73 protein-coding genes and 1 pseudogene (2 of these 74 cut by a window edge) are annotated in these 53,018 nt (G+C 46.5%); 25 read left to right on the top strand and 49 right to left on the bottom strand.

What is annotated here, in order from left to right; all coding sequences use genetic code 11:
- The 3 genes and pseudogenes from QZ938_RS10525 to QZ938_RS10515 all read right to left on the bottom strand — a co-directional run.
- Positions 1–170, bottom strand: partial view of an ABC-F family ATP-binding cassette domain-containing protein gene (locus QZ938_RS10525; RefSeq protein WP_293351257.1) — the beginning only. Its footprint begins 1,531 nt before the window's first position; the window shows 170 of its 1,701 coding nt (coding positions 1–170); it begins with the start codon at positions 168–170; its stop codon lies beyond the left edge, outside the window.
- Between the two features lie 239 nt (positions 171–409).
- Positions 410–706, bottom strand: a complete 297-nt coding sequence (locus QZ938_RS10520; RefSeq protein WP_293150766.1) for a hypothetical protein — start codon at positions 704–706, stop codon at positions 410–412.
- Positions 693–902 (bottom strand): annotated as a pseudogene (locus QZ938_RS10515) (BrnT family toxin); the annotation flags it as partial. The pseudogene QZ938_RS10515 and the gene QZ938_RS10520, both read right to left, overlap by 14 nt.
- Before the next feature lie 190 nt (positions 903–1,092).
- On the opposite strand from QZ938_RS10515, the gene QZ938_RS10510 reads away from it, so the two are divergent.
- The 4 genes from QZ938_RS10510 (at position 1,093) to QZ938_RS10495 (ending at position 2,551) form a co-directional block, all read left to right on the top strand.
- Positions 1,093–1,461, top strand: coding sequence for a XisI protein (locus tag QZ938_RS10510; protein ID WP_293351255.1), 369 nt, complete (start codon positions 1,093–1,095; stop codon positions 1,459–1,461).
- A gap of 209 nt (positions 1,462–1,670) precedes the next feature.
- Positions 1,671–1,874, top strand: a complete 204-nt coding sequence (locus QZ938_RS10505) for a type II toxin-antitoxin system HicA family toxin (RefSeq protein WP_293351253.1) — start codon at positions 1,671–1,673, stop codon at positions 1,872–1,874.
- Positions 1,871–2,092, top strand: a complete 222-nt coding sequence (locus QZ938_RS10500; protein WP_293351251.1) for a type II toxin-antitoxin system HicB family antitoxin — start codon at positions 1,871–1,873, stop codon at positions 2,090–2,092. The genes QZ938_RS10505 and QZ938_RS10500 overlap by 4 nt, the downstream gene beginning before the upstream one ends.
- A gap of 240 nt (positions 2,093–2,332) precedes the next feature.
- Positions 2,333–2,551 carry a hypothetical protein gene (locus QZ938_RS10495; RefSeq protein ID WP_293351249.1) on the top strand — a complete coding sequence of 73 codons (219 nt, stop codon included), beginning with the start codon at positions 2,333–2,335 and terminating at the stop codon, positions 2,549–2,551.
- Between the two features lie 42 nt (positions 2,552–2,593).
- On the opposite strand, the gene QZ938_RS10490 is transcribed toward QZ938_RS10495, so the two are convergent.
- Positions 2,594–3,844: a UvrD-helicase domain-containing protein gene (locus tag QZ938_RS10490; RefSeq protein WP_293351247.1), complete on the bottom strand. Its 1,251-nt coding sequence runs from the start codon at positions 3,842–3,844 to the stop codon at positions 2,594–2,596.
- Positions 3,845–4,046: 202 nt separating this feature from the next.
- On the opposite strand from QZ938_RS10490, the gene QZ938_RS10485 reads away from it, so the two are divergent.
- The 3 genes from QZ938_RS10485 (at position 4,047) to QZ938_RS10475 (ending at position 5,368) form a co-directional block, all read left to right on the top strand.
- The gene (locus QZ938_RS10485) at positions 4,047–4,895 is read left to right on the top strand and encodes an Rpn family recombination-promoting nuclease/putative transposase (RefSeq protein WP_293351245.1); all 849 of its coding nucleotides are present in this window, start codon (positions 4,047–4,049) and stop codon (positions 4,893–4,895) included.
- Positions 4,896–4,960: 65 nt separating this feature from the next.
- Complete coding sequence (locus tag QZ938_RS10480; RefSeq protein ID WP_293351243.1) at positions 4,961–5,215, top strand: hypothetical protein; 255 nt, start codon at positions 4,961–4,963, stop codon at positions 5,213–5,215.
- A gap of 6 nt (positions 5,216–5,221) precedes the next feature.
- Complete coding sequence (locus QZ938_RS10475) at positions 5,222–5,368, top strand: pentapeptide repeat-containing protein (RefSeq protein ID WP_293351241.1); 147 nt, start codon at positions 5,222–5,224, stop codon at positions 5,366–5,368.
- A 33-nt stretch (positions 5,369–5,401) separates the two neighbouring features.
- On the opposite strand, the gene QZ938_RS10470 is transcribed toward QZ938_RS10475, so the two are convergent.
- Entirely contained in the window at positions 5,402–5,770 is a 369-nt protein-coding gene (locus QZ938_RS10470) for a hypothetical protein (protein WP_293351239.1), read from the bottom strand.
- A gap of 143 nt (positions 5,771–5,913) precedes the next feature.
- Between QZ938_RS10470 and QZ938_RS10465 the strand changes: the two genes are divergently transcribed.
- The gene (locus tag QZ938_RS10465; RefSeq protein ID WP_293150748.1) at positions 5,914–6,063 is read left to right on the top strand and encodes a hypothetical protein; all 150 of its coding nucleotides are present in this window, start codon (positions 5,914–5,916) and stop codon (positions 6,061–6,063) included.
- Between the two features lies 1 nt (position 6,064).
- Here QZ938_RS10465 and QZ938_RS10460 read toward each other — a convergent pair whose 3' ends face one another.
- Positions 6,065–6,355 carry a helix-turn-helix domain-containing protein gene (locus tag QZ938_RS10460; protein ID WP_293150745.1) on the bottom strand — a complete coding sequence of 97 codons (291 nt, stop codon included), beginning with the start codon at positions 6,353–6,355 and terminating at the stop codon, positions 6,065–6,067.
- Between the two features lie 239 nt (positions 6,356–6,594).
- On the opposite strand from QZ938_RS10460, the gene QZ938_RS10455 reads away from it, so the two are divergent.
- Positions 6,595–7,023 (top strand): hypothetical protein, encoded by a 429-nt coding sequence (locus tag QZ938_RS10455; RefSeq protein ID WP_293150742.1) that lies wholly within the window; start codon positions 6,595–6,597, stop codon positions 7,021–7,023.
- Between the two features lie 16 nt (positions 7,024–7,039).
- Here QZ938_RS10455 and prfA read toward each other — a convergent pair whose 3' ends face one another.
- From prfA to rplC, 32 genes are all read right to left on the bottom strand, one after another.
- Positions 7,040–8,134, bottom strand: a complete 1,095-nt coding sequence (prfA, locus tag QZ938_RS10450; RefSeq protein ID WP_293351237.1) for a peptide chain release factor 1 — start codon at positions 8,132–8,134, stop codon at positions 7,040–7,042.
- A gap of 318 nt (positions 8,135–8,452) precedes the next feature.
- The gene (gene rpmE / locus QZ938_RS10445) at positions 8,453–8,761 is read right to left on the bottom strand and encodes a 50S ribosomal protein L31 (protein ID WP_293175969.1); all 309 of its coding nucleotides are present in this window, start codon (positions 8,759–8,761) and stop codon (positions 8,453–8,455) included.
- 331 nt (positions 8,762–9,092) lie between these two features.
- On the bottom strand, positions 9,093–9,503 hold the full coding sequence (rpsI, locus tag QZ938_RS10440) for a 30S ribosomal protein S9 (protein ID WP_236504525.1): 411 nt from the start codon (positions 9,501–9,503) through the stop codon (positions 9,093–9,095).
- On the bottom strand, positions 9,503–9,958 hold the full coding sequence (gene rplM, locus QZ938_RS10435) for a 50S ribosomal protein L13 (RefSeq protein ID WP_293150728.1): 456 nt from the start codon (positions 9,956–9,958) through the stop codon (positions 9,503–9,505). Before rplM ends, rpsI begins: the two co-directional genes overlap by 1 nt.
- 117 nt (positions 9,959–10,075) lie before the next feature.
- Entirely contained in the window at positions 10,076–10,918 is an 843-nt protein-coding gene (gene truA, locus QZ938_RS10430) for a tRNA pseudouridine(38-40) synthase TruA (RefSeq protein ID WP_293351235.1), read from the bottom strand.
- A 29-nt stretch (positions 10,919–10,947) separates the two neighbouring features.
- On the bottom strand, positions 10,948–11,298 hold the full coding sequence (gene rplQ / locus QZ938_RS10425; protein ID WP_293133831.1) for a 50S ribosomal protein L17: 351 nt from the start codon (positions 11,296–11,298) through the stop codon (positions 10,948–10,950).
- Between the two features lie 131 nt (positions 11,299–11,429).
- Complete coding sequence (locus tag QZ938_RS10420; RefSeq protein WP_293133983.1) at positions 11,430–12,374, bottom strand: DNA-directed RNA polymerase subunit alpha; 945 nt, start codon at positions 12,372–12,374, stop codon at positions 11,430–11,432.
- Between the two features lie 174 nt (positions 12,375–12,548).
- Positions 12,549–12,950, bottom strand: coding sequence for a 30S ribosomal protein S11 (gene rpsK, locus QZ938_RS10415; RefSeq protein WP_265233150.1), 402 nt, complete (start codon positions 12,948–12,950; stop codon positions 12,549–12,551).
- 87 nt (positions 12,951–13,037) lie between these two features.
- The gene (gene rpsM, locus QZ938_RS10410; RefSeq protein ID WP_293133838.1) at positions 13,038–13,421 is read right to left on the bottom strand and encodes a 30S ribosomal protein S13; all 384 of its coding nucleotides are present in this window, start codon (positions 13,419–13,421) and stop codon (positions 13,038–13,040) included.
- 88 nt (positions 13,422–13,509) lie between these two features.
- A complete protein-coding gene (gene rpmJ / locus QZ938_RS10405; protein WP_015178722.1) occupies positions 13,510–13,623 on the bottom strand; it encodes a 50S ribosomal protein L36 in 114 nt (37 codons plus the stop codon).
- Positions 13,624–13,985: 362 nt separating this feature from the next.
- Positions 13,986–14,210: a translation initiation factor IF-1 gene (gene infA, locus QZ938_RS10400; protein ID WP_006276978.1), complete on the bottom strand. Its 225-nt coding sequence runs from the start codon at positions 14,208–14,210 to the stop codon at positions 13,986–13,988.
- 416 nt (positions 14,211–14,626) lie between these two features.
- Positions 14,627–15,205, bottom strand: coding sequence for an adenylate kinase (locus QZ938_RS10395; RefSeq protein ID WP_293133851.1), 579 nt, complete (start codon positions 15,203–15,205; stop codon positions 14,627–14,629).
- Positions 15,206–15,210: 5 nt separating this feature from the next.
- Entirely contained in the window at positions 15,211–16,515 is a 1,305-nt protein-coding gene (gene secY, locus QZ938_RS10390; RefSeq protein ID WP_293133854.1) for a preprotein translocase subunit SecY, read from the bottom strand.
- 102 nt (positions 16,516–16,617) lie between these two features.
- Positions 16,618–17,064: a 50S ribosomal protein L15 gene (rplO, locus tag QZ938_RS10385; RefSeq protein WP_293133857.1), complete on the bottom strand. Its 447-nt coding sequence runs from the start codon at positions 17,062–17,064 to the stop codon at positions 16,618–16,620.
- Positions 17,065–17,200: 136 nt separating this feature from the next.
- Entirely contained in the window at positions 17,201–17,746 is a 546-nt protein-coding gene (gene rpsE, locus QZ938_RS10380) for a 30S ribosomal protein S5 (RefSeq protein ID WP_293133860.1), read from the bottom strand.
- Positions 17,747–17,890: 144 nt separating this feature from the next.
- Complete coding sequence (gene rplR / locus QZ938_RS10375; RefSeq protein WP_293133863.1) at positions 17,891–18,253, bottom strand: 50S ribosomal protein L18; 363 nt, start codon at positions 18,251–18,253, stop codon at positions 17,891–17,893.
- A 2-nt stretch (positions 18,254–18,255) separates the two neighbouring features.
- On the bottom strand, positions 18,256–18,804 hold the full coding sequence (rplF, locus tag QZ938_RS10370; protein WP_293133866.1) for a 50S ribosomal protein L6: 549 nt from the start codon (positions 18,802–18,804) through the stop codon (positions 18,256–18,258).
- A gap of 249 nt (positions 18,805–19,053) precedes the next feature.
- Positions 19,054–19,458: a 30S ribosomal protein S8 gene (gene rpsH / locus QZ938_RS10365; RefSeq protein ID WP_194010353.1), complete on the bottom strand. Its 405-nt coding sequence runs from the start codon at positions 19,456–19,458 to the stop codon at positions 19,054–19,056.
- Between the two features lie 23 nt (positions 19,459–19,481).
- Positions 19,482–20,027: a 50S ribosomal protein L5 gene (gene rplE, locus QZ938_RS10360; RefSeq protein WP_293150725.1), complete on the bottom strand. Its 546-nt coding sequence runs from the start codon at positions 20,025–20,027 to the stop codon at positions 19,482–19,484.
- A gap of 140 nt (positions 20,028–20,167) precedes the next feature.
- Positions 20,168–20,530 carry a 50S ribosomal protein L24 gene (rplX, locus tag QZ938_RS10355; protein ID WP_293150722.1) on the bottom strand — a complete coding sequence of 121 codons (363 nt, stop codon included), beginning with the start codon at positions 20,528–20,530 and terminating at the stop codon, positions 20,168–20,170.
- 1 nt (position 20,531) lies between these two features.
- Complete coding sequence (rplN, locus tag QZ938_RS10350; protein WP_193973611.1) at positions 20,532–20,900, bottom strand: 50S ribosomal protein L14; 369 nt, start codon at positions 20,898–20,900, stop codon at positions 20,532–20,534.
- Positions 20,901–21,032: 132 nt separating this feature from the next.
- Entirely contained in the window at positions 21,033–21,281 is a 249-nt protein-coding gene (gene rpsQ / locus QZ938_RS10345; protein ID WP_293133887.1) for a 30S ribosomal protein S17, read from the bottom strand.
- 71 nt (positions 21,282–21,352) lie between these two features.
- Positions 21,353–21,595, bottom strand: coding sequence for a 50S ribosomal protein L29 (gene rpmC / locus QZ938_RS10340; RefSeq protein ID WP_293133890.1), 243 nt, complete (start codon positions 21,593–21,595; stop codon positions 21,353–21,355).
- A 147-nt stretch (positions 21,596–21,742) separates the two neighbouring features.
- The gene (gene rplP, locus QZ938_RS10335) at positions 21,743–22,162 is read right to left on the bottom strand and encodes a 50S ribosomal protein L16 (protein WP_293351267.1); all 420 of its coding nucleotides are present in this window, start codon (positions 22,160–22,162) and stop codon (positions 21,743–21,745) included.
- A gap of 165 nt (positions 22,163–22,327) precedes the next feature.
- Positions 22,328–23,056 (bottom strand): 30S ribosomal protein S3, encoded by a 729-nt coding sequence (gene rpsC, locus QZ938_RS10330; protein WP_293133893.1) that lies wholly within the window; start codon positions 23,054–23,056, stop codon positions 22,328–22,330.
- A 211-nt stretch (positions 23,057–23,267) separates the two neighbouring features.
- Entirely contained in the window at positions 23,268–23,627 is a 360-nt protein-coding gene (gene rplV, locus QZ938_RS10325; protein WP_193973606.1) for a 50S ribosomal protein L22, read from the bottom strand.
- A 97-nt stretch (positions 23,628–23,724) separates the two neighbouring features.
- On the bottom strand, positions 23,725–24,006 hold the full coding sequence (rpsS, locus tag QZ938_RS10320) for a 30S ribosomal protein S19 (protein WP_041623488.1): 282 nt from the start codon (positions 24,004–24,006) through the stop codon (positions 23,725–23,727).
- Positions 23,991–24,173, bottom strand: coding sequence for a hypothetical protein (locus tag QZ938_RS10315; RefSeq protein ID WP_293365482.1), 183 nt, complete (start codon positions 24,171–24,173; stop codon positions 23,991–23,993). Before QZ938_RS10315 ends, rpsS begins: the two co-directional genes overlap by 16 nt.
- The gene (gene rplB, locus QZ938_RS10310) at positions 24,148–25,011 is read right to left on the bottom strand and encodes a 50S ribosomal protein L2 (RefSeq protein WP_293133907.1); all 864 of its coding nucleotides are present in this window, start codon (positions 25,009–25,011) and stop codon (positions 24,148–24,150) included. The genes QZ938_RS10315 and rplB overlap by 26 nt, the downstream gene beginning before the upstream one ends.
- A 155-nt stretch (positions 25,012–25,166) precedes the next feature.
- Positions 25,167–25,475: a 50S ribosomal protein L23 gene (locus tag QZ938_RS10305; RefSeq protein ID WP_293133910.1), complete on the bottom strand. Its 309-nt coding sequence runs from the start codon at positions 25,473–25,475 to the stop codon at positions 25,167–25,169.
- Entirely contained in the window at positions 25,468–26,100 is a 633-nt protein-coding gene (rplD, locus tag QZ938_RS10300; RefSeq protein ID WP_293133912.1) for a 50S ribosomal protein L4, read from the bottom strand. Before rplD ends, QZ938_RS10305 begins: the two co-directional genes overlap by 8 nt.
- Before the next feature lie 137 nt (positions 26,101–26,237).
- Positions 26,238–26,873 (bottom strand): 50S ribosomal protein L3, encoded by a 636-nt coding sequence (gene rplC / locus QZ938_RS10295; protein ID WP_293133914.1) that lies wholly within the window; start codon positions 26,871–26,873, stop codon positions 26,238–26,240.
- 432 nt (positions 26,874–27,305) lie between these two features.
- Between rplC and QZ938_RS10290 the strand changes: the two genes are divergently transcribed.
- From QZ938_RS10290 to QZ938_RS10280, 3 genes are all read left to right on the top strand, one after another.
- The gene (locus QZ938_RS10290; protein WP_293133916.1) at positions 27,306–27,782 is read left to right on the top strand and encodes an NAD(P)H-quinone oxidoreductase subunit N; all 477 of its coding nucleotides are present in this window, start codon (positions 27,306–27,308) and stop codon (positions 27,780–27,782) included.
- A gap of 122 nt (positions 27,783–27,904) precedes the next feature.
- Complete coding sequence (locus tag QZ938_RS10285) at positions 27,905–28,510, top strand: VWA domain-containing protein (RefSeq protein ID WP_293133918.1); 606 nt, start codon at positions 27,905–27,907, stop codon at positions 28,508–28,510.
- A gap of 76 nt (positions 28,511–28,586) precedes the next feature.
- Positions 28,587–29,168 carry a hypothetical protein gene (locus tag QZ938_RS10280; protein WP_293351232.1) on the top strand — a complete coding sequence of 194 codons (582 nt, stop codon included), beginning with the start codon at positions 28,587–28,589 and terminating at the stop codon, positions 29,166–29,168.
- A 146-nt stretch (positions 29,169–29,314) separates the two neighbouring features.
- Here QZ938_RS10280 and QZ938_RS10275 read toward each other — a convergent pair whose 3' ends face one another.
- The 4 genes from QZ938_RS10275 to QZ938_RS10260 form a co-directional block, all read right to left on the bottom strand.
- The gene (locus tag QZ938_RS10275; protein WP_293351230.1) at positions 29,315–29,887 is read right to left on the bottom strand and encodes a dCMP deaminase family protein; all 573 of its coding nucleotides are present in this window, start codon (positions 29,885–29,887) and stop codon (positions 29,315–29,317) included.
- Positions 29,888–29,925: 38 nt separating this feature from the next.
- Positions 29,926–30,360 carry a dUTP diphosphatase gene (gene dut / locus QZ938_RS10270; protein WP_293351228.1) on the bottom strand — a complete coding sequence of 145 codons (435 nt, stop codon included), beginning with the start codon at positions 30,358–30,360 and terminating at the stop codon, positions 29,926–29,928.
- Between the two features lie 100 nt (positions 30,361–30,460).
- A complete protein-coding gene (gene thyX, locus QZ938_RS10265; protein ID WP_293351226.1) occupies positions 30,461–31,183 on the bottom strand; it encodes an FAD-dependent thymidylate synthase in 723 nt (240 codons plus the stop codon).
- 154 nt (positions 31,184–31,337) lie between these two features.
- Entirely contained in the window at positions 31,338–31,961 is a 624-nt protein-coding gene (locus QZ938_RS10260) for a Uma2 family endonuclease (RefSeq protein ID WP_293351224.1), read from the bottom strand.
- Between the two features lie 77 nt (positions 31,962–32,038).
- Here QZ938_RS10260 and QZ938_RS10255 point away from each other — a divergent pair, with 77 nt between their 5' ends.
- The 3 genes from QZ938_RS10255 to QZ938_RS10245 all read left to right on the top strand — a co-directional run bounded on the left by QZ938_RS10255 (position 32,039) and on the right by QZ938_RS10245 (position 34,750).
- Positions 32,039–32,614 carry an HD domain-containing protein gene (locus QZ938_RS10255; protein WP_293336063.1) on the top strand — a complete coding sequence of 192 codons (576 nt, stop codon included), beginning with the start codon at positions 32,039–32,041 and terminating at the stop codon, positions 32,612–32,614.
- A 134-nt stretch (positions 32,615–32,748) separates the two neighbouring features.
- Positions 32,749–33,882: an ABC transporter ATP-binding protein gene (locus QZ938_RS10250; protein ID WP_293351222.1), complete on the top strand. Its 1,134-nt coding sequence runs from the start codon at positions 32,749–32,751 to the stop codon at positions 33,880–33,882.
- 457 nt (positions 33,883–34,339) lie between these two features.
- Positions 34,340–34,750, top strand: coding sequence for a hypothetical protein (locus QZ938_RS10245; protein ID WP_293336059.1), 411 nt, complete (start codon positions 34,340–34,342; stop codon positions 34,748–34,750).
- Positions 34,751–34,815: 65 nt separating this feature from the next.
- Here QZ938_RS10245 and QZ938_RS10240 read toward each other — a convergent pair whose 3' ends face one another.
- From QZ938_RS10240 to rbfA, 3 genes are all read right to left on the bottom strand, one after another.
- A complete protein-coding gene (locus tag QZ938_RS10240; RefSeq protein WP_293150704.1) occupies positions 34,816–35,046 on the bottom strand; it encodes a DUF4327 family protein in 231 nt (76 codons plus the stop codon).
- Positions 35,047–35,402: 356 nt separating this feature from the next.
- Positions 35,403–37,049, bottom strand: coding sequence for a glycoside hydrolase family 3 N-terminal domain-containing protein (locus QZ938_RS10235; protein WP_293351265.1), 1,647 nt, complete (start codon positions 37,047–37,049; stop codon positions 35,403–35,405).
- A 120-nt stretch (positions 37,050–37,169) separates the two neighbouring features.
- Positions 37,170–37,640, bottom strand: coding sequence for a 30S ribosome-binding factor RbfA (gene rbfA, locus QZ938_RS10230; RefSeq protein ID WP_293351220.1), 471 nt, complete (start codon positions 37,638–37,640; stop codon positions 37,170–37,172).
- Between the two features lie 190 nt (positions 37,641–37,830).
- On the opposite strand from rbfA, the gene QZ938_RS10225 reads away from it, so the two are divergent.
- The 3 genes from QZ938_RS10225 to sipA all read left to right on the top strand — a co-directional run bounded on the left by QZ938_RS10225 (position 37,831) and on the right by sipA (position 38,711).
- Positions 37,831–38,199 (top strand): GIY-YIG nuclease family protein, encoded by a 369-nt coding sequence (locus tag QZ938_RS10225; RefSeq protein WP_293351218.1) that lies wholly within the window; start codon positions 37,831–37,833, stop codon positions 38,197–38,199.
- Positions 38,196–38,417, top strand: a complete 222-nt coding sequence (locus QZ938_RS10220) for a hypothetical protein (RefSeq protein ID WP_293150693.1) — start codon at positions 38,196–38,198, stop codon at positions 38,415–38,417. The genes QZ938_RS10225 and QZ938_RS10220 overlap by 4 nt, the downstream gene beginning before the upstream one ends.
- A gap of 72 nt (positions 38,418–38,489) precedes the next feature.
- Entirely contained in the window at positions 38,490–38,711 is a 222-nt protein-coding gene (sipA, locus tag QZ938_RS10215; RefSeq protein ID WP_293150690.1) for a regulatory protein SipA, read from the top strand.
- A 121-nt stretch (positions 38,712–38,832) separates the two neighbouring features.
- Here the strand turns inward: sipA and QZ938_RS10210 are convergent, their stop codons facing one another.
- A complete protein-coding gene (locus QZ938_RS10210) occupies positions 38,833–42,159 on the bottom strand; it encodes an EAL domain-containing protein (protein ID WP_293351216.1) in 3,327 nt (1,108 codons plus the stop codon).
- Between the two features lie 576 nt (positions 42,160–42,735).
- On the opposite strand from QZ938_RS10210, the gene QZ938_RS10205 reads away from it, so the two are divergent.
- On the top strand, positions 42,736–43,176 hold the full coding sequence (locus QZ938_RS10205; RefSeq protein ID WP_293351214.1) for a pentapeptide repeat-containing protein: 441 nt from the start codon (positions 42,736–42,738) through the stop codon (positions 43,174–43,176).
- A 619-nt stretch (positions 43,177–43,795) separates the two neighbouring features.
- Here the strand turns inward: QZ938_RS10205 and crtH are convergent.
- The gene (gene crtH / locus QZ938_RS10200; protein WP_293351212.1) at positions 43,796–45,340 is read right to left on the bottom strand and encodes a carotenoid isomerase; all 1,545 of its coding nucleotides are present in this window, start codon (positions 45,338–45,340) and stop codon (positions 43,796–43,798) included.
- A gap of 586 nt (positions 45,341–45,926) precedes the next feature.
- Between crtH and upp the strand changes: the two genes are divergently transcribed.
- The 3 genes from upp (at position 45,927) to QZ938_RS10185 (ending at position 47,842) form a co-directional block, all read left to right on the top strand.
- On the top strand, positions 45,927–46,577 hold the full coding sequence (gene upp, locus QZ938_RS10195; protein ID WP_293150841.1) for a uracil phosphoribosyltransferase: 651 nt from the start codon (positions 45,927–45,929) through the stop codon (positions 46,575–46,577).
- Positions 46,578–46,802: 225 nt separating this feature from the next.
- Positions 46,803–47,273, top strand: coding sequence for a TMEM165/GDT1 family protein (locus tag QZ938_RS10190; protein WP_293351210.1), 471 nt, complete (start codon positions 46,803–46,805; stop codon positions 47,271–47,273).
- A 275-nt stretch (positions 47,274–47,548) separates the two neighbouring features.
- A complete protein-coding gene (locus tag QZ938_RS10185) occupies positions 47,549–47,842 on the top strand; it encodes a TMEM165/GDT1 family protein (protein WP_293133962.1) in 294 nt (97 codons plus the stop codon).
- 130 nt (positions 47,843–47,972) lie between these two features.
- On the opposite strand, the gene QZ938_RS10180 is transcribed toward QZ938_RS10185, so the two are convergent.
- Entirely contained in the window at positions 47,973–48,479 is a 507-nt protein-coding gene (locus QZ938_RS10180; protein WP_293150672.1) for a DUF4149 domain-containing protein, read from the bottom strand.
- A gap of 298 nt (positions 48,480–48,777) precedes the next feature.
- Here QZ938_RS10180 and QZ938_RS10175 point away from each other — a divergent pair, with 298 nt between their 5' ends.
- Together QZ938_RS10175 and QZ938_RS10170 are read left to right on the top strand one after the other, a co-directional pair.
- Positions 48,778–49,098 (top strand): nucleotidyltransferase domain-containing protein, encoded by a 321-nt coding sequence (locus QZ938_RS10175; protein ID WP_293150669.1) that lies wholly within the window; start codon positions 48,778–48,780, stop codon positions 49,096–49,098.
- Between the two features lie 255 nt (positions 49,099–49,353).
- Complete coding sequence (locus QZ938_RS10170) at positions 49,354–50,616, top strand: MFS transporter (protein WP_293150666.1); 1,263 nt, start codon at positions 49,354–49,356, stop codon at positions 50,614–50,616.
- 146 nt (positions 50,617–50,762) lie between these two features.
- Here QZ938_RS10170 and hisIE read toward each other — a convergent pair whose 3' ends face one another.
- Entirely contained in the window at positions 50,763–51,413 is a 651-nt protein-coding gene (hisIE, locus tag QZ938_RS10165) for a bifunctional phosphoribosyl-AMP cyclohydrolase/phosphoribosyl-ATP diphosphatase HisIE (protein ID WP_293150663.1), read from the bottom strand.
- 328 nt (positions 51,414–51,741) lie between these two features.
- On the opposite strand from hisIE, the gene hemL reads away from it, so the two are divergent.
- Positions 51,742–53,018, top strand: partial view of a glutamate-1-semialdehyde 2,1-aminomutase gene (hemL, locus tag QZ938_RS10160; RefSeq protein ID WP_293351208.1) — the 5' portion only. It continues 22 nt past the right edge of the window; only the first 1,277 of its 1,299 coding nucleotides appear in the window; its start codon is at positions 51,742–51,744; its stop codon lies off the right edge, out of view.

The following is a 53,018-nucleotide window of genomic DNA, read 5'->3' as shown; positions in this document are numbered from 1 at the left end:
TCGCCTGAGGTGGGTTCCATTTCGCCGGCGATGATTTTGAGTTGGGTGGATTTGCCGGCACCGTTGACGCCTACTAAGCCGATGCGATCGCCCGGTTTGACTTCCCAGGTGACATCTTTGAGTACGACGCCTGTGGGGTAAATTTTACTGATGTGTTCGAGTCGCAGCATTGTTGTGGGGGCTGGGGAAGGGGAGGTAAGCGCGGGGAATGGGATGCCGGCGCTGAGGTCGTGTTAATCTTAACAAATTTTAAAGATTTTTAGCATATTGCCAGATTTTGATTTGGTAGGAGTTACGGGAAGAAACCGGGTTTCTTGGAAAAATTGCAGATTCTCAGCTAGATATCTAGCAAGAAACCCGGTTTCTAGCCTCGATGTGGGTTCAGGACTATTTGGGTGGGGCGATCGCACTACCGCGCTGTTTCAGATTGAATTTCTCGAATAATGGTTGAAACTTCTTCTTCTGAATCTAGATGTCGTGCTAAAACTTGGGCTGTTGCTTCCAGGAGGCGATCGCTAAACAATTTTGTTAAATCTTGCCGCAAACCTTGCCCAATGTAAAATCTGAGCAAAGCTGACAAAGCCATATCTCGATGCAATGCTACTTTGTTTAGGGATTCTAAGGTATCTGTTGGGATTTCGATTGATACTGTTGTTGTTGGGCGCGATCGAACTTTTAGTGTCAGTTCTTCTTCAACGTTGTTCATATAATTTCCTTTCTGTACGGGTAACTGGACGTGCAGAAATTATGCGGATTCGCACGCTGCGTTCTACATAAACTACTAGCAAGAGGCGTTGAGCAATAGAGTACCCTATAATAAAATCACGTTCCTCAGTCTCGGAACTAGCATCACCTTCCTTGCAGAAGGGGTCTAAGAAAACTTCGGTCGCTTCTTCAAAGGTAACACCATGTTTTTATAGGTTGCTTTCTGCTTTGTTTTTGTTCCATTCAAACTCAATGCCTTCCAGCCGATACAAAGTATCCATATATGAATCTTAACACAGTCAAATTTACGTGGGTATGCCAAACTCCTCTAGAGAGGTTTCCCCATTTACGGTGATAATAGCATCTCTAATCTTAGGAAAGAGTACAATGGATAGCTTAAATAATTATCGCAAACTTGTTAAGCAGATCCTGACTGAATACGCTGAGATTCCCGTTTGTGACAGCGGGACGCAAAACGCAACAATTTTTGATGTGCAAAATGACCGCTATATGTTAATGAATATAGGCTGGTTTAATGAGCAGCGCATTCACCATTGCGTGATTCATATTGATATTATTGACTCTCAGGTGTGGATTCAAGCAAATAATACCGATCGCCTGATTGCTGAGGAGTTAGTTGCAGCGGGGATTCCGGCTAAATCAATTGTTTTGGGGCTTCAACCGCCTGATGTTAGACCTCATACTTCTTATGGAATTCCTTGTAGTGAGGAGGTGCGAGAATCCTTGAAAGTATGATGATGGAGTGGAAGGGATTTGACTTGGAGGGCGATTCCCTACGGGATAGCTTCGCCGCGCGTACTTCAAGAACTGTCAAAGGAGGCGATCGGAGAAGGTTGTAGAAAGGCGGGGGTGAAAAGGTGCGATCGTATTTGGAGGAGTCGAAAAAAAAGTGATAAAATAGAGTAGAGCAGTAAACAAAATCCATGCCAAGGAAAATTAGAGAGTTGAAAGTTCAGATTGCGCGTGAAGGTTTTGTTTATCTACCCAAGCGCGGCAAAGGTAGCCATGAGCGTTGGCAACATCCAATGCTCAGAAAAACATTGACAATTCCCGGCAAAGATGGAGATGATGTGGCACTCTATCTAGAAAAGCAGTTAGCACAGTTATTAAGTGAGCTGAATGAGTTAAGGGAGGGCGAGAATTTATGAGTCGATACAGTATGATTGTTCAATGGTCTGATGAAGATCGGCTTTTTCTACTGACGATTCCTGAGTTTGCCGATCGCGTGGTGATGCCTTGCACTCACGGTAAAACTCGTGAGGAAGCAATTCACAACGGCGAAGAAGTGATTGAAATGTATTTGGAAGCTTGGCAAGCAGAAGGTGAATCTATCCCTGAACCTAGTATGCTTCAAATTGCTTGTTGAATGCTATTGTCAAATTCTATTTGTGTGGTGGAGGAAAAGAGGGCGATCGCACTTTCTACTTCTTCTAATGCTTGCAGACTACCGACTTCCCAAGCGTGAGCGATCGCATTGGGGATGATTTGGGCTATCGCACTTCAAAAATTTTCAAAGGAGGCGATCGCACCTCCCATCGCCTTCAGCAAATTCCATTAAACTTGAGTAAAATAAGACAGCCATCATCGCCACCAAACCTAACTCACCATGCAAACTTCAACATTTGACAGTATTTTAGACGAGATCGAAACATTATCTATAGACGAACAAACTGCTTTACTTGTGATCATGCACCGGAGACTTAGCGATTGCCGTCGCACGGAAATTGCGGCTAACATTGCACAAGGAAAACAAGACTATCAATCTGGAAAGGTATTTCGAGGTACAGTTAATGAAGCGATCGCGGAGCTAAAAGTTATCAGATGAAGTTAAGCAATATCCTACTATCCTAGGACTTAATGTTGCACACTAAGCAACCTGAGCATTCACCATTGAGTCACTCTCCAAAACATCCGGTGCTGTCAAAATGTTTTGAAGTTGCTGCACAACTTGAGTTTCATATTGGTATAACATAACTACGTGATCTCTTGCTCTTGTTATTGCGGTATAAAGTCCTGCTTTTTCTTGAAAATTTTTATCTGGATCTGGCAAGTCCTCCACTCGGTCAACGCCAGCAATAATAACAGCATCAAACTCAACTCCTTTCAGCGCGTTCCAAGAATCTACAATTACGAAAGGTCGGTTTACAACGTTATGAGCTCGGTCTTGACTACGCATGGGAGCGTGATGGGGAACACCCAATTTCCGCAGGCATTCACTAATTTCTGATTTAAAGGATTTTGGCTCTTGTGGATGCAATAAAACTCCGATTGAAGAATCTGGATGACTGCTCAATGCCAGTTTAACCTGTTTAGCTATATTGTCTGGAGACATATCACTTTTTACAAGCATTGGCTTAATAGATGAACTGCGAGAAGACTTTTTGACTGGTTCGACAATATGACCGATTTTACCACCAGCTTCTGAGCGTTTAGCTATCTTCATATTAGCACTAGCTAAATAAGGATATATAAACTGCCAAGCCAATTCTATAATTTCTGGCGCGTTTCTATAGTTTAAATCAAATATTTGCGAACGACCTCTGACATCAAATCCAAGCTTAGACCAACTCCAATCTTGCTTTCTTCGATGTTGCTGACCTTCGTAAACTGACTGAGTATTGTCATAGACAAAAAACATAGAGTTTGTATCGAGACTTACGGCACCTAACATGGCCACAAACCATTCATCATAAAAATCTTGAGCTTCATCAATTAGAATGGCTTGATAACACTCTTTAGCCTTATTTTTAACTAAATCAATAATTTTCCCTCGCATCTCAGGGTTTTCATCCCACTCATAAGTGTACCCTATGCGATAAGCCCAACTATGAAAAGTTCGACACTCTACGTTTGAACTCAAGTCTTTTTCTGCTATTATTGAATCAATCCATCCTTTCATAAAGCGATTGTAACACAATACCAAAATATCCTTATAACCCTCATCAATTAGTTTTTCAAGACGATTTCGCAATACTAATGACTTACCAGAACCTGCAACGCCTCGAACTAAAGAATGACCTTTAATCGAGAAATTTTTGGCTTTATTCTGTTGTTCGTCTAAATCTTGGCTATTTAAACGCTGATTCAAAGATTGCTCGAAGTTAATCCACTGTTCCACGATGGTTCTCCTTATATTCTTTTTGTTGAGTGCTCTTTATTCAAATTAGCTTACCAACACGACCCGATCTTTTTCAGTGAGAAAAAGTGAGAAAAAGTGAGAAAAAGTAATGACTTTCCCCAAATTCCTCTAAAATCTCTTCTCAGGTAGATGCCCATAGAGTTAAAATCTTCTAAATAACCCCTCTCACAACCCAACTTTCTTGGCCTACGACAACACCTGCAAATATCTAGCAGAAAAATTCCCCGCCGCCTTCGTCCACTGGCTGCTACCAATTGACGAACCCACCAGCGTTCAGGTACTCAAAACCGAACTAATTCAAGAACCCATCCGAGCCGATTCTCTCGTTTTCCTGCAAACCGATCGCCAAATCCTACATCTGGAATTTGAAACCCGACCCTACTCCGAACCAACCATCGCCTTCAGGATGCTAGACTACTATGTCAGGCTCAAACGGCAATACTCCTGTTCCATCAATCAAGTAGTAATCTTTTTACAGCAAACAGCCTCAGAACAAGTTTTTGTATCTGAGTACACAGACGCGAACACCCGACACGGCTACCGAGTTATCCGCCTGTGGGAACAAGACCCCGCTTTACTGCTGTCTGTCCCCGGCTTGCTCCCATTCGCGACACTATCCCAAACCGACTCGCCGCGAACTTTGTTAAAGCAAATCGCTACTCAGATTGCTACAATAGAGGAACCGAATCAACAAGCGGATTTACTCGCTTGTACCCAAGTGCTCGCAGGTTTGAGATTTGAAAAAGACTTAATCAGACAACTATTTAGGAAAGAAACTATGCGCGGTTCTGTGATTTACCAAGAAATTCGCGAAGATGGCCTCCTTGAAGGTCTCAAAGAAGGAAGACAAAATGAGGCGCTGTCGTTCCTCACTCGCCTGTTGATTCGACGGATTGGTCCGATCGCACCTGAAACCCGCGAGCAAATTCAGACTTTATCCGTAGAAGAATTAGAGGATTTAGGAGAGGCGCTGCTGGATTTTTCCGAAGCCTCAGATTTAACCAATTGGTTGAACGAACATCAGCCTTAATTGCTCAAATATCGCCTCCTATTGTCAAAACTTTACCAGATATATACTTTAAGGAAACTTAAGCCATGACCGTTGATGAAGCAATCGCGATCGCAGAAACAGTCCTCGATGGCGAAGGCTTAAACGACGTGCAAGAGCTCATCTTCAGACAATGCTGGGAAGGCAGACATTCCTATGAAGAAATTTCTCAACTCTCTCAATATAATGATGAATACATCAAAGCGCTGGCGGCTAAACTCTGGAAACAACTCTCAGAGGCTTTTGATGAAAAAGTCAAAAAAAATAATCTTAAAGCAGTTATAAAACGATACTTGCGATGACATAAATTGACATTACATCGCCATCAGGAAATAGAAATAAACCTCAGCGGTGCTAATCTGAGTGGCGCAACCTTAAATTTAGCTAGTCTCAGCGGAACAAAACTATTATTTACCAACTTTAGTGAATCTATATCGTCCCAAGAAAATTTATAAGAAACATTATTTCCTGATAATAACACTGACTCCTCAGAAGAAAGCATACAATCTGAGGAAGATAACAAACAAGCTCTGTCTAATCCAAAAGAACGGATTTATCACTGGAACGATCTGCGCTTTCGCTGCGAAGAAGAAGTCAAAATAGCCGAAGCGCTCGATCGCACAAACACCCTCTTTTTCCCCAACTCCAAAGCCCGCCTCACCACACCCGCAGGGCGACAAAACCAAGAACCAGATTTCCTCATCTTCCACCAAGGCAAATGGGGTATTCTGGAAATATGGCATCCAGATACAGAAAAAGATGAAACGCGCGATCGCCTGTTTGCATCTCATGGTATCAGCATCATCAACTATTGCGACGCTAACAGATGTCGCGAAGAACCCGATCGCGTTGTCCAAGAATTTTTAGACATATTGACTCAGGGATAGGGCGAGTGGTTTGTTTCGTAAGGGCGATGATAGGGGGCCCAGAAACCGGGTTTTTTAGGAAAATACTTCGTTGTCACTGACAGATTAGGTAAAAACCCGGTTTCTTTGTCGGAGTGCGTCAGTCCATAAGGGCGATCGGACTCCGAAACAAAGTAGATATTGGCTTGACAAAATACTCGACTTGTGGTATGCACCTGTGGTGGAATTTCTTAAGGGCGATCGCACTCTACGAAAGCAAAACGGGCGATCGCGATCGATCCTAACTCATTCCCCAGCAGCCTCAGCCGACGCAGCGAATCTATCCGCTACAGCTTTAGCAATTAGCGCCACCTGACTCAGAGGCAAAAACTGAATTTTTTTGACAATATCGTTAATTTCTGGTGGTTGCGAGACTGGATTGCCATCCAAAAAGCTGAGAAACTCTTCCAGAGTATAGCCTGCTCTCGCTGCGAGCTTACCCAAGTTTTCAGTATCGGGAACCGTATCGCCTCTTTCCCAAAGCTGAACAGCAGTCGCAGAAACGCCTAAAAGCTTACCAAACGCTCGTTGACTCATTGTTCCGCGCGCTGTTTTGATGATTTCACTAAGTTTTTGTCTATTTTGGATGTTCACAAGTTAAAAGCTACTCGACCGTACCTACAAGTAAACTGGTCAGTTTATAAATCATTATTATTCAATAGTTTATTCTTTGACTTGTCACTATTGACAAACAACTAAGTTTAGTTTAAAATTAAAAGTATAAATTTAGTAGCCCTGGATCTGAGTACCTCTCGCGATCCAGCAGTCAGAAAATAATGACTAATAGACGCACACAGAGGACACGCAGCAACCGTCAAAGCCTCACCGCCTCCGGTTGGCTAAAACCCCAGCGCTGGCAAATCTCCAAAATAGAAGCAGCCGAAGCTCTGAGAATGCCGGTAAACCGGATAGTCAAAGTGTATCCCAAACAGCATCAAGTAATAATTGTTTACCTGAACAAGAAAGGACAAAAATGCAGTTCCTTTTTCAGCTACAGACTATTTGCCAGATGGGAACAAGAGACGATCGCCACAATTGCCAGTTGTCGAAACCAGCAAACTCTCGCACCCCTAGAAATAATCGTACAGTACGACCTCGAACATTTCAAGTATCCCGTGGCGATCGCCGATGCAATTTGGGAAGCCCTCCTCAACCACATCCGTCAAGTCATCAGGGAACAAAGGCTCAGCAAACAATGCGCCTAAGTTCCCCATCAACCCATCAATTAGTAGAAGCAGCCAACTCAGCCAAACGTTCCTGCTGATCCTGAGAAATGCAAGTCTGAATAATCCCCTCAATATCCCCTTCCAAGACACTATTGAGCGAAAAATTCTCCCCCAAACGGTGGTCGGTAGCCCGATTGTCCTTATAGTTGTACGTGCGAATCTTCTCCGATCGCGAACCAGTACCAACCTGAGCCAAACGCCGCGACTTCACCTCATCCTGCTGCTCCCGCAACTTCATGTCATAGAGCTTAGCCCGCAAAATCTGCATCGCCCGCTCCTTATTCTGCAACTGACTGCGCTCCTCAGTACAGAAAATCCGAATTCCCGTCGGCTTGTGAAACAAATCCGCAGCAGTTTCCACCTTGTTCACGTTTTGACCGCCAGCACCGCCCGATCGAGCCGTACTCATCTCAATATCCTTCGGATCGATGTGAATCTCCACATCATCAACCTCCGGCATCACAGCCACCGTCGCCGTCGAAGTATGCACCCGGCCGCCAGCCTCAGTCACCGGCACTCGCTGCACCCGGTGAACCCCAGCCTCAAACTTCAGTTTGCTGTACACGCTGTCGCCTGTAACTTCCAGAATTACCTCTTTAAAGCCGCCCATTTCCGCCAGTGACTCGCTCACCAATTTTACCACCCAGCCTTGAGTTTGAGCGTAGCGCGAATACAGCCGCAGCAAATCTCCCGCCCAAATACTAGCCTCATCTCCGCCAGTACCCGCCCGAATTTCCAGCATGATGTTCTTATCATCGTTCGGATCGCGGGGAAGCAGCAAAACCTTCAAACGGGTTTCCAAATTCTCCAATTTTGACTCGAGTTCCTCAACTTCCAGGGCAGCCATTTGCTGCATTTCGCGATCGCCCGCAGCTTCCTTAAGTACCTGCCGCGCGCCTACCAAATCATCAGTCGTAGTTTTCCACAGATCAAAAGTATCGACCACTTCCTCCAAGGACGATCGAGCTTTTGCTACCCGCTGAAACTCATAATTATCCCTAGCGACATCCGGGTCAGCCATGCGGCGAGTCAACTCATGAAAAGTTTGCTCCACCGACTTCAATTTATCCAGCAAATAAGATTCAGCCATGTCAAATGTCCTCCGTCAATCGATTTTAGATTTTAGATTTTAGATTTTAGATTTTAGATATTGAAGAGAAGTTGGGATAGAATCGCGATCTTTCCTCAACGGCCAGCCGTAGCAACTCTTCAGTCTAAGCTCTGCAATCCGAGGGCGGATAGATTTTAGATTTTAGATTTTAGAATTGAAGAGAAGTTGGGATAGAATCGCGATCTTTCCTCAGCTACGGGCCGTAGCAATCTCAAATCTCAAATCCAAAATCCTAGAGCAGTCAGTTACCAGTAGAAAAAACTACTTCCAACCGACTGCGGACAAATGACAATCCGGCTACTTCTTCTTTTTGCCTTTAGCAGCAGCCTTAGCAGCATCTGCTTTCGGGTCTTCCATTTTCAGCGGCCCCGACATAGCATCTGCCTTCGGCATTTCTACTTCCGTCATGCCGTATTTCCGCATAAAGCGTTCCACACGACCTTCAGTATCAATAATCTTCTGAGTGCCAGTATAAAAAGGATGATTTCCCGACCAGACATCAACTTGAAGCTTTGGTCTAGTCGAACCAACAGTCATCACAAGTTCGCCGTTGCAATAAACCTGAGCTTCGGGATACCACTCAGGGTGAATTCCTTCTTTCGCCATTTTTTTTACTCTCTAATTTTTGACTTTACAACCATTTTAGCTGTCATCGGACTTGCGTACCAACAACAGCAGCAATTTTGCGATATCTGCTTTGAAAACTAGAATCAGGAATCTGAAAAACACCTTGAAAAAAGGAGGATGGAATCTAGAAAATTTTTCTTTCTTCCCTCTTCCCTCTTTCCTCTTCCCTCTCTTGGCAAATATTTAGGGTTTAAAACCTCCACTCCAGGAAGCCGAATTGTGTTGAAAACTAGGCTAGGGCTTAGGGGAGAGTTAAATCCCCCTCTTAAAAACCTCAACTGTCAACTGTCAACTGTCAACTGTCAACTGTTTAACGTTTCGAGTATTGAGGAGCCTTGCGAGCTTTCCGCAAACCGTACTTTTTACGTTCTTTAGCCCGCGGGTCGCGAGTCAAATAGCCCTCAATCTTCAGAGGTTTCCGGTTGTCCGGGTCTAACTGACAAAGTGCTCTAGCGACACCCAAACGAATCGAGTCAGCTTGACCTGTCAGGCCGCCGCCTTCAACTTTCACCAAAATGTCGTACTCATTTTCTAGACCCAAAGTTTCCAAAGGAGCCTTAGCGAGTGCCAAATAAGTGGGGTTGAATTGCAGGTACAAATCTCCCTCTTTACCATTGACAGTCAGTACGCCTGTGCCGGGAACCAAACGTACCCGCGCTACGGAACACTTGCGGCGGCCTGTACCCCAGTACACAGCGCGGCCGGTATCTGTTGCTTGCATTAGTCATTTCCTCCCGGAATCGTGTGAACAATTAATTCTTCTGGTTGTTGAGCTGCGTGCGGGTGGTTAGGGCCAGCGTACACTTTCAACTTAGTAAACAGTTGTCTGCCCAGAGATGTGTGAGGCAGCATTCCCCGAATCGCTTCTTCGACAATTCTTTCGGGCAAACGTGCTTGCAATTTGGCAAAAGTTTCTGTTTTCATGCCGCCCGGTCTGCCAGAGTGGCGGCGGTAGATTTTTTGGGTGCGTTTTTTGCCAGTAACAGCGATTTTGTCAGCATTGATGACAATTACGAAATCGCCGGTATCCATTGAAGGAGTGTAAGTGGGTTTGTGTTTGCCCCGGAGGTACATGGCAACTTCAGTTGCCAGACGGCCCAGCCGCTGGTCGGCGGCATCGACCACGTACCACTTGTGCTCTAGGGAGTCTTTAGTAGGGACGTAAGTTTTGTTCATTGTTAGTTGTCAGTTGTTAATTGTTAATTGTTATTTGTTAGTTGTCAGTTGTTATTTGTTAGTTGTTATTTGTTAGTTGTTGCCAATAACTAATAACCAATAACTAATAACTAATAACTAATAACCAATAACTAATTTGGGCTGAGTGTCGTACCAAACATCGGTGGGAAAGGGAAAGTCCTGATAGCCAACCCGCAACAGGCATAAACCTTGAGCGGGAGCGGCGTATTTTACCATTTCTCGGCGTTCGTTGACCCAGATATCTGTGAAATTGTCGATCGCCCTTTCCCCCTGACCCACCTGCACCAGCAACCCCACCAGCAGGCGCATCATCCCGTACAGAAACCCGCTGGCCTGAACCTCAATATAAATCAAAGGCCCAGAACGGTGACACTCTGCTGCTTGTACGTCCACCCAGGAATGGGGGCGGGCAGACCCCGCGCGGTGGAAAGCCGCTAAGTGATGCCGCCCGATCAGCGGTGTCAAAGCTGCCTGAATCAAAGATTCATCCACAGGTGCGTGATAGCAGTGCCAAGCATAAGGACGCACAAACAGATTAGGAATCGGGTCTGTATAAAGGGTGTAGCGATAGCGCCGCCAACTGGCTGAGAAACGAGCGTGCCAGGTAGGTTCCACCTTTGCCGAAGCTCGAATTAAAATATCTTTTGCCAGTCGAGAGTTGAGAACGCTTGCCCAGCGGTGAGCCGGAATTGGGCCATCAGCATCAAAATGGGCTACTTGAGCAGCGGCGTGAACTCCCGCATCCGTTCTCCCGGCCGCGTACAGCGTTACCGGGCGTTGGAGCACATTCGATATTGCTGTTTCAATTTCTTCTTGTACTGTACGCTGGTTCGGCTGTCGCTGCCAACCGTGAAAGTCAGTGCCGAGGTATTGGATTACCAAAGCAATGCGTTGTGTCGATCGGGCATTTTCGATTGGGGATTTTGGATTGTCAGTCATAAATCAAAAATCTCCAACCCAAAATTGCATTAAACCAGTTCAACGATCGCCATTTCGGAATTGTCTCCTTGACGGGGGACAGTTCGCACTACGCGGGTGTAGCCCCCGTTGCGCGAGCCGTACCGTTCTTGGGCAGCCTCAAACAAGGCGTGTACTAACTGTTTGTCATAGATATAGCCCATAGCTTGCCGGCGAGCGGCCAAGGAGCCATCTTTTGCCAGGGTAATCATTCTGTCCGCTTCTGGACGCAGCGCTTTGGCGCGGGCGAGAGTGGTAGTGATTTTACCGTGGCGGATTAATTCGGTGGTCAGCGAGCGCAGCATGGCGCGGCGCTGGTCAGCCGGTTTGTTTAGTTGGGGGACGCGACAGCGGTGACGCATAGCAGTTGGTAATTGGTAATTGGTAATTGGGCGCGGGGATAGACAGTCTGCGAACTCGGGGGTGAATTCTTCTTGGTTGTGAAGAACTCACGCACTGAAAATGCAGCACTTTTTTACCCGTTACCCGTTGATTAACTTTTAGCTGATTTTTCCTGTGGCAAGGTAATGCCCAAGCGTTTTTGTAAAGCTTCAATCACTTCTTCTGCGGACTTCTGCCCGAAGTTCTTAATCTCGAGCAAGTCTTCTTGGGTATAATCCAATAAGTCTGCAACTGAGTTGATCTGAGCCCGCTTGAGACAGTTGTAAGCCCGGACTGACAACTGCAATTCTTCGATCGGAATTTGGCTCGTAGGATCGGCCTCACCTGGATACTCGGGTTTGAGAGAATCTTGGGTGATGTCTTTGAGAGGTGCAAATAAATCTACCAGGATGTGTGCAGATTGACTCAGAGCTTCTTGAGGAGTCACGCTGCCATCAGTCCAGATTTCCATAACCAGCCGGTCTTTCTCAGAACTGCCACCGAGCCGAGCATCTTCCACGCTGTAGTTGACCCTGCGAATCGGCATAAAGATGGCGTCAATTTGGAGAAAATCCAAAGCCGACCCATCATCGCGACTGCGGTCTACTGCTCGATATCCGATGCCTTTTTCAATTCTGAATTCCATTTCCAGAACAGATCCTGGTGAGAGAGTCGCAATGTACTGCGATTTATCGATCAATTCCACCTCAGAGGGCAAATCGAATCGATCGGCAGTAACTGTGACTGGCCCCTCAATCCGCAACCTACCGATTTGTGGCTGCTGGGAATGAGTTTTGAGAACAACCTCTTTCATGTTCAGGAGAATTTCCAGAACGTCCTCACGTACCCCTTCGATCGTGGCAAACTCGTGATTGACGCCCGCGATGCGGACTGAAGTTACTGCTGTTCCTTCCAAATTTGACAGCAGAACTCGCCGGAGCGCATTCCCAACAGTTGTTCCCTGACCGCGATCGAGCGGTTCTAGAACAAATTTTCCGTACTGACTGCGGTCTTTGTCAGTGTTAGACTCTATACATTCAATTTGAAACTGCGCCACGGAGTGACCTCCCTTTTCCACTTTGGATTTTTGATTTTGGATTTTAGATTGCAGAGCATACCCCTGAACGGATTTCGGATTTTGGATGGACGGGGCAACAGTTAGAACCATTAGTTTTTGACTTTAAGCAGTTAGCCAATATCCAAAATCTAAAATCTAAAATCTCAAATCGTTTTAGACTCTACGCCGCTTGGGAGGGCGACAGCCGTTGTGAGGAATTGGGGTAACATCTCTAATTAGGGTAATTTCCAGTCCTGCCCCTTGCAAGGCCCGAATTGCAGTTTCTCGACCTGCTCCTGGCCCGCTTACCATTACTTCTATTTGGCGCATTCCCTGGTCGTTGGCTCTGCGGGCTGCACTTTCTGCTGCTGTTTGAGCTGCAAAGGGAGTACCCTTTTTCGCTCCTTTAAAACCGCTGGAACCTGCCGATGCCCAGGATATTACTTCGCCATTCAGGTCGGTAATAGTTACGATCGTATTGTTAAAGGTAGACTGGATGTAGCCTACCCCATTCGGTACGTTACGCTTCTGCTTTTTTGCACCAGATTTCTTGCCTGTTTGTTGTCGTGGCGGCATATTAGTCTCTTTATCGTTTTCATTGAATTACTCTCCCCAAAGGCGGGGAAACAGTCAGCAGGAACATAAATTTCCTGCAAACTGCTGTTATTTCTTGGACGGTGCTTTTTTCTTGCCCGCCACTGTACGGCGGACGCCGCGACGGGTTCTGGCGTTGGTACGGGTTCGTTGACCCCGCACCGGCAGACCCAAACGGTGACGCCGACCGCGATAAGTCCCGATATCCATCAGGCGCTTGATGTTCATTGACTCCCAGCGCCGGAGGTCTCCTTCGATTTGGTAGGTGCTTTCTACATGAGCCCGTAGAGTAGTCACGTCGGCCTCTGTTAAATCCTTGACGCGAGTGTCAGGATTTACGCCTGTTGCAGCGATAATTTTTTTGGCCCGCGACAGGCCTATTCCGAAAATGTATGTCAGACCTATTTCGACGCGCTTATCGCGTGGAAGGTCTACACCGGCAATCCGTGCCACACTTTTTGTCTCCCTAGTTTTCCTATTTGGCTACAATATTGAATTAGGCAGCACCTGCGTGCATTGCCCAGCCCAATTTTCCCGTTTTCTAACCTTGGCGCTGTTTGTGTTTCGGGTTAGTACATATCACCATCACTCGACCGCGACGGCGGATGACGCGACATTTCTCACAAATTTTTTTGACAGATGCTCGAACTTTCATCTTTCTTCCTGCCTGGAGAACCCCGCTCTACCGGAGAGCAGGCACGCTGGCCCGTAGAGCGGTGGGAGGAGAGGCTGGGCAAGGTGTAGGCCTCTCCTCGATTAAATTGTATAAAGTGCGGGTTGTTTTATGAAGGAGCTCGCTTGCACCCACTCCCATTGCTGGGTAAAGTTCGCGTGCGCCAGAATGTTGGCGATCGATACTTAAACGGCGTAGCAATGACTTAACCCGGTACGCCGCTGGGTTGTTGACGCCCTTCTCGGCAACACTACAAACGTAGCATTATAGCATAAATTTGAAGCTTTTTACCAAATTCTCTCTAATTAAACTTAGAATTAGTTTTTAGAAAGTTTTATCTAAGCCTATTTTTTCCGAAGGCGATAAGTAATCCTGCCTTTGGTCAAGTCGTAGGGAGTTAATTCAACTTTGACGCGATCGCCAGGCAGAATTTTGATGTAGTTGCGGCGGATCTTGCCAGAAATGTGAGCTAGCACGTTAAACCCATTATCTAGGTCAACGCGAAACATCGCATTCGGCAGTGATTCCGTCACTGTCCCTTCCATTTCAATTAAATCTTGCTTAGACAATTTGGTATTTACCTCAACTCTACATTTGATTAACTAGGAGTGTCCCGGCGTTTGCTTCAAAACCTATTTACCAAGTAAGGAGGGGCCGATTTTAGATTTTAGATTTTAGATTTACTCCACAGATGCATCAAAGGAGCAGGAACTTCGGTCTAAAATTTGGGATCTCGACGACGATTGTCGGTGGCTTGTCTCCGTTTTGGGCGGGTTGAAGGCGAACGGGGCAATAATTCAGGTAACTCGATCGACTGCTTGACTCAATTAACCGCTTGCTTGAGCTTTACTTGAGTAAAGTTGTGGCAAGTAGAATCGAGTTCAATTTTGTTTCTCGCAACCCTCACAAAACCTGATAGCACAAAAAGCTCCTAGTTAACAGATCTTAGCAAAAGCTGGTGAGTAACAAGCTGTATTGCGAGGGTTCAACAGTCGCCAGAGAGCGCTTGTTGCAGTTCTGCGGTGACTACTTCCATGTCGCGATCGCCATCAACCGCAACTAACTGTTCGCGGGATCTGTAAAACTCAATCAAAGGCTCAGTTTGCTCGCGATAAACTTGCAACCGGCGGCGGATCGTCTCCTCATTGTCATCCTGGCGGCCCCGCGACAGCAGGCGAGTCACCAAAACATTATCAGGGACATCCAAATTGACAGCTCGCAGAGCGCAGTCCTTACCAGAGGTAGCCCCAGTACCAACATCACAAAGCAGTTTGTCAAAAAACGCTGCCTGTGCCACAGTACGGGGAAAGCCGTCGAGAATCCAGCCTGCACCAGCATCTGGTTCATTCATGCGTTCTTGTACGATATCCATCAATAACTCGTCGGGAACCAACTCACCAGCATCCATGTAGGATTTAGCTTTTACACCCAAGGGAGTTTTCGCCACCACGCAGGCGCGGAGGATGTCACCCGTTGAAATGTGGGGTATTTTCCAGAGAGCGGCTAAAAGCTGAGCCTGAGTTCCCTTGCCGGCCCCTGGAGGCCCCATAAAAATCAATTGCATTGCGATTACTTCACCATTCCTTCATATCGCTGGGAGATGACGTAAGTTTGAATTTGCTTGGCAGTTTCGATCGCCACACCCACTAGAATTAGTAGGGAAGTTGCACCAAACCCTCTAAAAGTTTGGACGCCGATCGCGCTTTCTACAGCCGTTGGTACAATGGCCACCAGACCGAGAAAAATCGCTCCCAAGAAAGTCAAACGGTTCAAAACCTTCTCCACATAATCGCTGGTTTTCTGACCGGGGCGAATCCCAGGAATGCTGGCGCCCATTTTCTTCAAGTTCTGAGACATATCTACGGGGTTGACAATCAACGAAGCGTAGAAATAACTGAAGAACAGAATCAAAGTCAGATAAAATAGCGCGTAAGCCCAAGGCGCAGGGCCGTTCGGACTCAACACATTAGCAACTTGAACCAAAAACGGCTGATTGAGAGACTGAGCGAGGAAAGAAGGCACAATCAACACCGAAGATGCAAAAATAATCGGCATCACTCCGCCTTGATTCAAGCGCAGGGGTAGATAGCTGCGACTCTCCCGATAAACTTTGCGACCGACTTGGCGGCGGGCAGAAATAATCGGAATCCGGCGAGTACCTTCCTGAACAAAAACAATCCCGACAATCGTCACCAAAAAGACCAGCAGCAGAACAATTACGCGGCCTACAACTTGCGTGTCGCCACTTTGAGCCAATTCAAAAGTTTGTCCCAAAGAGCGCGGCAAAACCGACACAATGTTGATAAAGATCAGCAGCGATGCTCCGTTCCCGATGCCTCGCTCTGTCACCACTTCCGATATCCACATGACAAACATCGATCCGGCCGTAAGAGCCAAAGCAGTTTGTGGTATGAAGAAAGGCGATGGAGATTGAGCAAAAGGGCTGACCCAAATCGCAATGCCAATGCTTTGCAGAATAGCCCAGCCCAAAGAAACGTAGCGAGTAATTTGAGAAATCTTGCGCCGCCCTGCTTCGCCGTCATTTTTCTGCATATCTTCTAAACTTGGCAGAGCCGCAGTTAGAAGTTGCACAATAATTGAAGCATTAATGTAGGGCAAAATCCCCAGCGCGAAAATCCCCAAAGCTGACAGCCCGCCTCCTGAAAACAAGTCCAAAAAGCCAATTAAAGGGCTATTTTGGACGTTTTGGGCAAAGGCGGCGCGATCGATGCCGGGGACTGGCAAGTGAACACCCAGGCGTACTAAAATCAATAAGCCAATAGTGACGAGGATGCGGCCCCGCAAACCAGCAGCTTGAGCCATCTGCATGAACGTCTCTTGTGCAGTTGGCGCTTTCTCTTTACTAACGTCCATAGTTACGATTTTGGATTTTAGATTTGGGATTTTCGACTAAATCATTTTCTGATAGCAAGCTTGAGGATTTGAGATTTGGACAAACTCTCAAACCTCAAATCTTCACGCAACTACTTCGCAACTTCCGCCGGCGGCTTCAATTTTGGTGCGAGCACCTGCGGTAAAGGCCGCCGCGCGCACTTGCAGAGCCACATTCAGTTCGCCATCTCCTAAGATTTTCAGCGGCCCGTCGTCAGTAGTGACAATTTTTGCTTCGATCAAAGAGGTGAGAGTAACTTCTGTGTTGGCTGGCAGTGATGCTAATTTACTTACATTAATGGTAGTGTACTCTTTCCGGTTCACTAAAGGAAAGCTCTTCAGCTTGGGCAGGCGGCGGTAAAGAGGATTTTGACCACCTTCAAAACCGGGTCTAGTGCCGCTACCGGCTCTAGCTTTTTGACCGCGCATCCCTTTACCGGAACTCGCGCCTTGACCGGCAGAAATACCTCTACCCAAGCGACGCGGGCGTTTTGTGGAACCCGCTTTTGGTCGGGCGTCTTGCAATCTCATAGTTTTGATAGTTGGTAATTGGTAATTGGTAATTGGTAATTGGTAGTTTTGAGTTTTGAGTTTTGAGGAATGAAAGATTTTTATTCAAAACTCAATACTTAATACTCAAAACTGACAATGTCCAGTTCCCTAGTCCTTAACCGTAGAGGTTTTCTACTGGAATTCCGCGCTCTTGAGCAACTTCGGATAAGGTGCGAAGAGTGGAAAGGGCGTTGACTGCGGCTCTAGCGTTGTTTAAAGGATTTCCTGAACCTAGCTGTTTGGCTAAGATGTTGCGGACTCCTGCTAGTTCGAGAACAGTTCGCACTGCTCCCCCTGCAATTACCCCGGTTCCGGGTGCTGCTGGACGCATCATGACTTTGGCTCCGCCGCCTGCACCGTTGATGGGGTGAGGGATGGAGTTAGCTTTGGTGAGAGGGACTTCAATTAGGTGCTTTTTGCCGTCAGCGACGCCTTTTTTAACGGCACCGATTACGTCGCTAGCTTTGCCGACTCCCACTCCAACTTGACCGCGTTCGTTGCCGATAATGACTATGGCGCGGAAGCTGAGTTTTTTACCGCCTTTAACTACTTTGGTAACGCGACGAATCTGAACAACCCGTTCTTGCCATTCGGATTCTTTTTCGCGCCCTTTGTTGTTATTGCTTTTTTTCTTGTTGCGCTGTTCTTTTTGTTCTGCCATGTTTTGTCCTTGGGGAATTGAGGATTAGTAACTGGTAGTTGGCATAGAGAAATTAACAATTAGGAATTAAGAATTTTGTTATAGATTCTCTTTTCCTTCTTCCTTCTTCCTTCTTCCTTCTTCCTTCTTCCTTCTTGCTTCTTCCTAAAAGTCTAACCCGGCTTCGCGAGCTGCATCTGCGAGGGCTTTAACGCGACCGTGATAGAGGTTGCCTCCGCGATCGAATACGACTTGAGCTATGCCAGCGCTGGAACACCGTTTGGCAATCAACTGACCGACTTGGACGCTCGCGGAGCAGTTGCCACCAGAAGTGAGATTTGACTTCAATTCTGGATCGAGGGTTGACGCAGCAGCCAAAGTGTGCTGTGCAGTGTCGTCGATTACTTGAGCGTAGATGTGATTGGACGATCGAAATACCGCTAATCTTGGACGTTCGGCAGTACCGAATACCTTGCGCCGCACGCGGCGGTGTCTGCGGTGGACTGATTCCTTGCGAGTAAGCTTCATTGTTACTTCTTACCTGTTTTGCCTGTTTTACCAGCTTTGCGCCGGACGACTTCGCCGCTGTAGCGAATGCCTTTGCCCTTGTAAACTTCGGGCGGACGCACCGCGCGGATGCGGGCTGCTGTGTTGCCTACGAGTTCTTTGTCAATGCCGGAGACAATGACGTTGGTGTTGCCTTCAACTGCCATGGTGATGCCTTCTGGAGGAGGCATTTCAACGGGCTTGCTGTAACCGACGTTTAAAATCAGGTTCCGTCCTTGAACCTGTGCCCGATAACCTGTGCCGATAATTTCCAGACGACGCTGAAAGCCTTGGGATACACCTTCGACCATGTTGGCGACAAGGGTGCGACAGAGGCCGTGCAATTGTCTGGCGACGCGAGATTCGTCCCGGCGGGTAACGAGTAAAGTCTCGCCTTCCATTCCTAGGAGGATTTCGGCGGGGATTACTCGGGAAAGTTCACCTTTAGGGCCTTTGACGGCTACTTTTTGACCGTCTAGGGTGATGGTGACTTTTGTGGGGATGCTAATCGGACGCTTGCCAATTCGCGACATAGTTTTTGTCCTTTGTTTTTAGTTTTTAGTGTTTGATTATTAGTATCTAGTTATTAGTCTTTAGCGATCGACTTTTGAGTTTTTTTCCATGGTATGCGTGATTAATGACTCGTAATAAACAAGTACAATTCGCCGACACTCATGAGTGGATAATCCCCAAATCTTAGACTTTTGTTTAAGCTTGCAGATTGAATGCTGCAAGTTAATCTAAAATCTAAAATCGACTGACTAATGACTAATGACTAATGACTACCAAACATAACAAAGCACTTCACCGCCTAAACCTTGGCGTCGAGCTTCTCGATCGGTCATAATGCCGCTGGAGGTGGAGATAATGGCAATGCCAATTCCGCCTAATACTCTGGGCAGTTCTTTGCGGTTCGAGTAAACGCGCAGTCCTGGTTTGCTGACTCGCTTAAGTGCCGTGATAATGGGCTTGCGAGTTTTACCTTTGTACTTTAGAGAAAGCACTATAGTTCGCTTTACGCCTTCTGGTTCTGCTTCTTCAAATTCGCTGATAAAGCCTTCGTTTTTGAGAACTTGGGCGATGCTACGGGTCATTTTTGTAGCTGGAATTTGTGTTGTTTGGTGGCGCGCCATGCAAGAATTGCGAATGCGCGTCAACATATCTGCTATGGTATCGTTAGCTGCCATGTGAAAGATCCTTACTCTACTGCTTAGTTGTCCCGGAAGGGCATTCCCATTTCTTTGAGCAAGGCGCGTCCTTCTTCGTCGGTGTTTGCTGTGGTGATAATTGAAATGTCCATGCCTCGAATTTGATCGATGCGGTCATATTCTATTTCTGGAAAGATTAGCTGTTCTCTCAGACCCAAGCTGTAGTTGCCGCGCCCGTCAAAGCTTTTGGGACTGATGCCGCGGAAGTCGCGGATGCGGGGGAGTGCGAGGTTGATGAGCCGATCGAGAAAATCGTACATCCGATCGCCGCGCAACGTCACCATCACGCCGACTGGTACTCCTTTGCGGATTTTGAAGCCTGCGATCGCTTTTTTAGCCCGCGTCACCACTGGTTTTTGTCCGGTGATGATGGCAATTTCATTCAGCGACGAATCCAGTGCCTTAGCATTTTGAGAAGCTTCTCCCAAACCGCGGTTAACGGTAACTTTGATAAGTTTGGGAACCTGATGGATATTAGTATATTTAAACTGATCCATCAGTGTGGGAACGATTTTACCTTGATAAAGAACTTTGAGTTTGTCCGGCATAGTTTTTGTGTTTCGTTAACTGTCCCTGGGCTTGGTCAGGGAATTGTTCTTTGTCAGTTGTCAGTTGTTAGTTGTTATTTGTTAGGTGTTATTTGTTGCCAATAACCAATAACCAATAACCAATAACCAATAACCAATAACTAATTATCGAGGATTTCTCCGGTTTTTTTGAGTTGTCGCAGTTTGCGGCCGTCTTCACTAAATGTATAGCAGACGCGGCTGGCGACTTTCTCTTTTTCGGAATAGTGCATCACATTTGAGCTGTGAATGGGAGCCTCAAAGGTGACGATTTTTCCCGATTCCCCTTCTTGTTGGGGTTTGACGTGCTTGGTTCGGATATTTACGCCTTTAACAATTACTTTGCTGACTTTAGGATATGTCTTTAAGATTTCTCCGACTTTTCCTTTCTCTTTGCCAGTAATTATTTGCACGGTGTCGCCTGCTTTGACGTGCATTCTGTAGCGCTGCGGTTCGCTAGTTGGTTTACCCTTTTTTCCGTACATTTTAAAGTACCTCTGGGGCTAAGGAAACGATTTTAGTAAAGTTTTTGTCGCGGAGTTCGCGGGCTACTGGGCCGAAAACGCGAGTGCCTTTGGGGTTGCCTTCGGGATTGATGATCACGGCGGCGTTGTCGTCAAAACGAATGCTCATGCCGCTGTCGCGACGCAATGCTTTGCGGGTTCTGACAATAACTGCTCTGACGACATCGGATTTTTTGACCGCCATATTGGGGATGGCGTCTTTGACGACGGCAATGATGACATCGCCGACTCCGCCGTAGCGACGGTTGCCACCTCCCAATACGCGGATGCACATGAGCTTGCGGGCTCCGCTATTGTCGGCGACATTGAGGTATGTCTGGGGTTGAATCATGGTGATTGGGGAAAAGGTAATTTGATGCTTGCTAACTGCTAAGTGCTAATTGCTGCTAATTGATGGTTAATCACAGGGTCGATCGATCGAGAAAGCCGATTATCGCACTTTCGAGCAATTAGAAATTAACTGTTAACCCTTTGTTGCACCGAAAATCTCAGCAACCGTCCAGCGTTTGGTTTTGCTCAGAGGGCGAGTTTCAGTGATGCGGACGCGATCGCCCGATTTGCACTTATTTTCTTCGTCGTGAGCTTTGTATCGCTTGGTGCGGACTACGATTTTGCCGTATTTGGTGTGGGAGGAGCGGTTTTCGATCGCTACCACGACGGTTTTATCCATTTTGTCGCTGACTACTACGCCAACTCGTTCTTTAACTGCCATACCTACCTATTGTTGTTGTGCAATTGAGTTTTTTTGAACTGCTGTGCGAACCTCGGCTCGGCTGCTGCTCGCTACTCGCTGACTGCGGTGGGAGCAGACTTGAGAGCTGCCTCAGCAGCGATTTGGCGTTCGCGTTCAACTGTCATTAATTGAGCCAGCCGGTGTTTGGCGTGCTTGAACAGGTGAGGCTTTTCCATGCGGCCGGTAGCTTGCTGAAGTCGCAAGTCCATTAGTTGGCGCTTGACGGCTAAAATTTGCTCTGCTACTGCTGCATCGCTTAATTCTCTAGCTTCTTTAATCTTGGTCAAAGACATAATTGTGTGCTTTATCGTTAGCGGTCTAGTAGCGGTCTAGTGAAGACAGAATTCTTTCTGATGCTGAAGACCGAAGGGAAAAAAATTTGTACGTGCCAGATTTTAAATTTCTGACGAATGCAGACTCAATTCTACCTTCGATCGCCACTATGACGGGCTTTCTTCGCGGGTGATGAACTTGGTTTTAATCGGTAATTTGAAAGATGCCAAACGCATTGCTTCGCGGGCAATTTCTTCGCTGACACCACCAATTTCAAACATGATCCGACCGGGTTTGACGACCGCTACCCAAAACTCCGGTGCGCCTTTACCAGAACCCATCCGGGTTTCTGCTGCGCGCTGGGTGACTGGTTTGTCGGGGAAAATGCGAATCCAGATTTTGCCGCCCCGGCGGATATAGCGGGTCATGGCACGCCGTCCGGCTTCTATTTGGCGGGAAGTGATCCAGGCTGGTTCGACGGCTTGGAGGGCAAAGTCGCCAAAGCTAACTGAGCTGCCGCGGGTGGAAATACCGCTCATTCGCCCGCGCTGTTGTTTGCGGAATTTGGTTCTTTTAGGGCTTAACATGACTGAGGGAATTGGGAATTGGGAATTGGGAATTGGTAATCGGTAATTGGTAATTGGTAATTGGTAATCGGTAATTGGTAATCGGTAACTGGTTACTGCTGCCAAATATCAACTGCTAAATATCAACTTCCAACTGTCAACTGTCAACTGTCAACTGTCAACTGACTAGCCTTCGTTCGATCGATCTTCAAAGTTCTGACGGCGGCGCTTTTGTTTGGTGCGGGGCACGGCTGCATTTGGTGCGGCTTCTTGTTCCTGTCCAGGAATAATTTCGCCTTTGAAAACCCAAACTTTAATCCCGAGAATACCGTAGATGGTTTGAGCGGTGCAGTAGGAATAGTCGATGTCGGCCCGCAGGGTGTGCAAGGGGACTCTGCCTTCGCGCGTCCATTCGGTACGGGCGATTTCTGCGCCGTTGAGGCGTCCGCTGACTTGAATTTTGATGCCTTGAATGCCGACTTTTTGAGCGCGGGTGATTGCTTGGCGAACTACTCGGCGGAAGGATACGCGCCGTTCTAGTTGCTGGGCGATATATTCTGCGATCAGTGTGGCATCGGCGTCTACGCGCTGAACTTCAACGACGTTGATGCGAATTTGGCGGTTGTTGCCGAGTTGCTGCTGCAAACCGACGCGCAAAGTTTCGATACCTGCTCCGCCGCGGCCTACGACAACGCCCGGTCTGGCGGTGAAGACTTCTAGGTCGATTTGATCGGCTTTGCGCTCAATTCTGACCGAGGAAATACCAGCATTACTGAGGGTTTTGCGGACGTACTTGCGAATTTTAAAGTCTTCTTGCAAGAGTTCTGGATAGTTTTTCGGGTCAGCAAACCAGCGAGAGCGGTGCTCTTGGGTAATGCCGAGACGAAAACCAATTGGATGTATTTTTTGGCCCATAATATTTGATGAGTTAATTGGTAATTGGTAATTGGTAATTGGTAATTGATAGTTACCTGTTTTTTGAACTTTAAGCTGTCTGTACCTTTTACCAAATATCAAGGATGTAAAGCCCCTGCTCGAAGTCGGTGGATTGTTTGAGCGGCTGGGTTTAAATCCCGCTCTCAAAAACCTCGCTGTCAACTGTCAACTGTCAACTGTCAATTGTTTTTTAGTCTTCTAAGAGCGGAGCAACTATTACCGTAATGTGGCAAGTTGGCTTGCGAATTTGGTAGGCGCGACCTTGAGCGCGGGGTCTAAAACGTTTGAGGACTGGGCCTTGGTCTGCGTAAGCTTGAGAGACTACGAGTTTGGTTTTGTCCAATCCTGCGTTGTGTTCGGCGTTGGCTACTGCCGATCGCAAAACTTTAACGATTGGTTCGCAGGCGCGGTAGGGCATGAATTCGAGTAAAATCAGCGCTTCTTGGTAGCTTTTGCCGCGAATTTGGTCGAGGACTCGGCGCACTTTGAAGGGCGATGTCCGGATATAACGGGCGATCGCCTTAATTTCGGATGTGGTATCTATAACCATTTCGATTTGGGTAAGTAGGTAATTGGCAATTGGGGAAAAGGTAATTGGTAATTGAATGAAAAAATTTCGATTACCTATTACCTGTCACCTAATTTGGCTATCTTTTCGCCTTTTTATCACCACTTTTCGCGTGACCTCTAAAGGTGCGAGTGGGGGAGAATTCTCCGAGTTTGTGACCTACCATTTGGTCTGTCAGGTAGACGGGAACGTGCTGTCTGCCGTTGTGAACTGCGATCGTGTGACCTACCATTTGAGGCAGGATTGTGGAAGAGCGCGACCAAGTTTTAATTACTTGTTTTTGGCCTGCGGCGTTGAGTTTTTCAATCTTTGTCATCAGGTGGTCTGCGACAAATGGGCCTTTTTTTAACGATCGAGACATAATTTTGGGAATTGGGAATTGGGAATTGGGAATTGGGAATTGGGAATTGGGAATTGGGAATTGGGAATTAGAAAAGGTAAAACATTTTTTTCCATTCTTCCTTCCTTCTTCCTTCTTCCTTCTTCCTTCTTCTTTCTTCCATTAACTTTGTCTGCCGCCCTTGCCACGCTTGGAAGATTTGCGGCGGCGCCGGACGATTAAAGCGTCGCTGCGCTTGTTTTTGCGTCGAGTTTTGGCACCCAATGCTGGTTTTCCCCAAGGAGTCATAGGCCCCGGACGCCCGATGGGCGCTCTGCCTTCGCCACCACCGTGCGGGTGATCTACCGGGTTCATGACGCTACCGCGAACGGTTGGTCTGCGACCTTTCCAGCGGGTACGGCCTGCTTTACCGAGGCTGATGTTTCTGGCGTCTGTGTTGCCAACTTGACCGATCGTAGCGTAGCAGTCGGCGCGGACTTTCCGTTGTTCGCCGGATGGCAGTTTGAGGGTGACGTAGCTACCTTCTTTTGCCATTAGCTGAGCGCTGGAGCCTGCGGAACGGACGATTTGTCCGCCTTTTCCTGGTACTAGCTCGACGTTGTGGACGCTGGTACCGAGGGGAATGTTCTTCAGGGGTAGGGCGTTGCCAATTTCGATCGGCGCGTCTGGGCCTGAGACAATTACTGTACCGACGTTTAAGTTGAGCGGGTGCAGGATGTACCGTTTTTCGCCGTCTTTGTAGAACAAAAGGGCGATCCGGGCGTTGCGGTTGGGGTCATATTCGATCGCCTTGACGGTAGCAGGAATGCTGTGTTTGTCGCGGCGGAAGTCGATCGTTCTATAAAGCCGTTTGTGACCGCCTCCCCGGTGGCGGCAGGTAATGACGCCTCGGTTGTTGCGGCCTTGTTTGGTGTGCTTGTTGCCGGTTAGAGACTTTTCAGGCTCTGATTTGGTAATCTCAGCGAAGTCCGAGACGGTATGTTCCCGGGTGCTGGAGGTATAAGGTCGGTAAGAACGGATGCCCATAATCGCTTTTAGATTTTAGATTTTAGACTTGGGATTTTGGACTTGACAGTTTTGGATTTTAGATTTGGGATTAAGTTAACTTGCGAGTTTCCTGGATGGGAAGTTTGCATCAGTTAACTGGAATCTAAAATCTAAAATCTAAAATCCAAAATTGGCTAAACTTCTGGGAATAGGAGTTTGCGGATGGAGTCTCCGTCTAGCAGAGTTACTGTTGCTCGCTTGTAGCAAGGTTTAAAGCCGACGAATTTACCTACTCGGCGCTTTTTGCGCGGCGGGTTTTGGGTGTTGACGCCAATGACTTTGACCTTAAATAGTTCTTCGATTGCAGCTTTGATTTGAGGCTTGGTCGCTTTTGGTGCTACGTCAAATGTGAATTGATTTAATTCCATCATTCGGGTAGCTTTCTCGGTGAGAATCGGACGCTGGATCAAATCTGCGTAGTCGCGGGGGTCGATTTTACTCACCGTAAATCTCCTGAATTTTTGCTATGGCTGTAGAGGTGACGATTATTTTGTCAGCCGCGAGAACGTCGTAAACATTCAGAGAAGTTGCCAAGATGACGTTGACTAATTCGATGTTGCGTCCTGACAGGTAAACGTTGAGTTGCGGTTCTGGCAAGATTAACAGAACTTTTTTATGGGCGTCGATACCCCAACGGGCGATCGCACTTAGCAATTCTTTGCTTTTCGGTCTCGGAAATTGCTCTGCAAATTCTTCCACCACAATGATGTCTTCGGTACGGCTGAAGAATGCTGTCCGCAAAGCGAGACGGCGTTCTTTTTTGTTCATCTTGACTTCAAAGTCTCTGGGTTTCGGCCCGAAGATGACACCGCCGCCCCGCCACAGCGGAGAACGGATCGAACCTGCTCTGGCTCGACCTGTGCCTTTTTGACGCCAGGGTTTGCGACCGCCGCCTCTAACTTCCGATCGAGTTTTGGTGCAAGCATTCCCTTGACGGGCGTTGACCATTTGCCGTCTCAAGGCTCTGTGAACGATGTGAGACGCATTTTCTTCTTTGGCTACGCGAAGCTCTAAAGTTGTTTCTCCAACTTCTTCGCCTTGCCAATTTCGCACTACACAGTTAACCATATCTTTTGTCCTTTGTCTGTTGTTAGTTGTCTGTTATTATTTGTTGATTGTCAGTTGTTGGTTGTTATTTGTCGATTGTCAGTTGTTAGTTGTTGCTAATAACAAATAACCAATAACAAATAACCAATAACCAATAACTACCACCCAACTTTTTTCTCAGGAACAACATTGACTAAGGCGCCAGCTTTTCCGGGAACTGCTCCCTTGATCAGCAACAAATTCTGCTCTGCATCCACCCGGACAATTGTCAGTTTGCGGACGGTAACTTGAACGTTGCCCATGCGTCCTGCCATTCTTTTGCCGGGATAGACGCGTCCGGGAGTGGTTCCAGGTCCGATCGATCCAGGTTCGCGGTGATTCTTAGAACCGTGAGACATGGGGCCGCGTTTGAAGTTGTGGCGCTTTTGAAAGCCTGCAAAACCTTTACCGATGCTGGTACCGATGACATCTACGATTTGCCCCGGTGTAAAAGCGTCTGCTTTTACTTGTTGGCCTAATTCAAAGGAACTGGTATCTTCCAAGCGGTATTCGTGCAAGTGGCGCAATGGATTCGCCCCCGACTTGGCAAGGTGTCCCAATTCTGGCTTGTTGAGAGCCTTTGGTTTTACTTCTTCGTATCCAATCTGAATGGCAGTGTAGCCATCAGTTTGTTTAGTTTTGATTTGAGTTACTGTACAAGGCCCTGCTTGTATGACGGTGACGGGGATTGCTCTCCCTTCGGCGTCAAACACTTGAGTCATGCCTAGTTTAGTGCCAAGAATGCCTACAGACACGGATTTTTTTCCTTTTATTTACGCAAGAGGTTTCGGATTGCGAAGTTTACGTCAATCCGCTTGCTCTTGTGCAGAAACATCTATTTCAGTGTTCCTGCAATTAACTGTTATCAACCAACAGCCTTCCTCGGTGTTTAAAATTTGAGTTTTAAATTTGGGAGCGAGCTTGTGGAAGTCTTGCAAGGGTTGAGATTCTAGGTTTTTTACCTGTTCGATCTCCGACTTTGATTTCGGTCTTGCTTATTTGGGCTAGGACTTGGATAGCAAGCTACTCAGTATCCTTTGACAGCGCCAGTTCACAATAGTACATGAAGTGTTTGCTATTTGTCAAGGCCTATTTGATAACTTTGTCGCCTCAGCTTTAGCATTTATAATACTTTAAGCTCGCAACGGGCGATCGACCAAATTTAAAACAGCAGGCTAGACAAATTTATGGGACTGATTACAACTGGTGCGGATATGATTCGGGATTTGGAAAAGTCGGGGTCGCTAGCCCTGTACGTTCCTTTAGAGGGAGGATTTGAGGGCCGTTACCTGCGACGGCTGCGGGCTGCCGGCTACGGTGCGTACACAATTACGGCGCGGGGTTTGGGCGATTTGGCGATGTATTTGACCGGAGTTCACGGGGTGCGGCCGCCACATTTGGGCAAGAAAACTACTGGCAATGAAGGGGCTGTGGGTTACACCTACTACGTACCTCCGATGTTGCAAACTCAATTAGATAATTTGCCGCCGAAATCAAAAGGACTGGTGCTTTGGATTATTGAAGGGCAAGTTTTGTCGAGTCAGGAAGTTGAGTATTTGACTGTTTTGCCGACGTTAGAACCGCGAGTTAAAATAGCAGTAGAGATGGGGGGCGATCGAGCTTTTAGCTGGAAGCCGCTTAAAAACGCTTTAGTTGCTGCTTAAATTCGGGTATTTGCGATCGCAAATCAACTAAAAAACGCAGCGAGCAACATCAAGCTCAACCGCTTCGGCTCGCTGGTTTTGCTCTTTTTGGGAAAAACTTCTTAATTAACAGGAAAAATAGTATGCTTCAGAACCGCGATTACACAATCATCATTGACAAAAGCGGCAGTATGTACACCAAAGACCAGATGGGGGGAAAAAGTCGGTGGGCGCTGATGCAAGAATCGACTGTCGCACTGGCGAATAAATGCGAAGAACTTGACCCAGACGGCATCACAGTTTACGTTTTTTCTGGTCGCTTCAAACGCTACGAGAATGTAACATCAGCTAAAGTAGTGCAAATCTTCCAAGAAAACGAACCTTCCGGGACTACAAATTTGGCTGCGGTGCTGCTAGATTCTCTCAACAATTATTTTCAGCGCAAAGCATCCGGTAAGACCAAGCCAAATGGCGAAACCATATTAGTGGTGACGGACGGCGAACCGGACGATCGCAAAGAAGTGATGAAAACGATTATAGAGGCATCGCGGAAGCTCGATCGAGATGAAGAGCTGGCGATTTCCTTCATTCAAGTAGGGAATGCCCCGGAAGCGACTAAGTTTCTCAAGATATTGGATGACGAACTGCAAAGCGCTGGGGCTAAATTCGATATCGTTGATACAGTGACGATGGATGATATCGAAGGAATGACCCTGACGGAAGTATTGCTGAATGCAATAACTGATTGAGGAGGCCGCTCGTTGTTTGCGAGATTATATTTGTGCCTGGTTCCTGGGCAGGATTTTTTAAAGGGGGTTTTAAGTCATGGAATCGATCGATCGCTTGTTAGCTGAACTTAGGGCAGAATATCAAGCATCTCAAAAAAATCGCGACGTGCCAAGTCAGCCGCCAGTGGAAGCACAACCGCTTTCCCAACCAGCAGCAGCACCGTCAAATCAAACATTTAAAACAGCAGATATCAAATATTCTGGTACTTCTGACAAGGATTTAGCTGAAATTAAGGCTGAATACGCAGCACAAAATAAAGCTGGGGAAGTAGCTGCACAGGAAGCGCTTCAGCCTCTGCACGAATCAGAAAATAAATCTCAGGAAGTGACTGCACTAGCACCGAAAGTGACTGCACAGGAACCGCTTCAGCCTCTGCACGAAGCAGAAAATAAACCTCAGGAAGTGACTGCACTAACACCGAAACCCCCTGAAAAAATTGTGCAGTCAGAGTTAGACGTACAAACGCACAGGCAAAAAGTCAGGCAAGCTCAAGTTTGGCTGAAAAATTTAGATAAAAATTCCGATGAGAGATATTGGTTCGATCAGTTTGCTTTTAAGTATAGTTCGAGGATAGATGCGGCGATCGACTATTTACAAGCTGTGAACGAGTTTGATTGAGTCTTTATGGGCTATATATTACCCACAATCAGGGACAAGACAGTCGTTTCCCTACAATTAATCGGGGTAGGGACACGGCACTCCCGTGTCCTCCGTTTCTATCATTCCGGTTTTACCGGAATTGATATTGGGTTTTATTGTTTGCCTCAGTCTACAATTCCTGTTACAGTATTTCTTGGCACAGATGTGGGATTCAACAAAAACAAAGCTGCCTTTTTTGCTGTATCTTCAGATAGCTGAATTTGTTTTAACTCAACAATACCTTCACTGATAAAAGTATCTCTCAAAGCAGCTTTTTCTCCGCTGTTAAAACTGGTTTCGTAAAACACTTCTCGAATCCCAGCCGCAATGACTAATTTCAAACAATAGATGCAGGGTTCTAAGGTGACGTAAATACTAGCCCCAGCCGTAGATATACCGTGTTTTGCAGCTTTGGCGATCGCATTTGCTTCAGCGTGAACAGCCCGCGACGGCAAAGTTTTGCTAGCGTCGCAACTGCTCAAACCCGGATAGCAGAAGCCTTGTGCCGTGCAATGTGCCGAACCCGATGGGGAACCGTTGTAACCCGTGGCTAAAATTTGCCTGTTTTTGACGATTACCGCACCTACGGGAAATGCCAGACAAGTCGATCGAGTTGCGGCCAATTTTGCCAACATTAAAAAATATTCGTCCCAATTCGGTCTTTGAGGGGGTTCGTACTTATCTGGTGTATTGTCCATTTAAAATGTAAAATTAGAACTGTATTGGGACAAGAAATTTATTGCGAGATGCCAGTTGAACCAAATCCATTATCTCCCCTAGAGCTGGTACTTAACATTTTTACTGCTTCAATTTCGACGCGAATTACTGGCGCGATTACCATTTGAGCAATTTTCATCCCTTTTGTGACTTGAAACGAAGTTTGACCGTGATTGATTAATATTACTCCGATTTCGCCTCGATAGCCTTCATCTATGGTTCCTGGTGCGTTAAGTACAGTAATTTGGTGCTTGAGAGCTAAACCACTTCTGGGACGAACTTGGGCTTCTGTTTTTTGGGGTAATTCTATGGATATGCCTGTATGAATTAACTGGCTTTCTCCCGGATTTATTTCTAATTCATCTATAGAAAATAAGTCCAGTCCAGCATCAGTATCGTGGGCATATTTGGGGATTATTGCTGATTCATGGAGTTGCCGAATTTTTAATTTCATCTTGTTTGGTAAGTGGAAGGAAGAAGGAAGAATGATTTAACCACAGAGAGCGCAGAGGACACAGAGGAAGAGAAGAGAGAGATGAATAATATCACAATTATTACGGCGCTAGTCTGGCTTTTCCGAGACGAGTTGTTGTGTACCACTTGGCAATGCCGGGTGCCCAATTTTCAAAATGAGGCCACATCATTTCGCAGAGTTTTTGAATTTCCAGTTGAGCGTTTTTTTTGTTTCTCAAGTCGCAAAAATGTAGAAAAGACCTTAAATTGAAACTGACTACAAAATGCTGGCGGTAATCAAAGGGTAATTTACCTCTGGCGTGTTCCTCCGACATACCGCCGTCGAAGTCAATTTTATAACGTTTAGCTGCTTCCAGACACCATTCTAAGTCTTGTTGTCTTTGTTCCGGGGAATAGTAGTATTTCTTGCCTTCGCGATCGGTATAATAATCTACTGGACGCAGGTAAAAAATATCTTCTATATCTTTTTTGCCGGTTGCTGCATCCAAAAATTGATTTCCTGTATAACGCAAGGATTGTACATCGAATGAAACTCCAACACGATGTGTCCTCGCTTGCTGCATGACGCTGTGGGGAAAGTAGCCGCAATTAAAGATGATTTGGGGATGTTCTAGGGGGCCGTAATGCCCCCGATCGCCCGCGAGGAGCCTTTTGACGATAATTTCGCCACATTCTTCTTCTGAAGGCCAGGACTCGCGCTCGTCAAATACGAAATTCTCCGTATAGTCTTGATGGAGGGCAGCATAAATTACTTGCTGGGGATTTGGTGTTTGAGAAATAACTTCTACTCGAAATCTATCCATTATATTTTTATTTTTGAATGTCGTTATAGTTGGGAAAATCAACGTTATAGATTATTTCATAAGATGGCATTATTGGCAAGCTTTTTGCTTCTAACAATTTACGGTGCTACTCTAGCAATAGTTTTGACTTTAATAAATTATTTTAACAAATTCGTCAAGCCAACAATTCACTGACAGCTACGCTAAAACCTACAAGTACCCTTTGAGTGTTAACAACTTCATCTGGATTAAACAACAGCCAGCGTTCCCCTGCATTTACAAATATCAATCTCGCTTCAGGAAACAGCAACCAAACTTCTAAACATCCCGATGCCAAATATTCTTGACCTTTTGCAAATAACTCTTCGGCACTATCTTCAGGAGATGCAATTTCTGCAATGAGTGGGAAGCTTTGGGAAAATGATGTAAAATTTCCTGATGGTGGCAAAAGTTCAGGAGTGATGTAAGCGACATCGGGACGGAGACCATTTTTGCCAGTGTAGCAAAGTATTTCGGTAATAACTTCTCCTCCCTGTCCGCTGGAATTTTTATAATTTCTCCAGTCAGTAGCTAGATTAACTTGAGCGAGACCGTGTTTGAATGTCATTCCTGTTTTCTCTACTAAGTTGCCGTCAACCCACTCCATTTTATCACGAGGTCTGACTAAAAACTTTTCTAGAGGTATGACTTTATGGGAGTCTGATTTTGGCTGATTTTCTGCTGTATTTACTGATTTTGACGGCGGTTCTGTATCTAATTTTTGGTCGGCATTTTTAGGTATAGTTGTAGTAGCTGTCACGATCGCAACCTCTCTTTGAATATTTTAAGTTTACAGGAGATTAGCCTTTGATGACTGGATTAAATAAGGTAACTTCTATGATACTATCAAACCGTTTTTCTGAAGCCCTCACCTATGCCGCAGAATTGCACGCAACTCAAATCCGCAAAGGTTCTGGCGTTCCCTATATCGCTCATTTGTTGGGTACTGCTAGTATAGCTTTGGAATACGGGGCTTCGGAAGATGAGGCGATCGCAGCTTTGCTTCATGATGCGATCGAAGATCGAGGTGGCCCGCCTACCCGCGAAGCCATCCGCAGCCGCTTTGGCGATACTGTGACAGCAATTGTAGACGGCTGTACCGACAGCGACGCGACGCCCAAACCCCCTTGGCGCGATCGCAAACAAGCTTATATCGATCGCATTCCTCAAGCTTCCCACTCCGTCAGATTGGTCTCGGCGGCTGATAAACTTTATAATGTGCGATCGATCCTGAAAGATTACCGTGAATTAGGAGACTTAGTTTGGGAGCGCTTCAAAGGCAAAAAAGATGGTACTCTTTGGTATTATAATGCTTTGGTAGTAGCATTCCGCCAAGCTGAATTAACGCCGATCGTTGAAGAATTAGACCGCACAGTTTTAGAATTAAACAAGCTTTCCGAAGACAAAAGGTAAAAGCTATAGGACTAAGGCCAACTGGCACATATGGTAAGGTGCGTCAGATCTGAAACCCTAGATAATCATTGTATAACTTCGTCTGACGCACCCTACAATTCTAACAAATAACTAATAACTACTAACAAATAACAATGGCAAATGTTCGCTTAGAAAATATTACCAGACGCTACCAAAATGTCACCGCGATTGAAAACATCAGTTTCAAAATCCCGGATGGAGAATTTTGGGTATTAGTCGGGCCCTCCGGCTGCGGAAAGTCTACAATTATGCGGACAATTGCAGGTTTGGAAACTGCAACTTCTGGCAATCTTTATATTGGAGATAATTTAGTTAATAACATTCCGGCGAGACAGCGCGATGTCGCAATGGTGTTTCAAAATTACGCGCTTTACCCGCACATGACAGTCGCCGAAAATCTGGCTTTTGGATTGCGGATGCGGAATGTTGATGCTGCACAAATTAAAGAAAGAGTCGAAATTGTAGCCCGATCGCTTTCGATCGATCACCTCCTCAACCGCAAGCCGAAACAGCTATCAGGCGGACAGCAGCAGCGGGTAGCACTCGGAAGGGCGATCGCCCGCGAGCCCAAAGTATTCCTTTTAGACGAACCGCTTTCTAACCTCGACGCCCAACTGCGAGACGACACTAGGGCCGAACTCAAACAACTCCATCAAAGGCTGGGAATTACCACAGTTTATGTCACCCACGACCAAGTGGAAGCGATGACTTTAGCTGATAAAATTGTAGTTTTAAATGGAGGCAAAATTCAGCAAATCGGAGACCCGCAAAGCATTTACGCTAAACCGGCTAACCGGATGGTTGCCACATTTTTAGGCAATCCTGCTATGAACATTTTACCTGCAATTTATGCTAACGAATCTTTTCAGGTAGGAAGTCAATCTTTAGCCTGTCCGCCCTCGATTCATAAAAGATTGCAGGCGAAAGAAGGACAAGCATTTGATTTGGGAATTCGTCCAGAAAGTATAGAAATCTTTACGCCACAAACAGCAGAAGAGGATGATTTCAATAGGGATATTTGGGCTTTAGAAAAAGTCCCTCTCGATGTAGAGGTAAAAGTAGTGGAACCTCTGGGGCGAGAAATTTTAATCCGGGCGAGTTTACCTGCGTTGGGTGCTGAAACTACTGTACAGTTACAAGTACCGGCGGGTGTTCGCTTGCGTCCGGGCGATCGGCTGACGGTACAGCTTGACTTCGATCGACTATTTATTTTTGACCCATCCACCGGCGAGGCGCTGTATCCCTAACCGCATTAAATCTCAAAGATCAAAATAGATTTGATTTATGCACTTGCAACCTCAGAAACCCGGTTTCTACGAATATTTCTCGTTTCTCGTTGCAAATTTTTCTCAGAAACCCGGTTTCTAGCCCCGGCTTTGGGCGATCGCACTCCCTAACTCCTGTTCCATCTCAAATCTCAAATCTCAAATCTCAAATCTCAAATCTCAAATCGCTCGACTGTTCCATCCACAGGCTAGGTGTCAGTCTTCTTCACAAAACTTTACACTTGACGTTTCGGAATTTACGCAGTAATGATAGAATGATTGTATTGCGAAAAAAAATCATCCCCCTAAAGGCGTACTTTTGTGAACGGGCATCGCGACCAACAACTTCGCATCTGCGCTCGAAAAGCGGCAATCCCGCCGCATAGGGATTAACTGGCGAACCAAAAACTCCGAAAAACTTTCTAGCGGCATTTCTTAGATGAATCCCGATAACCTGCCTCAAATGCTGCAAACTGGATTTCACCTAACTTTAGGTGCAACTTCCTTTTTACTTGAGACATTGCAAGATCCTCAGAAGCGAGAAGAAAATCTGGACAAACTTCGTCAGTCGGATTTAAGTCCACTAGCTTCGGAGTTGTTGGAAAAAGGAGAAATGACCGATCGAGAAGCCCGTAATTTTGTCGATACTATTTTCTCTCAACCAGGCGATCGGGAGAATGCACGCAGCGAGGAATCCGGATCGACACAGCAATCGGATACAGCAACTGACACTCCTCCCGAGTTGGTTGTACAGCCTGATGTAAAACTAGAGATTCAAGAATTAACTGCACAGATGGCAGCGCTGAGGGCCGAATTGGAAAATTTGCGCGCCGAAAATTCCCATGATTAAAGAAGTAAGCATCTTTAACACAGCCGGAGTTTAGTTGGAAACAACTTATTGAAGAGAACTAAACTTTAGTCGTTATCCCAGTTTTCAGTACCGATTAAGTCGGCGATGCGATCGCGCAACAAGAAATCGCATTTTTCCAATTCTCCTTCTACGCAAGCCCATTCTCGGGGCGGAATGAACTGACACAGTGTGTAAATAGGCTGTTGCCTGCTGAGTACGCCTTCATGGACGAGGTGGCGTGCTTCGTCTTGGATAACATCTAAAGAGTATTGGATTCTGATAGTTGACTGAATCATAATGCGCCCTCAAGGTTTTACTACTAAAAAATTATGGCCCTGTTAATAATATAATCCAAACTTAGGATTATGGAAGTTAAATTTTTTTCTGTATACTGAGATACTGTTTGCCGATTAATTTGAAAAACTTATAGAGATGATGAGGGAGCAATGGGATCTGCCTGGGGATTTTGAGGGGTGGCAGATGTTGCAGGCTAAGAGGCGAATCTACGGCAAAGCTTTATTCAGGACTTAGAAAGTTGCGACAGATTCCCGGTTTCTGGATGCTGCGCCGCAAAAGCAAAATTTCTGACAGAAACCGGGTGGATCGATTTAAGTGCTGGTGAAGCCAAGGAAAGACTTGGCAGTCTGGCAGATCAAGCATTGCCCGTTTTGTTAATGCCGAATAGCAACTCTACAGTGAGAGATTGCGCTGCGGGCATTTGTCCGAAACAAAATATATAAGGAATAGTCGGAGGCAAGTGTGGCAAAAATTGTTCTAAAACGTAGGGGCTTCCGTAAACTACCACAGCTTGCAGTTCTCCCGTCTTTAATAAATTTTTAAACCAATCTTGAGCCGCTTGGGTTAACCCTGCACTACCTCGGAAGCAATTGCCCCGAATGAAAATTTGCAGCAGTGTCGGAGAAAAATGCTCTGCGCTTGAATTATGACTCAAATCGCCTGTCCGATCGTCAATTAGTTGCAATTCGTAACCAAACTGTTCGGGAATCGCGATCGCCGGGGTGTGTTTTCCCAAAAACTCGCAACCCAAAACATCATCTACAACAATCAAATTCCGCAAAATTTGCTTTTCCGAGGTTTTTTTAGCCACTAAAGGCAAAGCGCCACCAAATTTTAAAGAATCTCGCAAAATATCGGCAGCCGTCGCCCTTGCCTCTGCTGTTGCCAGCAAAATTAAGTCGCTAGAACTACCCCCCTTGCTCAGAGGCGGTTGAGGCGGGTCGAATTTGGGATTTGTGGCTGTTTGGTCGATCGACAAACCCACTTTAATTTTCGCTTTCCAAATTCGCTTGACAGATTCTTTGATTTGTGATATGTCGAGTCGCCCTTGAGTGACAGCTTCGCAGACAGCCAGAATCGCCCCTTCCGGGTCAAGCGGCATCAGCAAAACATCAGCACCAGCCTCAGCCGCCAAAACAGCAGCTTCATTAGCGCCGTACTTATTGGCGATCGCGCCCATCACCAAAGCATCAGTCACAATCAAACCATCAAATCCCAACTCTTGGCGCAGCTTCCCGATCAAAATTTTGCGAGAAAGAGTAGCCGGAAACTCTTCATCCCAAGCCGGAATCAGCAAGTGAGCGCTCATCACAGCATCCACCCCGGCGGCGATCGCCCCTACAAAAGGAGGCAACTCAATCTGGGCCAATCGATCGGGCGAATGCGACAAAACCGGCAATTCCAAGTGAGAATCAACCGCCGTATCTCCGTGGCCGGGAAAATGCTTAGCCGTAGTCAAAATCGGGTGTTCGCCTGCGCCGCGAATAAAAGCACTTGCCAATTTGGTGACAATTTCCGGTGTCTCGCCAAAAGCGCGGACATTAATCACAGGATTGTCGGGATTGTTGTTAACATCGACCACCGGTGCGAGAATCCAATTGAGACCGATCGCCCTAGCTTCGATCGCAGTCACAGCGCCCATTTGTTCCGCATAGCGATCTGCTTTACCCGCATCGTGCCGCGCAATTTCAGCAATAGCCATCGGCGGCCCGAACCAAGTCGCCCCGGCGAACCGCTGGCCGACACCTTCCTCAATATCGGCAGCCAGCAGCAGCGGAAATTTTGCCCAAGACTGCAATTGGTGCGATCGAACGGCCAATTCCGCAGCACTTCCCCCGACCAAAATCACCCCACCCACGCCCAAATTTTCCAGATAATAGCGGAGTTTGTCGGCCGTTGGTTCCCAGGCCCGATAGCGAATTTGGTGGTCAAACAAGTAGCCTGAAGCGCGCACCACGAACATCTGGGCTACAAGTTCGGGTAAGGAAAGATTGTCAATCATGGGAAATTGGGAATTGGGAATTGGGAATTGGGAATCGGGAATCGGGCATTGGGAATTGGGCATTGGAATCATAGATTTGGACACTCGCATTACATAATTCCAATGCCACCGGATTTGAGATTAATCCTCGTCTTCTTCTAAATCATCATCATCATCATCATCATCATCATCATCATCATCATTGGTCAATTTTTCGCCATCATCCGTCAATTCTTCGTTGTCAAACATACCTGGTTTGCGATCGGCAGAAAGCTGGTTCAGCAAGATCAGCATTTTATCACCCCGTTCCAAAGAACGATCTTCAAGAAATACCACTTCCGGAGTCCGGCGCAGTTGTATCCGGTGGCCTAGCTGGTTGCGGACGTAGCTAGTGGCAGATTTCAAACCTTCCATAGTCTCGGCCTTCGCCTCATCAGTACCGTAGATGCTGACAAAAATCTTTGTATGCTGAAGATCTCCGGAAACAATTACGTCGGTAACGCTAACCATACCCGCACCTACACGATCGTCCTTAATGCCGTTGAGCAACATCAGGCTGACTTCCCGTTTAATCATTGAAGCTACGCGCTCAATGCGACGACTTGTAGCCATAGCAATTATTCCCTACCTCTTCTATAACATACCGATCGGCTGTTTTTATCCCGATTGACAATTGTAGCGCGATCGGTGTCAAAATCGATTTAGTGTCCCGTGCCACCGGAAAGGTGAACTTTAAGTTAATGTCGGTAATTAATGGGCGATCGTTCAATATAAAATCTGGCAAATACGATCGCCCCTCATCATGCCCAATTCTATCCAACAAGAAGCCCGCCAAATTCTCGACACCCTTGCATTCACCCCTTTTGAGCAATGCCAACCCCTCAGCCGCGACTTTGATACTATTCCTACCAAAGTAGGTTTATACGCATTTCGGCATTCCTCCGAAGGACTGCTTTACATTGGCAAAGCCAAAAACTTGCGAGACAGACTTCGCAACGGACATAAAGCCTTTCTGTGGGGCTGGCTCGATCGTTACAATCCAGACGACGTGAGGATTGCCTTCGTCACTCTCAACCAATGGCAAAGACCGGGGCTATCATATGAATTAGAAACCCTCATCCTCCAAGCCAGCAACCCTCCGTACAACGTTAAAATCCCCAGAGAATCATGACTCAAACTATCGCCACGCAACACCTTTCGACCGAAGCTATTCATCAGTTAGTCGATTATTTGCCTGACTATATAAAAGCTGCCCTCTTGTCCAAGTCCGCTGAACTTGAATGTCCTCTCGAAGCGGCAATCGAAATGGCAATCTCCAGCTTTTTAGACGAAGAATCCTTTAGCTTTGAGGATTGTTTGCTGGCCAAACGCATGAAAGATACTGTCTGAAATTTCATAGATATCGATCGCACTCCCAGTTAAGCTTAGGTTATGCCGATCGCCAATAAAAACATAAAAACTATGGATAAAGAATTTACCATCGGTCAAAAAGTCCGAGTTGTGGCGATGCCACCTTTCGTGAAAACTGCCGAACCGATGCCGATGCTGCGGCCTGCGAATGTAATTGCGATCGGGGCCCAGGGTGTTGTGATCGATCGGCGTCCCGGCAATTATTGGGGCATTCGCTTTGAAAAAGGTGCTTTTCTCTTAGACAGTCAGTACATTGAAGCTGATATCAGTTGACAGTTGACAGTTGACAGTTGACAGTTGTAAATGAGAATTGGCAATAGGGAATTGATAATGGGGAACTTTCAACCAATAACCAATAACCAATAACCAATAACTACTGACCACTGTCAACTATTCAAGAAGCTAACTTGGTCTCAAAACCCAAAGAATCAACCGAAAATTCCCCCAAAACTTCCTCTACAATAGGAGAGCCAAAATTACAAGCTTGAGGCTTTCCCAAATAATAACCTTGACCGTAATCTACCCCAAGTTCCTTGAGTTTATCCATAACTGCTTGACTTTCCACATACTCGGCAATAGTTTTAATTCCCATGGCGTGGGCAATTTTGGTAATAGCTTCCACCATGACAATATCAATAGGATTCTCGGCAAGATTTTTAATAAAATTCCCATCTATTTTGATATAGTCAACAGGCAAATTTTTTAGGTAAGCAAAGGAAGACATCCCGCTACCGAAGTCGTCCAAGGCAAACTGGCAGCCGAGTTCCTTGAGTTTCCAGATTAAGCAGGCTGCTTTGCTGAGATTTGCGATCGCCACGGTTTCGGTAATTTCAAAACAAATTATTTCCGGCGGTATTTGATAGATAGAAAACTGCTCTTGAATAAAGTCGATGAATTTTTCTTCGTTAAGGCTGTCCCCAGAAAGGTTGATTGCATAAAGGCTGGGATGTTTTGTAAATGAAGCTTGTGAATTAGACAAGGAGCAGCAAGCAGGCAAGGTAGCTATTTTATCGCTGTCTGCGCCGGGGTTTTGGACTAAGAGATTTGCCGTGAAAATTTTAGATAAATTGCTAAATAAAGTGCGAATTACCCAGCGATCGATCGCGTGCATCAAGTTGTAGCGTTCGGCAGCCGGGATAAATGCCATTGGTGAGACTAACTGACCGTTCTCAAGCTGGAGGCGGAGGAGGATTTCGCAGTGGGTGCCGGTGGTGGGGAGCTCTCGCAAATGTACGATCGGCTGAGAGTACAAGCGAAAGCGATTCTCTTCTAAAGCTTGATTGATTTCGACTACCCACTGGGTTTCGCCGTGCTGTTTGATTAATTCTCGATCGCCCGCTTGATAAACCTGCACCCGATTGCGGCCTTTATTTTTAGCAGCATAGCAGGCTAGATCGGCCGCGCTCAACACCGCAGAAGTCGATACTGTTTTGGGATTAATTGCCACCAAACCGATACTGACGCCGATCGCAAAAGTTTTGTCCTGCCACGCAAACCGGAATTCCTGAATGTTTTGCAGTAGCAATTTTGCAACATCTAAGCCCTGTTCTGGCGGACAATTGTACAGGAGTACAGCAAACTCATCGCCGCCCAGACGAGCCAAAATATCTGTTTTGCGGATATTGCTTTTAAGTAGCTGGCTGACTTGGCGCAGCATTTCGTCGCCTGCAACGTGACCGCTGGTGTCGTTAACTATTTTGAAGCGATCGAGATCCAGGTAAAGCATCACGTGTTCTTGACCGTAACCTTGAGAACTGTGCAGGGCGTGTTCTAGCTGGTACTCAAATTCGTGACGGTTGACCAATTGCGTCAGCGGGTCGTGAGTTGCCTGCCAGGTGAGTTGTCGCGCTTGAGTTCGCACTTGGGTGACATCTCGAAATACAACGACGGCCCCGACAATTGTGCCGTTACTGGCGTGGATGGGGGCGACGCAATGGTCGATCGCAAATTCGCGGTTGTGGCGCGCAATCAGCAAGCTGTTGTGTCCTTGGTCAACAATCCGACCTTCGTACAAAGCAATTTGGGCGATATTTTCGATCGGCATCCGAGTAGTTTCGTCAACTATTCTCAACACGCCCGCTAGGGGCAAACCTTTAGCTTCTGAGGTTGACCAACCCGTGAGTTTTTCGGCAACTGGATTGAGGGTAGAAATGTAGCCGTGGCTGTCAGTAGCGATTACTGCATCGCCGATCGATTGTAGAGTAACTTGAGCTAGTTCTTTTTCCTTAAAAAAAGCTTGTTCCATGCGCTTGCGATCGCTAATATCCCGCTGCACGGACACCCAGTGAGTCAGGTTCCCCGACTCGTCAGCAACTGGTACGCTGTTGAGTTCCACCCAATAAGTGGAACCATCTTTGCGGTAGTTGATCAATTCCAAGCGCAGGGGTTCTCGGCGAGAGAAAGCGCGGCGAATTTTGGCAACTTGAGCGCCATCGCTGTCGGGCCCGCGCAGACAACTCGGTGTTTGGCCGATAATTTCTGCGGGCCGATAACCGGTCATTTGGGTAAAAGCTTCGTTGACATAGATGATGGTGGGATCGGAGATATCGCTGTATCCCGCATCCATAATCACGATCGCGTCGTTAGCGTTAACTACGGCAGATTCTAACAGTTGCAGCCGCACCTCTGCCTGCTGGCGGGTAACGATTTCCTGTTCCAGTCGGCTGTTAGTCAAGCTTAGAGATGCGATCGCTTTTTGCAATTCGCTAGTCTGTTCTTGGACGCTGGCGTGCAAAATATCGATCGCCCCGGACATTTCCATCGGGTCAAGTACGCTCAGTAAAGTGCTTTGAGTAACTATTCCCAGCAGTTCTCCGCCTTCGGCAGTGACTACTAACCTGCGGACTAAACGCTGCTGCATTTCCTGATGAGCCACCCAAAGCGAGTCTTCTGGCTTGAGACTAAATAAAGGGCTACTCATTACAGTTTCGGCGATCGTCTGCGACAAATCTATATCTAAAGCTTGAAATTCGACAATATCCCGTTCCGTGACTATGCCTACAGGAATTGGGAACGACACATTCATCGATAATTCTGTTGGCGCTGTAATTACCACGCAGCTAACGCGGTGCTGCGCCATCAACTCGGCTAAACTGATAACTGACGAGGTAACAGGCGCTTGAATAACTTGTGCAGTCATTACTTCTTTCACCAGGCGCATTTTTAAGATATTTGCCGGTTGCACCATCCCTTGGCGAATGCTTTCTGGCGTAATTACTCCTAAAAGTTGACCGTCACTGTCTAATACTGGCAAATGGTGAATTCGTTGTTGCCCCAACAGAATTAAGGCGCTAAAAATGTCTCTATCTTCACCTTTCGTCAGAGTTGCTGTCGGCTGCTGCATAACTTCTGCGATCGTAACATTTTTTAAGTTTTTGCCAGATGCAATCAAATCGACGAGATCCCTCTCAGTGAAGATTCCTTGCAATTGAGAATTTTGAGCAGATTGCGAGTCGGATTTTTCGAGGGATTGTTCGACGACAAAGACGCAGATACCTCTGGCGTCTCTGAGGGCGCTTGAGGTGAGGGGATTTGAGATTTCTGTGAGTTGCGGGTAGATATCGGTGGGTGGAATGTCTGCGTTTATAGAGCAACTTCCGCGCCGTTGGCCCATCAGGGTAATTACTTCTGCTAATGGGGTATCGGGCGCAACTGTCAAGGGGGAGCGGTCAATTACTTGATCTAAAGTCGGCAGATGCTTGGAGGAATCATTTTTTATCATAGGATTTAATTCATTTTGGCGATCGCGCGTTAACTCTGCAACCTTGCTAAAAAGCGCTGCTTTCCAATCAATATGTGGATTTTGACAGCGCTGCTGACACGTAATTAAAATTTTTTCTTAAAAATGCACCCCGAACTTAGGCTGGGAAGCTGGCCGATGACGGCTCTGGCTCTACCTATAAAGTTATAACCATATCTTGATTTTAAATGTAAATTTTCTGTCCCGTGACAGTTTTATTATAAATAATGTATTTCTAGGGAACTTTTTGGCAGATAATTAACTCAGACGATCGTCCATCGCAGCGGTAATTATATCCATCTTCGGCAAGAGACGTATGTTCGCTGTCCTGGCTAACCTAGAAAAGATTACTACAAAAACAGACCGTATTAAGTTCGGCAGTGTTAAGTTTTACGATATTAAGTTTTGCGAGCTTTTCTAGACCACCTGCCGGTTGCGGAGGATAATGAATATCACAGCAGGTCTGTGAATTCGATCGCAAATTTGCGAAAACGACCGTGGTAAGCTTGTAGATATAAACAGAAGAACTTAAACATCAAGTCTGGGGAGGAAGGGATTATGAAACGCCATTTACTAGCCACAACTTTTTTAATTGCTCCCCTACTGTTTGCCGGGCCCGCTAGCGCTGCAAATCCCGCTCAGGTCAAGCAGCTACTCTCCACTGGGCAATGCTTTGGGTGTGACTTGTCAGGAGCAAATTTGGCGGAGGCTCATTTGATTGGTGCAGATTTGAGAGAAGCGAATTTGCAAGGCGCAAACCTCTCCAATGCTAACCTCGAAGGCGCTGACTTGACCGGCGCTAACTTGACGGGTGCCAACTTAACCGCAGTTTTCCTGACTAACGCCAGTTTAAATGGCGCAGACCTCGATCGGGCAAATCTGACAGCCGCCATCATCAATACCACTGACGTATCAGGCGCATCAATGGAAAACATGACCATTACTGATGCCAAAATCTACAATACTCAAATCGGCGTAGGTGGCAGCTACGATCAGTAAACTCATTTAACAAATAGTCGGGAACTCCCCCACCTCTGGTAATGAAGCAAGAGCGAAGCAAATTGCGGAATGGCTCATGTGGGGGATGAAAGACGCGGCTGTTTCCGCTATCGCTGCAACAGCCAATTCAGAGTATAATTGAGTTGGTCGTTGACCCACCCGCATGGCTGACCACAAAAGGCTTTTAGCCTGGGAACTAGCATGAGAAACGGGGAAAGAACAAATCCGCTGGCTGACCATTGTCGTAAGTCCTCCATGCGTTGTACGAATAGAAATCAAACAATCTCAGGAAGTGGGATTGCTGCCTGTGGAGGCTGTGTAAGACCAACGCTATGACGGCATAGTAGAGGCAACGGCTGTTGAGACGGGAAACTCCGAAGACGAATAAGACCGTCCTTGTTAGCTCCGGTTGGAAGCCCCAACTTCAGCGAAGCAAGTTGGGGTACTTCACAGAATGCAAACAGGCAATTTTCAATTGAAAAACCCGGTTTCTGTAGAGAAACCGGGTTTTTAGTCTTTAGGTTGGTAGTGAGGACTTCAGTCCTATCTTATTGGATGAGGACTGAAGTCCTCACTACCAACCTGATTGGAGTTATTTTAAATGTGACGAACCCTACCACTAAAACCCCAAATCCACAGCAATTCGATGGGCACAAGCAAACCCAGAAAATGCCACCGCATTTAAACCCTGTCCGGGAAACGTGCTATCGCCCACACAATACAAACCAGGCATAGAAGTTCGATTAAACGGCATCCCCAACAAACCCATTAACTTCTGGCGGGGAATCGGCCCGTAAGTTCCATCTTCGCGGCCCAAAAAGCGGCGGTGAGAACGCGCCGTCCCAACTTCCATATAATCCAAACCAGCATCTAAACCCGGAAAAATCTTTTCGAGTCTGTCAATAATTCTGCCGCCTGCCTCTTCTTTCTTGTCCTCATATTCCTGCGGTGAAAGTCCTTCCCACTCTTCCATCCAGCTAGAAGTAAAAGCATGAACGATATGATATCCTGCCGGAGCTAAATCTGGGTCGAGTACCGTTGGAATTGATACTAAAATAGTTCCTTCTGGGGCTTCCATTTTGTCCCAATCTTCTAACAAAATGTGGTGGCAGGCAGTACCAGCAGGGATGACGCTGGCTTCTACCCCTAAATGCAAGCTCAAGAAACTGGGGGCTTTTTGATAGCGCTGCTGCCATTTCTTCTCGCTAGCTGGCATCTCTTCGGCAGGTAGCAGTTTCTCGAAAGTATCCCAGCGCGTGGCGTTAGAAACTATCCGCTTTGCTCGGTAAACTTCGCCGGTTACGAGTTCGACTCCAACAGCGCGACCGTTTTCTGTGATGATTTTTTTTGCTTTAGCTTTGTACTGAATTGTCCCGCCGCATTTTTCTAGTCCTTCTACTAATTTTTGGGCAATTTGACCGACTCCGCCTTTGGGATAATTGATACCGCCGTAATGTCTGTCGGAAAATACCATTCCGGCGTTAATCATGGGGGTTAAGTCTGCGGGTACTACAGACCAGTAGTAGCATTCCATGTCGATAAATTTTAGCAAAGTCGGGTCTTTTATGTAGCGCCGCGCAATGTCGCCAGTATTTTGAGGGAGATATTTTACTAATCCCAAACAGGCTAAGGGATTCTGAAAAAAGACTCGAACTAGATAGCCCGGTTCTTCTAGGGATAGCAATTCCATGCCGTTGAGGCAGTTGAAGACGCTCCAGCATTCGCCGTAAAATTTCTGGATGCCTTCGCGCTCGTGAGGAAACCTGTCAATTAATTCTTGCAAGTATTTGTCATAAGGCTGGGGAACTTCCAGATCCAGACCTGAGGGTAGGTGATAGTGAAGCTGTACCGGGTCGGGAATTGTTTCTAGGCTGACGTTGACGGCTTTGAGCGCGCGGGTGAGGAGGTTGGTGGTGCCGCGCTGTCCGAACCCAAATATCATGGAGGCTCCAACATCAAATCTGTAGCCTTCTCGATCGAAATATCCAGCACTACCCCCCGGAATTGTGTAGCTTTCGAGTACCAAAACTTTGGCTTTCTTGGCTGCTAGCTGGGTTGCAGTCACGAGTCCGCCAATGCCGGAACCGATGACTATCACATCAAACTCTTGCTCTGTCGGGCGGGAGTTGGCGGAAAATAACTGGGATTGGGTAGGAGCTGACATTTGGTTAAAAATCTTAATATTTATACAATTTTACAGTCGATCGCTCCAGAAGGAAGAAGGAAGAAGGAAGAAGGAAGAAGGAAGAAACTATGCCCTATGCCCTATGCCCTATGCCCTATGCCCTATGCCCTATGCCCAATTCCCAATTCCCTATGCTCCTACGTCAAAAAAATGCGGGAACAGTCTACCATTGCCGACTGCCCCCGTCTGCCGATCCTTTGAGAGGAGAACACTAAAAATTACTATAGCCTTGTTGCTAATTTATGTCAATACTGTTGAAAAAATATTTCAATAAAGTGACGAAGGTCTACAAACAAAGAGACTTATAGCCTTTCTCAGAAAGATGAGGTAAATAAGGCATAGGGCATGGGGCATAGGGCATGGGGCATAGGGCATAGGGCATAGGGCATACCTCACTTTTTCGAGAACCGCTATATAGGATTTTAGATTTTAGATTAAAGAATGGAAGATTGTGATAAGTTGCACAGAGCGATCGTTAGCGAAGCCCGCCCTACGGGGGCTACGCCAACGAAAACGATCGCACCGCATCAAATCCTTCAAATCTAGCAATTTCCCCAATTTCCTCATGCCCCTGCAACTGCGCGTTTACGTTCCGCCCCACCCGTTAATTAAACATTGGCTGGCTGTCGCCCGCGACGCCGCCACCCCATCGGTACTTTTTCGTTCTGCGATGACAGAATTGGGACGCTGGCTCGCCTACGAGGCAATTCGAGATTGGCTACCGACAGTGGAAACAACGGTGCAGACGCCTTTGAGCCCATGTCCGGCGACTTTTATTAACCCGGAAGCTCCGTTAGTTGTGGTACCGATTTTGCGGGCGGGTTTATCACTGCTGGAAGGAATTCAGACGGTTGTGCCGCTGGCTTCGGTTTACCATCTGGGTATGGCGAGGAATGAGGAGACGCTGGAGCCGACTTGTTATTTGAACAAATTGCCGGCGCAGTTTAACCCGGAAACGCGGGTGATAATTAGCGAGCCGATGCTGGCGACTGGCGGGACGATTGTGGCGACAATGCAGGAATTGATTTCACGGGGAGTTAACCCGAGTTTGATTCGGATTATTTCTGTGGTGGCTGCTCCTCCGGCTTTGAAGCGGCTGAGCACGGAGTACCCGAGTTTGGTTCTTTACACGGCAACGATCGACGAAATAGTCAACGAACAGGGTTTTATTGTACCTGGTTTGGGTGATGCGGGCGATCGAACTTACGGCACTTGAACCAGGGAATTTTGGATTTGGGATTTGAGATTTTGGATTTTGGATTTTGGATTGACAGATAACTGTGGGGCTTCTATCCGTGTTTGGGTGAGGTGAGCAGTTTCTGGAATTGGTTGCGGAATTTCCGGGAAAAAAAGATGGGCCTGGTTTGGTAAAAGCAGGTACAGAGAAAGTTAAAATCCAAAATAGAAGTCAAAAATAAATAGCGTTTAGCACTCATTGCCCGTGAAACTTGATTCTGTACCGCCAAACTTGTCTGATTCTGACTCAGAAACCCCCAATTCTGATTTGCCACCACAAGTACAACTACAAAAACTTAAAGATACTTCTGAGATTTGTGCTGCTTTAACCCCTGAGCAGGCAGAAATTTCAGTGAGTGCAAATCCCGATATCTGTCAGGAAGAAAAGCAACTGAAGCCGAAGCATTGGGCAATTTTTGCTTCGACTTTTGCCACTATTTTTTTTGCGGAAGTTGGAGATAAAACTCAAGTTGCGATTTTGTTGATGACGGCTGAATCTCGGAATCCTTGGATTGTGTTTGCGGGTGCGGGTTCGGCTTTGATTGCAACGAGTTTGTTGGGGGTTTTGCTGGGAAGGTGGCTGGCGACTCGAATTGCTCCGCAAACTTTGGAGAAGGCTGCGGGAGTGATTTTGCTGGCGATTTCGGCGGTTTTACTTTGGGAAGTGCTGGGTTAAACGATGTGCGTTTGTAGTGCGGACTTCAGTCCGCTTCGGCGGTTTTACTTTGGGAAGTGCTGGGTTAAACGATGTGCTTTTGTAGTGCGGACTTCAGTCCGCTTTATTATGCTGCGGACTGAAGTCCGCACTACAAACGGTTTTTGTGACGGTAATCAACCGGACACGATCTGACTGATAGTTAACAACATGGGTATGTGGAAAGAAATCGGGTTTCTCGAAGTTTGTGAGTAAATTGTAGATTTCTAAATACCTAACTAAGAACTAAAAAAAATATGGATTGGCAACTTTTAGGAATAACCTTTATTACGGTGTTTTTGTCAGAATTGGGTGACAAAAGTCAATTAGCTGCGATCGCCCTTGGTAGCAGTTGCAACTCGCCGCGGGCTGTATTTTTCGGTACGGCGTCGGCGCTGCTGTTGGCGAGTTTCCTTGGTGTTTTGGTTGGACAAGGTACGGCGGAGGTGTTACCGGAGAGGTTGGTAAAGACGATCGCTGCGATCGGATTTGCGGTGATGGGCTTGCGCCTGCTGTGGCCAAAATCAGATGAGGCTGAAGCTTCCGAGTAGGATTTGCGATCGGGAAACTTGATATAGTTGACGATCGCTAAAATTCCCAAAAATTAACGGCGGGCGTAAATTCACGCCCGCCGCTACAGATTGAGTTTTTTCTCAATTCAACCTTTGAGGATTGTGTGAATTAAACTTGGTTTTGGTAGCACCAGCCCAGCAGCGTACCGCCGACAGCCAACTTTAGCGCTTCCAAAACAAAATATCCTTGGTGGAGTGAATTCATTGCGGCGGGCACTTCTGCTGCGGAGTCGAACAGATTTAGCTGAATTCCCAAGGCGCTCATTTGAGGTGTGAGGCCGTAGGTGTCAATCAGGGCGATCGCCAGAAGTACCAAAGATAATACGATCGCTGTGCGGCTGCGCTTGCCCGAGTCACCCATTAAATTGCTCAAAACCATCAAACCCGTTGCTACCAAGCCCGAACAGATTAACTCAACGCGGTTGAATCCCCAGAACATTAAATTTCCGGCTGCTGCAAAATCAGAAGATACCATCATGCCAGATACATAGAGACTCGGCATAATAACTAGATCGATAATCAGGCTACCGCTGAGCCAGAAAATCAAGGCTACCATGACAATTGCTTGCCAGCGGGGTCTGATTGATTCCACTCTCGACGATGTAATAGCTGTCATATAAATTAGAACCTCTAAAATTTTCTTCTGCCTTTTCTAGAGCTTAACTAACTTTTTTCTCAAATCGTGTTAAGTATTTTTAAATTAATGGTAACTTTTGTGTAACTGAATTAGAAGAATTGTTAAGCTGGTAGGTGTTTCTGTTGGAAGGCTTCGGTAGCTGGCGATCGCACAGCAATAGTTTAAACGTTGTGGCGATCGCAAACAACTATTGATAATTACTCATAGCAATATACCGATAAAATTTATGTGTTATTATTATTACAGTTAAATTGCCAAATATCAAAGATATTAGCCAATGATTGAAATAAACAAAATTCTGGAATTGAGTGCGGCAATAGCCAATCAATTTAAACCAGAAAAAATGATTTTGTTCGGCTCTTACGCCTATGGGAATCCCACGAGCGATTCGGATGTTGATATGTTGGTAATTTTATCTTCAGAAGGTAATAATTTTCGCAAAACTTGGGAAATACTAAGTAAAACTCAACCGAAATTTGCTCTAGATTTATTAGTGCGAACTCCTGCTGAAATAGAACAACGACTAGCTTGGAATGATTTATTTGTCAGGGAAATTATCGAAAAAGGAAAGGTGATTTATGAATCGGCTGACACTTGAATTCATCGAAAAGCTTGCAAACAAATACGGTTGAGGTTTGGTTTGACTCGACAATACCTAAATTATGCTTTAATTTTATTTTAATTCTTCAGTCTGCGGAGGCAGACATCGTTTATACATACCTGGTTTCAACCGCAGACTCTTATAAATTTATAGCCTTTCTCAAAAAAGTGATGTATGCCCGCTAATCCTATGCCCTATGCCCTATGCCCTATCCCCATGAGTACCTCATCTTTCTGAGAAAGGCTATAATATATGCCTAAATTTCAATTCTCATCTTGGCTTCCCCGTCTCCCTACTCAAGTGTGGATTCTCGCCGCCGGCAGATTCCTCTCCCAAAGCGGTAGCGGCTTTACTTTATTTTACGCGCCGATCTTTTTTGTCGATCGCGTCGGCTTGTCTGCAACTGCTGTTGGGATTGGTTTGGGTAGCGGTTCAATCTCGGGAATATTCGGCCGCATTTTGGGCGGTTCTTTTTGCGATTCCCAATTTTGGGGAAGGCGGCGAACTTTATTGCTGGCGGCAATGATTTCGGCTGTCGCTTCTTTTCTGTTGGCGGCGACTCATGATTTTCCAGGTTTAGTTGCTGCTAATTTATTGATGGGTTTTGGTGTGGGTTTGTATTGGCCTCCAACCGAAAGTATGGTTGCGGATTTAACTGAGGGCGCACAGCGACAGGAGGCTTTTGCTTTGACGCGGCTGGCTGATAATTTGGGTTTGCAAGTTGGGATTATTTTGGGCGGTGTTTTGATTGCGGTAACGGGGAATTATCGATCGCTCTTTATTATCGATGGTATCTCGTTTTTAGTGCTGTTTGCGGTGGTTTGGGGCGCAATTTCAGAAACCTACAAACCAGCTAACTCAACGGATACAAGCAAAAAAAATCTCAAAAATGGCTGGATGGTGGCGCTGGGCGATCGCACTTTGCTAGTCTATGCTTTAGTCAATACTCTGTTTACTCTCTACATTTCCCAAATTCAAACCACGATGCCGTTGTATTTTAGTAAGTTTGTGCCGGCGGGGACATCGGGAACAGGCTTTTCTACGGGTACAATTACGGTTTTGTTTGCTTTTAGCACATTTTTAACTGTGGCTTTGCAGATGCCGGTGGTTAAGGCTTTGAGGCGGTTTTCTCATCCGCAAGCTTTGATGATTTCGGCGCTGCTGTGGGGAATGGGGTTTATTGCGATCGGCTTGACGGGAATGGCTGCAACTGGCAATCTATTTTTAGCGGTTGTTGGCTTGACTTTTTTGTCGGTTGCTACTGTTGCTTATACGCCTTTTGCTTCGGCTTTGGTGGTAGATTTAGCGCCGGAGTCTTTGCGCGGCGTGTATTTAGCGGTTAATTCTCAGTGTTGGGCTATAGGCTATTTAATCGGCCCGCCACTGGGCGGTTTCGCTTTGGATCGAGGTAAATGGGGGGCGGATAATTTCTGGTTGGGCTTGGCTATTAGTGTGATACTGGCGATCGCAATTTTGCAAAAGGTCGATCGAATGTTAAAAAAAAGTAGTCATTAGTCATTAGTCATTAGTCGTAGGGTGCACCGCCACAAAGAATCCCTTAAAAAAATAGACAATCTCACAGCGACGCACCTTACCATTAGTTATTATTTGTTGGAAATAACAAATAATTAATCACAAATAACTAATAACAACTAACTCATTTATTTTCTCCGATCGCCCAATTTGCGGTAAACCGCCCTCAAATCAACCTGATGGTGAGCCAAAGCAACCAAAGCGTGATAAAATAAGTCCGCAACTTCCCCGGCGATTCCGTCTTTATCGTCATCTTTGCAAGCCATCACAACTTCCGCCGACTCTTCACCAATCTTCTTGAGAATCTTGTTATCCCCGCCCTCGAACAACTTGCAAGTATAAGAAGTTTCGTTAGGATTGTCGCGTCGATCGCAAATTACGTCAAATAATTGAGATAACATATCCCCCGGCGGCGCCACAATTTCCCCGTCAACTTGGTGAAAACAACTTCTTTCACCCGTGTGACAAGCAATATCTCCCACTTGTTCGACAGTCACCAGCAAAGCATCGCTATCGCAGTCGTAACGCAGCCCTTTGACATTTTGAACGTGTCCCGAAGTCGCCCCTTTCGGCCACAATTCGGCGCGAGAACGACTCCAGAACCACGTTTGACCGGTTTCCATCGTTTTTTGCAGCGACTCCCGATTCATCCACGCCATCATCAACACTGTCCCGTCTAAGTAATCTTGGACGATCGCAGGCACTAAACCGCGATCGTCGTAACGGATCTTTTCAATTGGGATCGATCGGCTCAAACTAGACACATCATTAACAGACATAATTTTATTGCAGCTTTTCATATAAATTAACGCTTTCGTGTCAGATATTTTTTTTAAATTAACCGCAGAGAGCGCAGAGGACACAGAGAGAAGAGAGGAGATTAGGTAAGTGATGGGCAAATTGTCAAGAACTATTTTACAATTTATTACAATTGAGAGCTAGGAGTGCTAGTGCGACAAATCCTAAAAAACCCGAGCTAGTATTGCTACTGATTGGTTTGTATCCTAAAATCTACTACTATAGTTTCCTTGAATCGGCTTAGCCTTTAACCAGAAGTCGCTATATTAAGTATCCTACCAACAACAGACCTTCACTAAGGAGAAAACATTGGTTTCTACAACCTTGAAAACCACCAAATCAGAAGAAATTTTCGCCGCTGCCCAGAAGTTGATGCCCGGTGGCGTCAGTTCCCCCGTGCGCGCCTTCAAATCCGTAGGCGGACAGCCCATTGTCTTTGACAGGGTAAACGGAGCCTACATTTGGGATGTTGACAGCAACCAATACATTGACTACGTAGGCACTTGGGGCCCCGCCATCTGCGGCCACGCCCACCCCGAAGTCATCAAAGCCCTCCACGAATCCTTAGAAAAAGGTACGAGTTTCGGCGCACCCTCGCTGTTGGAAAACGTCCTTGCCGAAATGGTCATAGATGCCGTTCCCAGCATTGAAATGGTGCGATTTGTCAATTCCGGTACCGAAGCTTGTATGGCCGTTTTGCGGCTGATGCGAGCCTTCACCGGGCGCGACAAAGTGATTAAATTTGAAGGCTGCTATCACGGGCACGCCGATATGTTCCTAGTAAAAGCCGGTTCCGGTGTCGCAACTCTCGGGCTTCCAGACTCTCCGGGCGTACCGAAATCCGTTACCGCCAACACCCTCAACGCTCCTTACAATGATTTGGAAGCAGTCAAAGCTTTATTTGCCGAAAATCCCGGCGAGATATCAGGTGTAATTCTCGAACCAGTTGTAGGAAATGCTGGTTTTATTACTCCAGATGCAGGTTTTCTTGAAGGTTTGCGCGAAATTACCAAAGATAACGGCGCTTTGTTGGTGTTTGACGAAGTAATGACAGGTTTCCGCATCGCCTACGGCGGAGCTCAGGAAAAATTTGGTGTCACCCCAGATTTGACAACTTTGGGTAAAGTTATCGGCGGCGGTTTGCCCGTGGGCGCTTACGGCGGAAGGCGCGAGATTATGGGTATGGTAGCTCCCGCAGGCCCGATGTATCAAGCTGGTACGCTTTCGGGAAATCCTTTGGCGATGACTGCTGGGATTAAAACTTTGGAATTGTTGCAAAAACCCGGCACTTACGAACAGTTGGACAGAATTACTAAAAAACTGTCGGAGGGATTGCTGAAAATTGCTAAGGAAGCGGGACACGCTGTTTGTGGCGGCCAAATTAGCGGGATGTTTGGCTTATTTTTTGCGGCGGGCCCGGTTCACAATTATGACGATGCGAAGAAGTCGGATTTGACGAAGTTCAGCCGTTTTCATCGCGGAATGTTGGAACACGGTATTTATCTGGCTCCTTCTCAGTTTGAGGCTGGGTTCACTTCTTTGGCCCATACTGACGAAGATGTCGATCGAACTTTAGCAGCCGCCCG

This window comes from Microcoleus sp. CAWBG27 (assembly GCF_020883145.1).
Taxonomy (GTDB): domain Bacteria; phylum Cyanobacteriota; class Cyanobacteriia; order Cyanobacteriales; family Microcoleaceae; genus Microcoleus.
Note: the sequence above shows the minus strand (reverse complement) of the source record. Positions and strands in the feature narration are given on the sequence as shown.

What these genes read in the sequence shown, in the direction of transcription:
- rplV (WP_193973606.1), bottom strand. Translation starts at nt 23,627, where the DNA reads ATGGTTATAGATACCACATCCGAAATTAAGGCGATCGCCCGTTATATC.
- crtH (WP_293351212.1), bottom strand. Translation starts at nt 45,340, where the DNA reads ATGTCAGCTCCTACCCAATCCCAGTTATTTTCCGCCAACTCCCGCCCG.
- rpmJ (WP_015178722.1), bottom strand. Translation starts at nt 13,623, where the DNA reads ATGAAAGTTCGAGCATCTGTCAAAAAAATTTGTGAGAAATGTCGCGTC.
- rplQ (WP_293133831.1), bottom strand. Translation starts at nt 11,298, where the DNA reads ATGCGTCACCGCTGTCGCGTCCCCCAACTAAACAAACCGGCTGACCAG.
- secY (WP_293133854.1), bottom strand. Translation starts at nt 16,515, where the DNA reads ATGGACGTTAGTAAAGAGAAAGCGCCAACTGCACAAGAGACGTTCATG.
- dut (WP_293351228.1), bottom strand. Translation starts at nt 30,360, where the DNA reads ATGAAATTAAAAATTCGGCAACTCCATGAATCAGCAATAATCCCCAAA.
- QZ938_RS10175 (WP_293150669.1), top strand. Translation starts at nt 48,778, where the DNA reads ATGATTGAAATAAACAAAATTCTGGAATTGAGTGCGGCAATAGCCAAT.
- rpsI (WP_236504525.1), bottom strand. Translation starts at nt 9,503, where the DNA reads ATGCAAGCAACAGATACCGGCCGCGCTGTGTACTGGGGTACAGGCCGC.
- QZ938_RS10255 (WP_293336063.1), top strand. Translation starts at nt 32,039, where the DNA reads ATGATACTATCAAACCGTTTTTCTGAAGCCCTCACCTATGCCGCAGAA.
- QZ938_RS10225 (WP_293351218.1), top strand. Translation starts at nt 37,831, where the DNA reads ATGCCCAATTCTATCCAACAAGAAGCCCGCCAAATTCTCGACACCCTT.
- thyX (WP_293351226.1), bottom strand. Translation starts at nt 31,183, where the DNA reads ATGGATAGATTTCGAGTAGAAGTTATTTCTCAAACACCAAATCCCCAG.
- rplN (WP_193973611.1), bottom strand. Translation starts at nt 20,900, where the DNA reads ATGATTCAACCCCAGACATACCTCAATGTCGCCGACAATAGCGGAGCC.
- QZ938_RS10480 (WP_293351243.1), top strand. Translation starts at nt 4,961, where the DNA reads ATGACCGTTGATGAAGCAATCGCGATCGCAGAAACAGTCCTCGATGGC.
- rplP (WP_293351267.1), bottom strand. Translation starts at nt 22,162, where the DNA reads ATGTTAAGCCCTAAAAGAACCAAATTCCGCAAACAACAGCGCGGGCGA.
- truA (WP_293351235.1), bottom strand. Translation starts at nt 10,918, where the DNA reads ATGACTGACAATCCAAAATCCCCAATCGAAAATGCCCGATCGACACAA.
- rplB (WP_293133907.1), bottom strand. Translation starts at nt 25,011, where the DNA reads ATGGGCATCCGTTCTTACCGACCTTATACCTCCAGCACCCGGGAACAT.
- QZ938_RS10205 (WP_293351214.1), top strand. Translation starts at nt 42,736, where the DNA reads ATGAAACGCCATTTACTAGCCACAACTTTTTTAATTGCTCCCCTACTG.
- rpmE (WP_293175969.1), bottom strand. Translation starts at nt 8,761, where the DNA reads ATGGCGAAAGAAGGAATTCACCCTGAGTGGTATCCCGAAGCTCAGGTT.
- QZ938_RS10290 (WP_293133916.1), top strand. Translation starts at nt 27,306, where the DNA reads ATGGGACTGATTACAACTGGTGCGGATATGATTCGGGATTTGGAAAAG.
- QZ938_RS10250 (WP_293351222.1), top strand. Translation starts at nt 32,749, where the DNA reads ATGGCAAATGTTCGCTTAGAAAATATTACCAGACGCTACCAAAATGTC.
- QZ938_RS10170 (WP_293150666.1), top strand. Translation starts at nt 49,354, where the DNA reads ATGCCTAAATTTCAATTCTCATCTTGGCTTCCCCGTCTCCCTACTCAA.
- QZ938_RS10280 (WP_293351232.1), top strand. Translation starts at nt 28,587, where the DNA reads ATGGAATCGATCGATCGCTTGTTAGCTGAACTTAGGGCAGAATATCAA.
- rpsE (WP_293133860.1), bottom strand. Translation starts at nt 17,746, where the DNA reads ATGGCAGAACAAAAAGAACAGCGCAACAAGAAAAAAAGCAATAACAAC.
- rplO (WP_293133857.1), bottom strand. Translation starts at nt 17,064, where the DNA reads ATGAGATTGCAAGACGCCCGACCAAAAGCGGGTTCCACAAAACGCCCG.
- rbfA (WP_293351220.1), bottom strand. Translation starts at nt 37,640, where the DNA reads ATGGCTACAAGTCGTCGCATTGAGCGCGTAGCTTCAATGATTAAACGG.
- QZ938_RS10395 (WP_293133851.1), bottom strand. Translation starts at nt 15,205, where the DNA reads ATGCAATTGATTTTTATGGGGCCTCCAGGGGCCGGCAAGGGAACTCAG.
- QZ938_RS10245 (WP_293336059.1), top strand. Translation starts at nt 34,340, where the DNA reads ATGAATCCCGATAACCTGCCTCAAATGCTGCAAACTGGATTTCACCTA.
- rpsC (WP_293133893.1), bottom strand. Translation starts at nt 23,056, where the DNA reads ATGGGCCAAAAAATACATCCAATTGGTTTTCGTCTCGGCATTACCCAA.
- upp (WP_293150841.1), top strand. Translation starts at nt 45,927, where the DNA reads ATGCCCCTGCAACTGCGCGTTTACGTTCCGCCCCACCCGTTAATTAAA.
- rpsK (WP_265233150.1), bottom strand. Translation starts at nt 12,950, where the DNA reads ATGCCGCCACGACAACAAACAGGCAAGAAATCTGGTGCAAAAAAGCAG.
- QZ938_RS10500 (WP_293351251.1), top strand. Translation starts at nt 1,871, where the DNA reads ATGAGTCGATACAGTATGATTGTTCAATGGTCTGATGAAGATCGGCTT.
- QZ938_RS10495 (WP_293351249.1), top strand. Translation starts at nt 2,333, where the DNA reads ATGCAAACTTCAACATTTGACAGTATTTTAGACGAGATCGAAACATTA.
- QZ938_RS10210 (WP_293351216.1), bottom strand. Translation starts at nt 42,159, where the DNA reads ATGATAAAAAATGATTCCTCCAAGCATCTGCCGACTTTAGATCAAGTA.
- QZ938_RS10455 (WP_293150742.1), top strand. Translation starts at nt 6,595, where the DNA reads ATGACTAATAGACGCACACAGAGGACACGCAGCAACCGTCAAAGCCTC.
- hisIE (WP_293150663.1), bottom strand. Translation starts at nt 51,413, where the DNA reads ATGTCTGTTAATGATGTGTCTAGTTTGAGCCGATCGATCCCAATTGAA.
- QZ938_RS10275 (WP_293351230.1), bottom strand. Translation starts at nt 29,887, where the DNA reads ATGGACAATACACCAGATAAGTACGAACCCCCTCAAAGACCGAATTGG.
- rpsH (WP_194010353.1), bottom strand. Translation starts at nt 19,458, where the DNA reads ATGGCAGCTAACGATACCATAGCAGATATGTTGACGCGCATTCGCAAT.
- rplM (WP_293150728.1), bottom strand. Translation starts at nt 9,958, where the DNA reads ATGAACAAAACTTACGTCCCTACTAAAGACTCCCTAGAGCACAAGTGG.
- rplD (WP_293133912.1), bottom strand. Translation starts at nt 26,100, where the DNA reads ATGGTTAACTGTGTAGTGCGAAATTGGCAAGGCGAAGAAGTTGGAGAA.
- QZ938_RS10180 (WP_293150672.1), bottom strand. Translation starts at nt 48,479, where the DNA reads ATGACAGCTATTACATCGTCGAGAGTGGAATCAATCAGACCCCGCTGG.
- prfA (WP_293351237.1), bottom strand. Translation starts at nt 8,134, where the DNA reads ATGGCTGAATCTTATTTGCTGGATAAATTGAAGTCGGTGGAGCAAACT.
- rpmC (WP_293133890.1), bottom strand. Translation starts at nt 21,595, where the DNA reads ATGTCTTTGACCAAGATTAAAGAAGCTAGAGAATTAAGCGATGCAGCA.
- QZ938_RS10235 (WP_293351265.1), bottom strand. Translation starts at nt 37,049, where the DNA reads ATGATTGACAATCTTTCCTTACCCGAACTTGTAGCCCAGATGTTCGTG.
- QZ938_RS10240 (WP_293150704.1), bottom strand. Translation starts at nt 35,046, where the DNA reads ATGATTCAGTCAACTATCAGAATCCAATACTCTTTAGATGTTATCCAA.
- rpsQ (WP_293133887.1), bottom strand. Translation starts at nt 21,281, where the DNA reads ATGGCAGTTAAAGAACGAGTTGGCGTAGTAGTCAGCGACAAAATGGAT.
- QZ938_RS10285 (WP_293133918.1), top strand. Translation starts at nt 27,905, where the DNA reads ATGCTTCAGAACCGCGATTACACAATCATCATTGACAAAAGCGGCAGT.
- rplE (WP_293150725.1), bottom strand. Translation starts at nt 20,027, where the DNA reads ATGCCGGACAAACTCAAAGTTCTTTATCAAGGTAAAATCGTTCCCACA.
- QZ938_RS10220 (WP_293150693.1), top strand. Translation starts at nt 38,196, where the DNA reads ATGACTCAAACTATCGCCACGCAACACCTTTCGACCGAAGCTATTCAT.
- rplF (WP_293133866.1), bottom strand. Translation starts at nt 18,804, where the DNA reads ATGTCGCGAATTGGCAAGCGTCCGATTAGCATCCCCACAAAAGTCACC.
- sipA (WP_293150690.1), top strand. Translation starts at nt 38,490, where the DNA reads ATGGATAAAGAATTTACCATCGGTCAAAAAGTCCGAGTTGTGGCGATG.
- QZ938_RS10510 (WP_293351255.1), top strand. Translation starts at nt 1,093, where the DNA reads ATGGATAGCTTAAATAATTATCGCAAACTTGTTAAGCAGATCCTGACT.
- QZ938_RS10185 (WP_293133962.1), top strand. Translation starts at nt 47,549, where the DNA reads ATGGATTGGCAACTTTTAGGAATAACCTTTATTACGGTGTTTTTGTCA.
- rplR (WP_293133863.1), bottom strand. Translation starts at nt 18,253, where the DNA reads ATGAAGCTTACTCGCAAGGAATCAGTCCACCGCAGACACCGCCGCGTG.
- rplX (WP_293150722.1), bottom strand. Translation starts at nt 20,530, where the DNA reads ATGTACGGAAAAAAGGGTAAACCAACTAGCGAACCGCAGCGCTACAGA.
- QZ938_RS10460 (WP_293150745.1), bottom strand. Translation starts at nt 6,355, where the DNA reads ATGAGTCAACGAGCGTTTGGTAAGCTTTTAGGCGTTTCTGCGACTGCT.
- rpsS (WP_041623488.1), bottom strand. Translation starts at nt 24,006, where the DNA reads ATGTCTCGATCGTTAAAAAAAGGCCCATTTGTCGCAGACCACCTGATG.
- QZ938_RS10520 (WP_293150766.1), bottom strand. Translation starts at nt 706, where the DNA reads ATGAACAACGTTGAAGAAGAACTGACACTAAAAGTTCGATCGCGCCCA.